The sequence below is a fragment of the Streptomyces sp. WG5 genome, from assembly GCF_049974565.1.
Taxonomy (GTDB): Bacteria; Actinomycetota; Actinomycetes; order Streptomycetales; family Streptomycetaceae; genus Streptomyces.
Map to the genome: position 1 here is coordinate 170,159 of NZ_JBNGGC010000012.1, position 52,870 is coordinate 223,028.

A 52,870-nucleotide genomic window follows, 5' to 3' on the forward strand; every position below is an offset into this window, starting at 1 on the left:
TAGTTTCTGCCATCTCACATCCTCGCTTCCAGTTTGCGCAGCTTCTCGCGCATGTCGAATACCGTCTTGTAAAGGTTCAGGGGGTCACCACTTCCTTGCTCACCGATCTTTGGTGCGACAGTGAGCGCATTTCCTCCGTCGTCCACGGTGATGTTCACCTCTCGGACCATATCTACATACGTTGAACCGTCCACTTCAACGGACACGAGGTCACCAACGAAGTAGTCCCTGCCGAACTTGATCTGTTCCGTGTCGATGGGGTAGATCTGAAAGTTCCCGCTCTTCTCGCCCTCCTTGAGGGCGTCAGTAGCAGCCTGTTCCACGGCCTGCAAAGCCTGCTGGAACTCGGCATCCGTGACATCGGCATTGGCCTTTATCGGCGCCCCATCCGATTGCCTCGTCATGATGGGGAGGTCCCTCCGGTCAATGAACTGCTCTATCTGGATACCCCATTCGGATTCTGCCGCGGCATCGATTTTCTGATACAGGTAGCGGTCCACCCCTTCGCCTTGACAGGCGACAATGGCTCTGGTGACCTTCGGAGCGCTGAGGGTCCATATGTACTCGCGAAGGTTCCCCAGCTCGGGGGAGAAGCGCACGGCCTTGGAGAGGTCACGGGGCTCGTATATATCAAGGTCAATGGCCCTGGTGTTCGGGTTGTAGAGGAGCTGCCAACCCGTCTTCTTGTCGCTGCACCACTCGGTAAGCTTCTCGCCTACGACGTCGTACCTGAGGCTGTCTGAACGAGTAGCCCCAAACGAAGGAACAGCCCCCACGTTGATCCCAGTCACCTGACGATCAGCAAGAGCACCAGGACCGACGGACTTGTTAAGTTCGTCGTAGATCAGCTTGCTTACCGGACCATTGACCATGCGGACATCGAGAACGGTGGAGTACTGCTGCGAAACAGTCTTGGCAGGGTCCACAAAAGACAGCCGGCTGAAGGCCAACTTGTTGTCAGTCTTGCCCCCTACGAAGACCGATCCTTCGGAGCTGTGCTGCTGTACGGTCCAGTACTTCTGAAAGGATTCGATCTGTCCTGTCAGGATGGGCTTCTCCACACCATCCTGATAGATGGCAACTCCTCCGCCTTGCTGGAGGAGTTCTGCTTGTTCAGTACCCGACTTGACGAGGAGCTTCCATGAGCCTTGGTCACAGTACTGAATCACCATGTCAAGCTGAATCCAGGTGTCAATCTCTCCAATGCGTCTGAGATCCTTGTCTCGGACCTCTATTCGGTACCCCATATCAGTAGCCTTCATATTGCGGTTGAAAGACCAGGCGCACCTTGGCGTTTGCTGACCCCGGTACGATGTCTACGGTGCAGGTGGATTCTCCTTCTGGGATAGCCCATAGCTGAGGATTGTCATCGAGCAACGGCCAATAGTTGGTGCCTTGGTCGTCCTTGAGGGACTTGAATCCGGGCCTCGTGTCGACTACGAGAGTTCTTCCACCGGCCACCACGTCTGTGCCATCAACGGGAGGAGTGATTCCGAAGGAAGAGCCGTCGGGACTGGAGAAAGTGAAACCCTTGATAGGCCCTGTCAGTTCCCAACGAGGCCATGCCTGCACATCTCCAGGGTTCTGGACGAGAACCTCGGACCCCGAGACTATGCCGGCATTGAGTTTCAGCGGAAAGAAAGGGTCCCCCAGGAAGGCTTCTCCTGTGCCGAAGATCCACTGAGCTACCTGGACGTCATCGGAGAAGAAATAGGGATCGTACGCAGTGAACTGAAGGCCGAACTTCTTCCAGGTGAAACCGGCCTGGTCAACAGTCTCAGAACCTTCCATCCCGCTCTTGTAGTAACACTTCAGGTACCGCGGGATGGCATCGCCCTCAACGAACTTGAGGATGCAGTACCCCTTCTTGGGATTCAGAGCTGAGACGAGTCGGCTTTTCAGAGAACGGACAGTTCTCCGATCAATACCATGCAGGTACACAGGGATCATGATTTCCCGTGAGACAGCCCTGGCGTCTCGGAAGATCCCACCATCAAGATTTGGACTGTCATCGGAGTGCAGCTCATAAGGAGGCGCATCCAATCCCGTGGCGCCGGGCATCAGAATGATGCCCGGCCACCGAGACCCGGAGAAGTCGGTGAGGGCTATTTCCTCGCCCTCACCGTTCTTCCCTCGGATAGATACGTACGTCCTTCCCCAGTGCACTCGCTGAGGAGGTTGGGGGCCTGTCGGTGTTGGAACCGGCGGGGCCGCCCGTAGCACTGGAATGGGCATACGGCCACCTCTTTCCTATAGCCGGTCTCCATACATCGTGTCGATGTACTGGAAACCTCTGAGAATCGCCTGAGGCGTGGTTTCGTGCTTTGCCTCCTGAACCGTCACGGAAATAGGACGACTGTCAGTCATCAGGGACTCAGTCTCTCCGTTGCTGTAAACCCGCTCACCACCGCGGAAATTCACCAGCTCCGGGCCTCTCTCACCCACAAGAGCAAGTCCTGGAGAAGCACTGAGACTCCCTGTCCAGTAGCCCTTGACTCCCGAAAGAGCCCTACGCCACCCAGAGCCGTAGCGACTGGTGGCATAGTTGAGGCCGGCATAGATACTGGCCATCGGGTTGGTGATGCCCAGATGCCTGTACGGCCCCGCATACGCATTGAAGGTTTGCGGGATGGTCTGCATCAGGCCTTGAGACGGGTAGCCATTCTTGGCGTTGATGTCCCAAAGGTTGATGGCATTGGGATTACCTCCGGACTCCACCTGGATACGGTGGAGGACCAAGGGCACGTCCGACATGGGAAGCCCGAGCTGAGCAAGGGCCATCTTGACCTGAGGTGTCCAGCGGGACACCGCATTACCTACACCAGGAATACCCAGGTTGATGTTTGCCTGGCCCTCCACATCGGGTCTCTTGACATCCAACTTGGTGCCCTTGAAGTCAAAAAGGCCTTCCATGTTCGGAAATGATTCCTTGGCTGTGGAGTAGGTGTCCGCGATGACCTGAGCCGCGTAATCCTTGGGAGAACGCCACATCTCCCGAGTTGCCGATACCATTCCGGTCAGGGCGTCGTACTCCGAAACCACCAGCTCCCAGACACCACCTACGGCGTCCTGCACAGTCCCGATCGGGTCCGTGACAATGGCCTTGCCGATGTCCCAAAGGCTCTTCCCCGAATCCCAGATACCCGTGAAGAGATCCTCCACAATGTTGCTCAGGTTGCTGGGAGAGAAGAGGTGCCCGACGAAGGTCTTTCCTCGCTGAAGGATGTTTCCCTCACCCTGCCAGACGTCATCCCAGAAAAGGGGACCCGCGGTCGGGCCCAAAGCACCGCCCACGATGCCAACAGCCTGACCGAGGCCCGTAGGAAGCCTCTTCAGGGCATCCCAAGAACCTTCGGTGATGAAGTCGTAGGTTGCCTTGTACTTCTCGGCAAAGTTCCTGCCGATTCCACGGCTTGCCACACTTCCCGTACCGAGGATTCCTTGTTGGGTCGGGCCTCCGAGAGGCCTGGAGGAACTGTTCATGTCCATAGTGGCTAGGCCGGCGGACACGTTCGGTCCCACATCGTGGCTCTGTGCCAGAGCAATAAGCCTGTCGAGCCCCAGCTTCTCAATGACACCACCATCAGCGAACTGCTGATGTGTCATCGCCTTACGCAAACCGGAGACGCCTTGCGTGCGAGCAACGGAGTTCATGTAGTTCACGTACTGCGGACCCACAGCCGCGGTCCACTCGGGCCGCATGATGGCCTCTCCACCCGAGAGATCAATTTGACCACCCGTGGGGGAGTAGAAGGAATGAATGTCCCTTCCAGGTGTGTAGCCCGGAAGAACGGCAGGGTACATAACCCGGCCCGTGGCACTTCTGTTCCTCTTTCCCTTGGAGGAGCCTCCTCCGCCTCCTCCGTTACCGGGGGCGTTCTTGCCGATGTCCTCCAGCCGGCTATTGAGCGTGCCTGCCTTGCCTCCAGCATCGTCAAGAGCATCCTTCAAGTCATTGACATGACCTGTGACCTTGTCGAGCTTTCGAGCATTGAGGTTCACCACTCGTCCAGTCAGACCGGACTTGTTGGTGCCCACCAGAACGTGAACATCGTTGACCGCTGTCTTGAGGGTTCGGAACTCCCCACGGAGAGCGGACAGCTTGGCCCCGTTCAGGTTCGACACAGCCCTACGGGCTGCATCTACCTTTGCCTTGAGCTGATCTGCCGACTCACCCGCAGTGGCGTGCTCGTTCCGAAGTGCATCGAGCTTCCTTCGGTTGAGGGCACCTACAGCAGACGAAGTGTCATCGATCTTGTTCTTAAAGTCCGTCACGGAGCCATGAGCCCCGTCAACAGTGATCTTCAGCTCTACGAGCTTCTTGCCGTTGAGGTTGACTACAGCCTCACCAGACTGATTGACCTTCGAGGTCAGATCCTTGGCCTTGTCGATGACTGACGAGAACTCACCAGCAAGAGCCGAAAGGCTCTGCCGGCTGAGCTGGTTCACCTGAGGGATGACCTGGTTGACCTGAGTGCGAGCCGTCTGAGCGGAGCCCTGGAGGCTCCCGTTCCCGGAGCCGGCGAACTGGTCTACCAACTGACGGATAGAGGTTGAGTTGACATCCCGGATCTGCCTTTGCAGATCCCGCATGCTTTCCTCGGTCTCCCTGATGGCATCCTCGGTGTCCCGGATCTGTCGCTGGAGCTGGTTCCGTCCGGAGTCATCTCCTGTGAACCGGTCCCGAAGTCTCGCGATGGGACCTCGAACATCCCCTCCACGAAGCTCAGTCCTGCGATCCCGGTAGCGTTGGGACATCCGGTCTCTGACATCTCCGACGTCACCACTCCGACCCCAGGCACCTCTCCGCGTGCCTTCACGGACACTGGAACCGACCTGACGCACACCGCGGGTAGCTCCGCGAAGGCCCTTGAAGACAGCACCAAGAGGAGACAAGGCAGCAGCCATGATCCGATTGACCTTGCCCAGAGTCTTCGTCAGAAGACCAAGAGCCAGGATGAAGGGAGCAGCCATTACGGCCATCTTCAGGAGACTGGCGAAAGTCTCCTTGATCTCCGGATGCTCTTCCAGCCAGTCAGAGAGCCACTTGATCTGTTCCACGAAGGTGCCAAGGGCTTCGAGAGAAGTCTTGATGAGCCAAATGACGTTGTCCTTCTGACCAGATCCAAGTTCCTGGATCTGCTGAAGGAGGCCACCCTCGTAGGTGTACTCACCAGTCTCGGTGAGTTCTCCCATCTCGTCCCGCTTTACAACCGGGACCCTCTTGCCCATGATGGCTTCGCCAAGACCGGTGTACTCGTATTCTCCGGTCTTGGGGTTCTCACTGGCGAACAGGGAACCCAACTCATATTGGGCACGTTCCTTCATCTGAGAGACACGACCACTGATGGTGGCGGAAGTCATCCGCTCGCCGAAGCCGGCGGATCCACCTGTGCGAGGACTGTCCGGGTTTACAACACGCAATCCAGTCTTCGGATCAACCCTCGGATCACCCTTCTTGTCGAGCTGGAAATAGTTCGGGTCCCAATACCGAAGGAGGTTGTCAATCATGTCCTGGCCCTTGACGCCGCCACCCTTGGCTACGGGAGTGCCGACAACATCCCAGAACTCTCCTGCGTCATTGAAGCCGAACATGCGAGCAAGCTCAGAGGCAGAAATACCCGAGGCCTGAACCAATTGGTTGATGTTCCTCGTCGGAGCCTTGTCCATATCAAGCATGCGGTCCACCGCATACATGGCCCTCTGGAACATGTGCGGGTCCAGGTTTCCCGCACGGGCCATTGAGTCACCAACGGCCATGATGATGTCAGAAGTCTTAGTGGCTGCCCTGTTGGCAGCAGTCCTCTTCGTCTTCGGGTCATACCAGGTGTCATCAGCACCAGCCAATGAACGAATGATCTTCATCTGGTATTCGTGCATCGTCTCGATGCTGAACGGAGTGTTGATAGCGTATTCCTGGATACGCTGCATCTCCCTGGCGGAAGACTTGTTGTCAACTCCAGCCGCGGAGAGACCCATCTGACCGAGGATTCGCATATCCGCGGACTTCACACCGATGGTGGTCAGCATCGCTGACACAGAGGCCAGAGGCATAAGGAGGCTGGTGCCGATGAGCCGTCCAGTCTCCACGATGTTGGTGCCGAGTTGCTCAACTGCCTGACTCTGCCGACGCCACCCTGTCTGAAGGGTGGTCAGATTCCTGCCTACAGAGCGGGTATGGTCCTGCATCTGTCGGCGGTACTGAACGAGCTGATCCCGCAGAGCGGCGGCCTGGCCCCGATGGGCGTCAAGCTGACTACGGAGACCTGCGATGGTCTCTCGTCGCTGCTCGGCAAGTGTGCGGCGGAGTTCTTCCCTCTGTTCCCTCTGCGACTGACGGAAGGCCGCAGCCTCAGCACGAGCGGCCCTCTGAGCTTCACGCGTACGCTCAGCCATGAAGCGCTGATACTCACGCTGTGCTGTCTCCCAACGCCGAGCCTCATCTCGCCTGGCCTGCTGTTCAGCACGCTCCCTCTGGCGAAGGAGACGAAGACGTTCCCGTTCGGCCTGTTCCCAAGAACGGGACCGATCCCGGTTGGCTCGCTCTTCCTCCTGAGTCGTCTGACGAAGAGCCCGACGAGTCTCGGCAGAGGTGCTCTCCAGGAGACGCTTCTTCTTCTTCTCCAGCTCAGCAGCCTCACGGAAGCGCTTCCCCGCTTCCGTGCCGTACTCCTTGGTGATCTCCTGCTCAATGCGCTTGAGTACCTTCTTGGAGTCGAGAGAGGCCTTCTGGATCTCCTTCTGTGCCTTCTCAGCAGCAGCCTTGGCCTTCTTGGGGATTGTGGCAACCTGACTGACTACACCATCAGTGAAGGACTCGCCGGCCTTCTTGCCGGAGGCTCCCATCTGCTTTTCAAGCTGAGCCCGGGTCTCCTGAAGCTGCTTCTGGTTGATCTTGGGGAAGACATCAATGTAACCGCTTCCGACCTTGATTGGACCCCGGCCGCTGCCAGTCGTAGCCATACGGCCTCCTTAGGAACTCATGCGGTTGAAGAAAGCAGCCACCTCCTGACCGCTTGCAAAGGATTCAGTCTTGGGCTTCTCAGGAACGACCTCGGGTTGTCCAGGTCGGGTAATCGGCTGAGGCGCTTCAATAGGCTCAGCATCAGCAGACGAGTTGGCTTGGATGAAGAGGTAGTTGGACACCTCAAGTGCGTCACTCATCCGAGCCGCTATATACATCTCAGGAGACCACCCAGCAGCCTCATCCATAGCCATGAGCAGTACCGATCGACCCGGCTTCCTCATCAGGGATTTGATGTAGGAACCGAGCTTTCGGAAAGACAACCGTCCGCGGAACAGGTCGTTCAAATCCTCCTGGAAGAACTCCATGAGGTCTGCTTCGAGTTCATCGGAGAACTCCTGCAACACACGGACGGTTAGAATCAGTTTCCCTCGTCTTCAGCTCCACCCTGACCCGACGCCTTCAGAACGAGGTCGGAGAACTCACCAAACTGACGGATGGTCGGACGGGTCTTGCGGAACTCAACCCACTGATCCGGGCCAACGATCTCCTGAATGATCTCGAACTCCGACTCAGCAAAAGCAACTTCCATGGGGATGTCCAGCGGGTCAGCCGGCACCGTGTAGGTGAATCCCTTGTAGTCGAAAGTTGCAGTCTTCGGAGCCTCAGCGTTCTTCTCATCGTGCGTCGCCTCTGCCTGCTTGGCAGCCAGGGCGGAAGTCTTGGCAGAACTCGTCTTACGGGCAGCAGTCATGGTGAATCTCCTGAGTGGTCAAGCAATGAGTGAGTGAGAGAGAGTTGCCGGGGTTTTAGACCTCCCGGCAGGGTCACATGATCAAGCGCCCATGTTCTCGTTGGTCAGGACGTAACCGAGGCTGCCGTCCAGGTCCATGGCGTCAATCGTGAGCTGGAAAGACTCGGACTGAGTCCGCTGAAGGGTAATGGCGCCCCTCTCAGAAACCATGGAACGGGCAATGACGGTCCTCCAAAGGTGTGTCTTGTACTTCCAGTCAACGACGAGGCTGAACTCCACCAGCTCCGGAAGGGAGCTGAGGTTCAGTCGGTACTCACCCGTAGGAGTCGGAGTACCATCAACGTCCTCAACGATCTCGGTCCAGGTCGTTCCGAAGAAAGTCTCAGTAACGAGCTTCGAGGCCTCCAGGAGGGTGGCCTGGATCTGGAAGGCCGCGGAATCCACGTTGTAGAGAACGGGAGCCGCGGACTGCCACGCGTTGAGAGGCGTGGTCTGAATGGTCGGCGTCAGAGTGACACCTTCCTCAGACACATAGCCAAGCGCCTGGTATCCAGCCGGCGCAGTTTCACCATCTCCGACCTCAGTCGGCAGGACCAGAGAGCCCCCAGCGGGGGCGATGTAGAGCATTCCACTCGGGGCAAAGCGGATCTTCTCCGCGTTTCCAGTAGCCATGTAGCCTCCAGGGCAACAAAAAAGGCCCCCTTCGAGGGGGCCCCAGGTGTGTTAGTCGGTTCAGTTTTCTACGCAGTAGAGGGAGACCACTCCGCAGTAGACGTGCTCCCGTGAGGAGGCGTCAGGCTCATAGTCGGGGTACTCCTCATCGTGGGAGTCCAGGAAATACAGGTCTCCCACTGACACATCCCTGAGCCCCGTCAAAAGGTGCTTACGGACAAGAAGGGCGAGGTTTACAGCCTCCCCCCTGTCCAAGCTGTAGACCTCGTAAGCAACGTAGATCCGGTCTCCCACATCCCTGAGGAACCGATAGCCGTCGTCTACGTAGACATAGATTGTGGTGTCTCCGACTTCCCGGGAGGTCATGTCTGCCGTGACGCTCCCCGTAGGGATGTCAGGCAGGCCTCTGAGGTAAGGCACCACAGACGCCATAGGGTCAAGACTCATTCGTCCACCCTCGCCTTCAGTAGAGCCTCACGCAGGAACCTCTTGCCGGGATGCCGGCGACCCTTCTTGTCAGTCCATCCACGGTCCTGAAGAAGCGTGTGCCGAACTCGATCATTGAGTTCGATGGTGACGTTGCCCCAATAACCTCTGGCATCCTTCTCCACGAAGGCAGAGATGTTCTTCTTGATCTGGTTCCAGTTGGTCTTGGTGGTCCTCGAACGAGGAGCCTCCCTGATAGCCCCGTCCCGGATATCACCAGTCACTTCAGCTACCAGGGCGCCGGCTTCGAGGGTGCCAAGCATCTTGGCTTCCCAACCGCGATGCATCGTCAGCTTGAACTCGCCTTCTCTCATCCGTTCTTCGCCCTCCAAATGATCAGGTGGGTGTTACGGGTAGATCCATAGGGCCAGAGATCCGGAGGACCATCCACCTCATACCAAATTCCTCGCCACTTGACGCGGTGCTGATCATCAATCAGCTCGGTATAAGGCAGGTAGACATGTAGTCGCTCCTGAGCAAGGTCCCTCTCGGGGGACCTCATCTCGAAGTTCCTGTCAGGCTGGACAGAAGCACGGGAGGTCAGGACCAACACAGGGTCGGTCCAATCCCGCTTGGTATAGATCCCGTCCTTGTTCTCAGCCGCGGAGTAGACCTCTACGACCTCATCCCACTGACTCATCAGCAGTCACCCCGCTTGAGGGTGATGGTCCCGGCTGAAGGCCGGTATCTCCGAAGAGCCTGCATGGCAGCAGCAGAAAGCGACTGAGGAGAAGACGCCGTGGCGTACTCCACTTCCCGCTCTCCAGTCCGCTCCATGGCAAGCCCGGGAGTCTGAGCCATCCATCGGATGACCTCAGCCGCGGTGGTCACCTTCAGGATGGCCGGCGGAGTGGTATACCCCCACGATCCAGTCACAGTGACATAACCTGAGGAAGGCCAACAGGACTCCAGGACAAGGCAATTCCCGTTCAGCCTCCAGTCCACAACCGCGGTCCCGTCGCTCAAGGCGACGGAGTCAACGGTGAGGAACGAGGTGTAACGCCTAGGGATTTCGATGAACCAACCCCCTCTAGCCGGGAGCTGGAAGGACTGGTTCTCATGGCGTTGGAAATCAAGTCCGCAGTAGTCCTCAATGAGAACAGTGCAGTCATCAATGAAGGCCTGGACTCGGGCCTGCTCTTCAGGGGTCAGTGGCCACCCGAGACGGGTGGCCACCTCCTCAACAGTGACAAAAGCCACTAGTCATCCCTCCCTTCAAAGGGAAGGGACTGCTTACGGCGCAGGAGCAACCTCGGTGATGCTCACCTTGAGGCCACGAACGAACTTCTCACCAATCACAGTGCCCCGGACGTTATAGTCAGGGTCCTCCTTGATGGTGGTGAACCCGTACATGACGTCCAGGCCGATAGTGTCGGCCTTGAGGTCGTAGTCGTAGTCCACGAGCATCCGAGTCGCAATCCCATTGATGTTCTGGACCGAGCCAGTAACAGCACCCATCGGGATAGCAGGGCAGACAGAGGCCAGGAGGAATGCACTCTTGTGGAAGAAGTACATCTCCAGGTCAAAGCTGTTGTGAACCACAACATCGAATCCGTAGAAGGAACCGATGGTGGCCCGACGAAGGGCGTTAGTGTCACCGGAGTAGTCCACCGCAACGAATTCCGGGTCCTTCAGAAGGATTGCCTCAACCTCAGGGCCGGCGATAACATATCGCTCCGAGTGAGGAACGTTGGCCTTGTTGAGAGCCATACGAGCATCAACAAAGGCCACACGGAGGGCAAGAGCCCGTTCCATAAGGTTTTCACGAGAGCCGTCGTACGTCGGGATGGAGACAGCAACGTCACCACCAATGGCCGTTGCCTGGCCAGCAGTCAGGCCAGCTCGGGTGATGTTGGCCTTGATCCAGGCCGCAATGGTGTCATCGAAGTACTCGGCAACACCGCGGGTAAGCGGAGCAAGCACCTGAGAACCGAACTGCTTCAGGTCAAAAGCAACCTGCTCCATACTCAGAGCAGAAGCATTCTGAGCCAGCGTGGTGAGCTGAACCGGGAATCGAGTCTCGTTCACAAAGCCGTTCGGAGGCCGACGAGAAACAGTCGGCAGCGGTCGGTCAGAGGCCGCAGCAAAGACGTTCTTGTCACCCGTGATCGGGTTCTTGATGATGTTGGTAACGCCAGTTTCCTGAACCTTGATAGACCGGCTCGGACGGTTGACATTGATGACATCGCCCAGACCACCAGTGAAGTTCAGCTCCGAGTAGCGAGCCGGAATAGAACCAAGGGTGAGCTGTCGGTCAAGCAGACCCAAAGCAGCAATGGTGACCTGCTTCGGGTCAAGATTAAAGTGATGCTCAGGCATAGATCCTCCAAGAGGGCATGAAAAAAGCCCTCCGGAGGGGAGGGCTTACAGAGTTCGGGTGGGGTTGTTTAGAAGATGGACCCACCAGTGATGAAGTCCGCAAGCTCCTTGGGGTCCATTGAAGTCATCTCCGGAGCCCCTCCGGTCTGCTTGCCGGCTCCCTGGAGATTCGGGAACTCCGCCTTGGCCTTAGGCAGGGATTCCACGAAGGACTTCACAGCGTCCTTGTCCGGACGTCCGTCCTCTCCCAGGAACTTGGAAACGTTCAGGAACTCAGCCGAAGGCAGAGTGACACCAGCAGTAGCGGCCTGAAGTGCCATTTCGGCAGTAACCAGGTCAGTACCAACCTCACTGAGTGCGGAATTCCGGCCCTCAGTACGTGCCTGCTCAAGCGCCTTCTCTGCTTCGGTCATCTGGGACGCCTTCAGGTCGTCCCGCTCCTTAGAAGCGGTCTTGAAGTTGTCCTCGTTCTTCTTGCTCAGAGCCTTCCACTTGTCCCGCTCCGCGGTCAGCTCAGCAACCAGTTCCTCCGGAGTCTTCTGAGGCTCCGTAACAACCGGCTCAGTAGCCGGGGGAGTCGTCGGTTCAGTGGTGGGCTCAACAGGTGTGCTCATGCGCTCATCCCATTTCGGTTAGACCGACCTCCCATTTCGGTTGGCCGGCATGCGCTACTTCTTCTCGTTCAGCTTCCGGGAGACGTTCCCGGAGTTGCCCTGAGGAGGCTTGTTAGCCATTGCGGCTGCCTTGCCTTCTCCAGGGGCACCAGGCTCAGGCGCCTGGGGTCCAAGCTCCGCTACTTCCTTCGCTGCCTTGGCATCGTCCTTCCGCATTTCGCGGAACATCTCGATTTCGGTAGACGAGAAGCCGGCTCGCATCCACAGAATCTCTTCCGGGACGTTGAGCTGCTTCAGCTTGAGCAGAGCGTCAATGTGCTGGGCTTCAGTCCTGTATTCGGGATCAGCCCACACAGTCTCAAGAGCGACCTCATCGGCCCTCTTGTCATTCTTGATCTGGAAGCAGAGTCGAATGACCTGCTCCCAGGCTTCCCCGAAGTACAGCATCCGTTCCTTGACCTTGGAGACAAGGCCGGCCTCGGCGCTGATAATCGCCTCACCGGAAGGAGCTGTGCCCTGGTTGACCAGGAAGTAATGACTCGGGGTCCTGGACACAGAGCTGAGGTGCTGGACCAGGAGGTTGACGAAGTTCACGTAGTTCTTAAGGTCAGCAGATTCGAACTGGCCGAACTTGGTATCAGGAGCCTCCGCCTGGAGGAGCTTGTCCACCCCGACCTTGTAAGGCTCAATGGGGTTGTCGTTCTCATCCGTCTGGATCTCCAGGCCAGTCACCCAGCGCTGAGGCCAGGCTGCAAACTCCGAAGCCAGGAGAGCATCAGATGTGATCTTGTTAATGGCATCCTGAATGGGGATGACATTGGCAAGGTCTGAGTAAGGGTCCCCATTGATGCGAGCCCTGTTGTGGAACGGGACGACAGGAACCCTTCCAAGAGGGTTCGGCTTCCTAGTCCCTTGCTCCCATTGGGAGTTACCAAGGGGCACCTCATAGACGTAAGTCTCAGTCCACAACGTGACCCAAGTACGTCCCCAAGAGTCCATAAAGAACCGGGCTGCTGCCTCCAGCTCGGTCAGCGAGCCGGGCTTGTACTGGACAGCCATCTCTTCCGCAGAGACAGGAGTTGCGATGGGCTCCCCATCCTTGTCCCCCCAGACCACAACGTAAGCACGTCCCTGCACCATGGCGTCCAGGTGCACGGCGTTGGCTAGTGAATCCAGGCTGTTTCTCTGCCAGAACTCCCGGGCCTCCTTGTTCATCCCGCCCTCAGACGGAATACGGAAGCCTTCAACCTTCATTCGCTCCGTTGAGGAGTCGATGATGAGACCACAGAAGTTGTCTCGCCAGTCGTTGAACAGATCCCGGAAAGCAGTACGGTACCGAGCCTGAGCAAAAGCAAGTTTCTGTTGCTCACCCTCGTAGTAGGAGATGTACTTGAGGATGTCTGCTCTGCCATTGGTTATCTTCCCCTGAAGGAATGCCAACCAGTCCACCTCTGTCTTAGGTGGACCAACCGACGTATAACCGCTGGGAGGAATAATCATGGGGCCTCCAATCACCACCCCACGACACGACCTCGCCGGCGCTTCATGCGCCCATCGGCTATGGCATCAGACCTCGCCTCCAGGGCGAGAATTGCGCATACCGCAAGGTCGATCTTCCTCTTTGATCGGGGGCTATCCTTCTGAATGAGAATTCCGACCTCTCCGCCCACGGTGACTTCACGTGTGACGGCATTGAGGACGTGACGAGTAAGACGCTCGTCTCCGTCATGGCAGAGTTCCTTGGTCATTACTGCGGAGCGGAAACGTTCAACAGCCTGAACCATCCGGGTAGGACGGTTCGTCCAGAACTCAAAGACATAGTCCGTGTCTCTGGTAGCAAACTGAATTGCCCACCTACCAAGGGCCTCCTGGAAGTACGGAGGATCTCCATACATCCATTCCACTTGGTAGGTCTTGAACGCCTTGTACACCGCGGCCTCAACCGCGAGGGTGTCTACTTCCCAATCGTCTCTGGCGTCCTTGGGCTTCTCCCAGACGTCCAGGACGAACAGCTTCCCGTCCCGGAGCCGGCAACCGATGAGACCTGTGCTGTCTCCTCGGATCGACCCATCAAAGCCAATTGCTATCTGATCCCCAGGCTTAATGGGATCGTCCTCATTGAGAACTGCTTCCCACTCGTCCTTGGACATCCATCCGTCTGAAGACTCAGCGATCTGGTTGAAGTAGAACCGACAATAGGTACTGTCAGGAGTCGTCCGGTCATAGAGGATGGTCTTGGTAAGACCATCAATGTCAGCCCAGTCAGCATCGCCATAGGCCTCTATGAGGGCCTGTCTGACCTTCTCCTCATCCCGGATGTCCTCAATAGCAATTGAGGCTTCCAGGCAGTCATACAGCCAGAAACCCTTGGTGACCATCTCGGACTCATGAATGATCTGAGCTACGGAGTCTTCGTTGGGGTTATAGGCGTTGGTGGTGGTCACCCACCTGGAGCCGGCCTTCGTTGTCTTCTCAACGTTGCGCTTGAGGGTTTGGTAGAAGTCCGGGCCTCCGTTGGAACCAACGAAGTGATGAACCTCGTCAAGCACAACGAATGTAGGTCGGTTACCCTCATTGGTACGGCCCGCGGTTGCCTTGGGCTTGATAGAACCTGGCTTGCCACTCTTGAACTGGATCATCGACTTGGAAATTTCCAAGCCGTATTCCTTCTCGGCAGGAGACTCAGACAACTGACCACGGATCATGTCAAGGGTCTGGTCCGTCTGATCAAGAGCCGTGGCGCCAATCTGCACAATAGGAAGAGGGACAGGTTTGCCGACAGGCATCCCAAAGGCGTCAAAGTGGCTGAACCTGCAAGGTCCAATGAACTCAACAATGGCGAGGGCTGCAAGAAGTGGGGTCTTACCCCATCCTTTAGCACGCCTCAATGTGCCGGCTGAGTACTTCCAGGTCCCATCAGGGTTGATAGCGTAGAACCAAAGGACGAACCTAAGTTGCTCATCGGTGAACTGCCAAGGTTCACCGGCTCGTTCACCATCAGGTGTCACTACATACTTCTGACACCAACGAATGATCTGATAGCCAAGGGTTTCCTTGGGGGAGGGGACTCCCAACGGAAGATTTCCAGTCTGGGGCATCCCCTATCACCCCCTACACAGCTCTAAGCCTCTTGTACAAGTCGTCATCCATGTCAGGTGCCTCCAGGCCCTTAGAGGGGCCTTCAGAGCCTTCCTCAGGGTCCTTCTCGAACTTCATCCGGAGTCGAGCACGGTCCTCGTTGGTTGCCCCCCACTTGGCAACCCTCTGTCGGATCTCGCCAGCCAGTTTCGAGTCACCTAGATAGAACTCGTCCACCAACTTGGTAGTCGCCTCCAGCTCCAACCAATCCGTTTCCATCCAAGTAGCAGACTGAGGAGACTTGGACCACGTCTTCCAGAAGTTCTTGGCGGCATTGGTAGTCACAGGAAGGTAAGGGGGGAGAGGTCGCCCTTTCTGAGGCTCCTTTGGGATCTCAGTTGCGTACTCGTGCTTGTTACGCCTGATCGAATTTTCCTTGGGTGCTGGTCCCCGACTACCCATCCTCAACCACCTCCTTACAGGGCCACCATTCCCCGCACAGACCACAGTTTGGGTGCGCGTAGGGAACCCCTTCAGTGTCTTCGTCAAACGGAATGTGGGGGAGTCCTTCTGAGTCAATGAACACACTCATTAGGAACCTCCTCCGCAGTGGTAGTGAAGTGGTGGGGAATCCCGTAACCACGGGAAGCCAAGGCCATGTCCTCCATGACCTCGTTCAACTTCTTTTGAAGAACCTTGAGTTCAACCAGTTCATCAAGGGATGTCATGTGAGTCTCATCGATCTGTCCGTCAGGAAGCACCTCGTAACGGTGCTCAGAATGACTGCACATGAGAACCGTCCTTATCCCAGCCTCGAAGACGAAAGTCAGTTGGGCGGAACCAGCACTTTATGTAGTCGCACACTTCACAATCCTTGTGCGTCTCATAGAAGTCCCGGGTCTTGACAGCATTTCGAAAGGCGATGTCGTAGTGCTCCATCAAGTCATCGTGGTATCGGTCGTCATCAACACCGACCCGGTACCTCGTACCTTCAGTGCATCGACCAGTGGCACACATCAGGACTTCACTCCCGGGATCTGAATACCCTCAGGAAGCCCATACAGGTCTCCAAGGTCGTCAAGCTCCTCCTGGACTTCCTTACGCCATGCATGCCGCGGGTTAGGCTTGTTGACCTTCCTAACGAAGTCTTCGGGGAAGAAGTCAAGGAGGTCGTCATCAAACTCAGACATCAGCACTTTCCAGGTTCTTGAGAAGGTTGTAGAGGTCTCCCGGCGTATAGTCGCCGGGGAACTTGCCGGCGCCGAACAGATCGACGCCGGCCCGGCTGTACGCCTCCACCACAAGCTGAGAGCAGATCAATCGGTCCGAAGACTCGATGATGTCTCGAAACAACTTTGACCGAAAACCAAAGCGTTCCAGGGCGATCGAGACGTAGTCCAGGAAGGAGTACGGGGTACCAACGAGGGACTTGGCCTCTCGGCAGATGACCTCTCGTTCTCCGTCCCCGAGAGGGACGAGGCCTGTTGACCACTTCACAACAGGAGAGGCGTCCTCAAGACGGATCAGCTCTGCACCGGAAGGCATGGCCTGAACGACCATGCCATCTCCGACGTAGACCAGGGCGTGTTGGACAGGAGCGAAGTCACCAACGAACCACTGCCCGAAGTTGACGAAGGCGCCGGCCAGACCACCGATCTTGGCCAAGCCGAAGTCCCCGCACCGCGGCTGTACTTCAGTCATCAGGACTCCTAGTCAGGCTCTGGACACTGCCCCATAGGGCAGTTGTGTCGATGGCACCAGTTCGGACTACGCATCTCTTCTTCAGTCGCCAAGACGACTTCTCCTCTGTGTAGGCATGAAAAAGGCCCCACCTTGTTGGGTGGGGCTAACTGCTGCTCCTCCACCAGGATTCGAACCTGGAACTGCACCATCTCATCCGGGCTGCTATACCGTTTAGCTATGGAGGACTAACCAAACTTCTTGGTCTTGCTGGCATGACAACTGGCACACAAACACCAGAGATTTTCCATCTCCCACGAACCACCCTTGGACACAGGGATGATGTGGTCAACCTCCAGGTCGGATCTCTTTCCGCACATCTGGCAGGCGAACCCATCCCGAGCTAGCACCTGAGCCCTGATGGAGGGCCAGTTGCTTGGGCGGTTCTGGTTCCTGGCTGAAGTGTTCTGCCAGGGCTTCCTAAGCTGATGCTTTCGGCATCGGCCATCTCGGTAGGTGGTAGAGATGCAACCCTTGTCCAAGCAGATCATTTTCGCCCTTGGAATGGTCATCACCACCAACTACCGAAGTTTGGGCCGGCTGGTGGAGGTTGGACCTCGGGCAACCGGTCAAGTCTTTGGCCCCGGCTGGATTCTGGTCTAGCAGCCGGGGCCCTTCACCTTCTTGGATCTCGAAACAACTTACCTGGAACCAATAAGCCAAGGCTTCTAAGAGCCTTGGCCATCTAATCAACAGGGAGATCAACAAGAAGGAAACTAGAGTGAGTCTCTTCAAGGAGACTCACTTACTACTAAGTACTTACTTATCGGGGCTCCTTAAGAGCCCCTCTTAACTACTCTCTTAGTATCAGTCTAGCATGTCTCATGTCTCGAAGCAACCAGGCTCTTCAAGGAGCCTGGTCTCTTCCAAGAACATCTTTTCTATCTTCTAATATAGACGTAGGTGTCACTGGACTCTGGTTTGTGACAGCCGTGGGAGAAGTGAGACCTAGATCACATTGATAGATGTCTTGTACAGTTCATCTCCGTTGGCCAAAGGTTAACGGCTGGGCACACCGTGCCCACGGACGTACCTGGGTGCTCCGGTGCCGGCCTGACTAGCCGTCACTGGGCTCTTGGACCAGGAGAGTGCTTTGAGCCCCTGAGGGGGCAGTGTGGCTTGAAGCTGCTACTGACCGGGAATGCAAGACTCCGCTAAGGAGTGTGATGCAGCTCACAGGTTGTTTCGAGAGACATGCCGGGTGGATCGTGGCTAAGGTTGAAGTAACCACCAGGGCAACGGAGCCTTGGACGGAGGGCCACTGCATGATTCCCCGCCGATTAAGGACATGACATGCCCATTGACTCGGGCCTTACCGATGCCCTGTTGGTGAAGTATTTCTATCTGGGGCTGACGGACAAGGAGATTGCTAAGAAGCACGGCATCACTCCACAAGCCGTGGTGAAGCGAAGGAAGAAGCAAGGGCTGTTTCGAAAGCCGGTGTCCATGCAGGTAAACGAATACCTGTCTCAGCGCTGGGACATCTGGGCTCCGAAGGAGGGGACAGGTCACCATAACCTTCACTCAGCCAAGGCCCTCAAGGTCTGGCTCAGGTGTCGTCTCGGGGACGATACGTTGAGTGATGATCAGCTTCACATGGCAAAGATGTGGGAACAGGGGCTTCGAGAAAGGGACGAAGTCCTCTGCTATGACCCCTCTACCAAGAAGGGGTGGTACTACCGGACCAGGGTGCCAGCAGATGGGAGGCTGGTGATCGATTGGCCCCGGAGTATCCCGTTCCCGGACGAGAAGTTCAAGAAGGCCTTGGAGCTTCCTCCGAAGCCGGCCTGAGAGTCAGGATGACTCTCGGCACACAGACAGACCCCCTGTGACCAGGGGGTCTTTTGCTTTTGGTTAGGTAACCCTAACGGTTGTGCTGGTTACCGTGTGTTTCAGATCACGTTGTTTCGAGATGTTGCGGAGTCAACAAGATGTGTATGTTTCATGTGGGGGACGAACCGATCAAAGGTTCGTCTGGCACAACTGGGGGTCCCATGCTCCAACTGATCACGTCTCAGGAAGCCGCGGCTGACAGAGGAGACGTACTGGGGATGATCTACGGGGGCAAGGTCGAGACCACTCGAACGTGGGTCGAGACTGGTGCTCTCCTGGTAAGCGAGGTTGTAGGCAAGCCGTTTGGCCGGTACTACATGCTGGTCATCACGAACGATGTGGACGAGGACGACGTAACCGAACTCGCCCGACTGGCAGGAGAGTTGGGGAAGAACCTCCCTGACTGTGTCGTGGAACGAGAGAGGGTCGACAGACCCCACCCCTTCTTCCCCGGAAGCAAGTTCTTTGATCTTGTGATGGTGTACGGAGGATGAGAAGCTACCCACTGAGGGCCATGTCATTCAGGGACATGGCCCTCACTCATGTCTAGGCCAGGAGGTCAGATGAGCAGTATTGAGAACCAGCCGCGGAGCGTCAGTCAGGTTGACCAGTACGAGAAGTGCGGCTGGCAGTTCTACCTTCAGCGTGTCGAGCGCGTGACTCCGCGGCCGGCGGCCTGGTCCTTCCAGGGCACCGCGTTCCACTCGGCCGCGGAGAAGTTCGAGAAGGAGTTCCGGGTGCCCTCAGAGGAGGAGATGGTTCAGCTCTTCTCTGACCAGTACTCAGCCATGGTCAACGGCGCCATGTACAAGGAGCCTGACCTCAGTCGATGGATGACTGCCAACAAGAAGCCGGCTGGGTTGGACATCGAAGAGCGGTACCGCCTTGGTCAGTCTCAGGTGCGGGACTACGTCAGGTGGTCCAAGGAGAACCAGCCAGAAATTTGGGTAGAGGGTGCAGACCTCTGGGATGGTCACGATATCTCGGACGCCCCCACGCATGATTTGAAGCAGGGCCTTGAGCTGTACTTCAAGGTGGAGTTGGGAGGCGTCGTCGTTCGTGGGTACATCGACCAGCTCCTCCAGGAGGACGACGGATCAGTCAGGGTCCGGGACCTCAAGACGGGATCGACCAAGTCTCACTTCCAGTTGGAGACGTACAAGATCGCAGTAGAGAAGACCTACGGGGAGGAGGTCAACAAGGGGGACTGGTACTTCGGCAAGACTGGAGGACTCAGCCGGCCCGTGGACCTGTCCGCGGTAACGGAGGAGCAGGTTGCAGCTCGGTACGTCGAGATGGACCAGGGGGTGAAGGCCGGCAGGTTCGAGGCCAAGCCGGGCTTCCACTGCAACTTCTGTGACGTCTCGCACGCTTGCTCATCTTTTCGTGCTCGCTAGGTTGTTTCGAGACATGGACTGTGTCATACTGGAGATAGAAGGAAGAGGGGCTCACTGGTCGAGCCCCTTGATTTGGGCCCCAAAGTTGTTTCGAGATGTGAGGAGCTAGGGTGGACACGAGCGGGTTTTTCATGCGTCTCACGGATGAGGAGGCGGACACTATGGCTCTGGCTCTGGCCATTGTGGTGATGGGTCTGGAGGATGGCCGGCTGGAAGAGCCGGATAACGAGGAACTCGTCTTCCAGGCAATGGCTCTGATCACTTCTTACCTGGTTCATCAGCTTGAGGTGGACCCGTCCCAGGCGTCTTCTCTGGCTGCTGATCTTCTGGTGCACTTCTTCGAGAAGGGGGCTCTGAAGTGAAGCGGGTCAGCGTGAGTTATCACGAGACAGAGACGTACTACGTAGCTGCGTCCTCTGTTGAGGACGCACGACAACGACATGATCACCGGCTTTACGGATCTGTCCTCAAGGACACGCCGGCTGAGGCTTGGGATGCTCTGGGCTACTTCGAACGTGAGGAGTCTGGTGATGAGTACGAGGTCTTCAAGTTCGTGACTACTACTCAGGTGACCAAGGTCGATCCTCCCTACACAAGGAGTCCGAAGTGAGTGCGCGAGACGATATGGATGCCTTTCTGGCCTGCCATGGCCTGAGTGTTATTGATCGTCAGAAGGCTCAGTGGTTCATGGCTGACTTCGCTCATGAGCTTGCGGAGCAGATCCGAAACTCTGAAGGCCCCATCAACGGAGGAGTCCTTGGAGGGCTTTGGATGGACTCCCGTGATCAGGATCATGCAGCAGACCTGATTGATCCGGAGGTTGCCTCGTGAACTCCTGGAACCATGCTCAGTCCGCGGCTCGCAAGTGGGGTGGCGTACCAGAGGACTACATCGAGATTGAGGAGTTCATCGACTCCTCGAAGGTCAGCATCGGTGACGTAAGGCATCGTGCTCTGTACCACCACACTGAGGGCGTCTGGCTCTGTCAGCGCATCTTTGGTCGAACCATCACGGTGGCCAAGAAGAATGGTCATGGAACTGTAGAGGTGCCCGTAAGGCTCATCGCAGAACGTCACATCCAGGAAGACCTTGGCTGGCTTCCCTCGCCGGCTGACTACCTCAAGAACACTCCCGTTGAGAAGTGGATGTCTGGTTCTCAGCGCAAGGAAGTCCCTCTCTCCACTCTACTTCTTGACCAGCCTACCTACCCTAGGGGACCGGAATATGACTACTGACAGGAACTTCCTTGGTATGCCTGTCTCGGGTGACATCACTCAGGGATCTTCCCGAGTTGACCAGAAGCCGATTGAGGAGCTTGCTCCTCTGTTCCAGGCCCTCCTTGATGATCCGACCATCACCCGCTTTGGGTGGACTCAGTACACCCCCTACTTCAATGATGGAGACACCTGTGAGTTCGGTGTCCATGGGCTGTGGGTGCGTACCACGGCTGAGCCTGATGGCTCTGTTGACGAGTACGGGGATGAGTACGAGGACGGCTACAGCCTGAACGTGGCCTATCACCCGAGCCTAGGTAAGGTGATAGGCCATTGGGAGGGCGATTGGCCTAACCGCACGTACGTCAAGGATGGTTACGAGGGCCCGGATGAGGACCGCTACAACCGATGCCATGCTCTTGACGGGGCTCTCCAGTCTGGTGCCTTCGATGCCGTGCTCCTCAAGACCTTCGAGGATCATTCCATGGTGACTGTTCGTTCAGGCGGCATTGAAGTGGAGTCTTACTCTCACGACTAGGCGTCAGCATCGCTGATGCCGACATTTTTTAGCCCCAAGGTTGTTTCGAGACATCAAGTCGTGTAGGGTCTTCCTTAGAAGGCACGGAGGCAACGGCAAGACGGTAAGGTTCTCCCTCAGAAGCGTTTGAGGGAGGGGACCTCATGTCCAGGAAGTCTGTCTACGCCGTGGCCGGCGTTGTCTCTCTGGCAGTCACTCTGGTGGCTTGCTCTTCCGATGAGCCGGCGGAGCCGAAGACAACTGCTAGTCCTACTCAGGCTGTCAGCCCCTCGGCTGACAAGGTCTCTCGGGAAGAGGGAGCCACTCAGTACATGAAGTTGGTGGCTCCCTTCAACGAGGCGTTGGAGAAGTGTTCCAAGGTGTTGAATCCTCTTCTGGACTCAGGGGAGTCGAGTCCGTCTGACTTCCCCAGTCTCCGAGAGGCCTGCAAGGGGATGCCTGAGGCGAACCGATCGTTCGCCGATGGCCTGTCAAAGGCCAAGTGGCCTGAGGAAGCTCAGGAGTCTGTAAAGCTCCTGGTGGACGAAGTCCAGGCCGATCAGTTGGCTTGGCAGGGAGTCTCCGAGGCTCGTAGCCACGAGGACGTGTTCGACCCGAAGTATCCGTTGACTGAAGACGGGGTAGCGGCCGGCCTGGTGAGGGCTCATCTCGGGCTTCCGCCTGTTGAGGAGATTGAGGAGTAGACATGGACGAGCGAGAAGAGTTCATCTCCAAGATGAAGGCTGCTTATGCAGCCATGGCAGAGAACGAGCAGGCTCATCAGAGGTATGTCAAGGCTGAGGACGAAGCCAACTCGCTGTTCTGTCTCTTCTCTAACAAGTTCGGTTTTCGGCCTGCACTGAAGGCCAAGCAGGATGCTTTGGCTGATTCTCTGAGGGACGTTGAGGAATAAACGTGATGTGGACTGATCGAGAGCTTGAAGTCATGCACGCCGCTTTGGGAGTGCTGGGCGATCAGATGTCCGTCAACCCGGATGAGTGGGAGCCTGGTTTTGAGCAGGCTCATACCAGTCTGTCTCTGCGTGTTTCCGAGGAACTGGCCCGTAGGGAGTCGAAGTGAACACCAGGACTGAAGCACGCTCCAAGATGGAGAGTCTTTTTCAGGAAATGCAGGAGACTGAAGAGGCTTTCCTGAGGTACATCAAGGCTCGGGACGAGGCCAACACAGAGTTCTGTCTCTTCTCCAACAGGTTTGGGTTCCGTGAAGCCGTCAGGCTTCGGGGTGAGGCTCTGCGAAAGATTGGATGGAGGATCTCCAAGTGAGTGCACGGGAAGAGCTTTACCGGCGGGTGGTCTCCTCGTTTGTAAACGAGGAGAAGGCCAACAAACTGATCGATGATCTTCTTCATGAAGCTGCTGAGAAGCTTCGTCGTAATGGTTGTGGTTGCCGTTGTGAGCGGACCAATGCTGACCTGATCGACCCGTACAGCTCGTAGAAACACCCCTGAACGCTGAGGGCCCCGAGACAACACCTCGGGGCCTTTTTGCATGCCCGAAGGAAGGAGATCCATGTATAGCTTGGTCCAGTCAGCAAGGATCAAGGGCTCTGCTGGAGAGCCAATCCCCAATCCGTCCAAGGCACTTCAGAAGCTCGATGTCGAGTTCCGACGAGGGGAGCTGTCCCTTGTGGCAGCCGGCCCGGGTACGGGCAAGTCCCTCTGGGCTTTGAACTTGGCCCTCTATGGCTCTCTGCCTGCTATGTACTGGTCCGCGGACTCGAACGCTGCTACACAGCTCAGTCGTTCCACGGCCATCCTAACGGGTGAGAACGTCAAGGAGATCAAGAAGGCTCTGCTGGAGGACAAGTTCTCGTCCTACGAACGTGTCCTTGGTGACAAGTGGTGGATCAGGTTCTCCTACGAAGCCATGCCTACGCCGGCTGACATGGAAGCCGACCTTGAAATCTACTACGAGGTCTTCGGCTGTCATCCTCATTTGGCTGTCGTGGACAACATCACCAACGTAGACACAGGTGGAGCCGGCGATGCCGAGTCCTTCACATTTGGCCTGGAGGGCATGTGTGAGTACCTGAATGACATGGCTCGGGAGACTGAGGCTCACGTTCAGGCTCTTCACCATGTAACAGGGGAGTACTCGGATGGCCTCAAGCCCATTCCGCTGTCCGGGGTCAAAGGCAAGATCGGTCGTGTGCCGTCTCTCATCCTCACCATCCACAAGGAGCCGGATGAGCCGGGCATGAATCGTATTCTGAACATCAGTGATGTGAAGAACCGTGAAGGCTTCGCGGATGCCTCCGGGAACACCTTCGTCAAGATGGAGCTGGACAGTCAGACGCTTCGTCTGAAGGACATTGACCAGACCGTGAACTTCTAGGAGGAGCAGACATGTTTGAGGTCGGAGACAAGGTCACTTATGAGTTCCAGCCGGGAAGGACTGGTATCGGGTCTGTGGTGTACGGGCCCTTCCGGCTGGCAGGTGCAGGTACACAGATGTGTGTAGTGGAGTGGCTTGCTGGGGACTTCAAGGGGGAGGCCCAGACTCTTCCTGTGGAACGACTGAAGCCGGCTCCGCGGTTCGAGATGGGGCAGAAGGTGCGGTTCCAGTACACCCCTGAGGGGGAGTCATACGAGCTGGTAGCAGGCCCGTTCCTTGCTGTTGACGAGTCGTTCTATGTCCTCAAGGACAAGGACGGGAACCACGACACCTCGTTTGATAAGTACATGGTTCCGGTTGTGGAGTGATGCAGGTCACACCTTCACATTTGCTCCACAGGTTGTTTCGAGACATGAGGGAGGGCACACTAGAGCCATGAACACGAACAAGCGCACGAAAACCAGCAACGGCTTCGGACTTCAGAAGGACATCACGGAGGACGGAGCAGTCATCCTGCTTCGGATCACGAACCCGCGCCGGCTGAACGTTGAGACCCTCGGCAAGACCCTGATGCACTTCTTCCAGGGTGGATTCAAGACGCTGGTTCTGGACCAGGGGAAGACTGGCAAGGTAAAGCTGAGTCTCCTGGAGTTCCTGGGGCGGCTTCAGTCCACCTTCAATGAGAGCCGACTCTTTTTTTTGGAGTCAAAGTTGTTTCGAGACATACGCCGTGTCGGCTAAGACTCGGAAGTGCAGTCGGTGTCTGAAGAACAGAGCACTCAGGTTTTTCACTCCGCGAGGCAAGCTCTGCGCCGACTGCCGTAAGAAGGGACGCTCTAAGGCGTCCCATGAGGCTCGGGTCCAGGACACATACGGCCTCCAGGCCGGCGAGTATGACCGCCTCTTCGAGGCGCAGGGCGGGAAGTGCGCCATCTGTGGAGGAACAAGGCGTGGTCGGCTTGACGTCGATCACGATCATGCCACCGGGATTGTCCGTGGTTTGTTGTGCGCGGCTGATAACCGCAAGGTTTTGAAGTACGCAAGGAACGACCCGGAGCGCCTGAGACGGGCTGCGGATTATTTGGAGAATCCTCCGGCTCCTCGGCTCATCGGAATTCGAATCCACAAAGACAACCGTAAGGACACGTAATGCTGGAACACTTTGGTGCCAAGTTCGACTACCGCGAGTTCACCGGCAACCGTCACTTCATGAAGCAGCTTGAACGCCGATACAGCTTCCCCGTTCACACGTGGCGAGAGGATGAGCATGGGAACCGAGTCCTCCTTCGGTCGGAGATCCAGAACGTTCCGGGAGCAGAGCCCTTCCCCAACTTCGCAGACATCTAAGCCGTCCATCCTCGAAGCCTTCGAGGAGTACTACCCCGAAGTTGAGATCCCCGACTGGGGAGGGCCCTGGTTCAAGATCCTCTGTCCGATCCATGCAGAGGATCGGCCAAGCGCCACCATCAATCCCGAAGTTGGTTATTGGAAGTGCCATGCATGCGACCTCTCCGAGGACGCCTATGCGGTGGTGATGAGAGAGGAGGGAGTGAGCTTCCTTGAAGCGAAAGCACGGGCAGATGCCTGGATCAGTGGAGGCAGCGGAGCTGTACAACCGTCAGTATCACGGGAGTCCAGCAGACGAGTACCTGACCGCCCGCGGTTTGGGCGAGGGGGCAACAACGTGGCTCCCCGGGTACGTAGGCGATTCGGTGATGGTGGGTCATGAGAGGTACCGGGATCACCTGGTAATTCCCTACCTCCGTCCCGCCGGCATTCAGTTCATAGCCACTGTCAGGTTCAGGTGTATCCGAGACGAGTGTGTCAAGGACACTGATGGGGTCTATCACTTCCTGAAGAACCAGAAGGAGCATCACGAAGGGCACTCCAAGTATCAATCCCTCCCTGCTGACTCACCTCGTCTCTACAACACCATTGCGATGAACCGCAGTGAGGTCCCGTACATCGCCATCACAGAGGGCGAGTTCAGTGCCTGGGCTGTTGAGCTGGACGGGATTCCCGCGGTAGCTATCCAGGGTGTCTCTGCCTGGAAGGACTTCTTTGACAGGGCCTTCAAGGGCTACGAGAAGGTCTTCTTCTTGGGAGACGGAGACGAGGCCGGTCAGAAGATGAACGAGAAGCTAGCCGAACGACTCCCCAACGGAGTCCCCATTGAACTCCCCAACGGGGAGGACCCTGACTCTCTTCGTCGCGAACAAGGCGACGGTTCTATCCGACGACTGCTTGGTTTGGAGAACTGATGCTTGCAATCGGAGACAAGGTCATCACTGTGACCGATGACGAAGCAAATGGTCTTACGGGAGTTATTGACTGGATTTGGGAGGACGGTTACTCCGTTCACCTGGACGTGGAGCCTGGTGGGCATTGGTTCGGCTTTGATGAGGTTCAGATGGAGGAGAGCTGATGTTCAAGGTTGGTGACAAGGTTGAGGTCATCACTCCTGGTGATCCTATGTATGGCTCCACTGGGATAGTGGAGGAGACCTACTACGAGTCCGACTTTCGGCAAGTTGGCATCATCCTCACCGAAGGCTCTTCTCTGGGTAGGGGTGTTGTTCTCTGGTTCGGTAAGGAAGAGCTTCGGAAGGTGATGGGCTGATGTTCCGTCCAGGAGATCGTGTTGTAGTCGTGCAGAATCTGCTCGGTGGGACCAATACCACGATTGGCCAAAGGGGTGAGGTTTTCGACGTTGATGACACCGCTCTCGGTATTGAAGTCCGCACTGAGGATTTCGGTCATCTCCGGTTCATGAAGGAGGAGCTGGAGTTCGAGGAGACCTTCAAGGTTCTGCCGGCTTCGTCGGCTGACCCGGCTCTTTCTGATGACGTCAAAGTTGTTTCGAGACATGATGACGGGGTGAATCACCCCTCGCACTATGCCGATGGCTGGTCCAACGGTGCAGAGGTCATTGACATCACGGAGCACCTGAACTTCAACCGCGGTAACGCGGTCAAGTATCTCGCTCGGGCTGGCAAGAAGGGTGGGCCTGAGAAGGAGCTTGAAGACCTTCAGAAGGCTCTCTGGTACGTCACTCGTGAAGTTCTTCGGCTTGGGGGCACCGTTGGCTAAGCCCAAGCTCCTTGACCTGTTCTGCTGTCAAGGAGGTGCTTCCTGGGGCTACTCGCTGGCCGGATTCGAGGTGGTTGGGGTCGACATAGACCCTCAACCGCGGTACCCCTTCACCTTCTTTCAGGGTGATGCTCTGGAGTTTTTGAAGGCTCACGGAGACGAGTTTGATGCGGTTGCCGGGTCGCCTCCTTGTCAGCTCTACAGCAAGACTTACCGGATTCAGCAAAACGATCACCCCGACCTGATCAGACCTACCCGAGAGGTCATGGAGGCCGTTGGAAAGCCGTTCGTGATCGAGAACGTGATGGACGCCGAACCTGAGCTTCGGAATCCCGAAATGCTCTGCGGTTCCATGTTTGGGCTGGAGACCTACCGTCATCGGCTCTTCGAGACTGGTAATGGTTTCTCCTTCAAGGCCCCTGAGCACCCCAAGCACGTAGCCAAGACAACCAAGATGGGGCGTCCGGTAAAGCCCGGGGAATATATGCACATCGTTGGCAACTTCACTGGCGTGGATAAGGCTCGGGAAATCATGGATATGCCCTGGGCTAACAGGGATGGCCTAAGAGAGGCCATCCCGCCGGCCTACACCGAATACATAGGCCATCAGCTCATGGCCCATCTGAAGGAGAGTGGTTCATGAAGCTACTTACGATAGACATTGAGACCAGCCCGAACATGGCACATGTTTGGGGGCTGTGGAACCAGAACATTCACTTGCCTCAGCTCCTTGAGAGCGGAGAGGTCATCTGCTTCGCAGCCAAGTTCAGGGACGAACCGGGGACCGTTTTCCGTAGCACCTTCCACGACGGAAAGGAGACGATGGTTACCGCGGCTCATGAACTCCTGGACGAAGCTGATGTTGTAATCCACTACAACGGCAAGCGGTTTGACATCCCTCACCTCAACCGGGAGTTCGTTGAGATGGAGCTGAGTCCTCCTTCTCCTTACGCACAGATCGACCTTTTGCAGGTCATCAAGAAGCAGTTCCGATTCCCCTCGAACAAACTGGATTACGTCACCAAGGCTCTTGGGCTTGACCACAAGGTCTCTCACTCTGGTCACCAGCTCTGGATCAAGTGCATGGCCGGCGACTACCAGGCTTGGGAGGAGATGAAGGAGTACAACGTCCAGGACGTTGTGATCACTGAACAGCTCTATGACCGACTGCTTCCGTGGATTTCTTCTCACCCCTCTCACGCTCTCTACGACGAGAGCGAGGGGGACCGCTGCAACAACTGCGGTTCGGAGAACCTGAAGAAGAGGGGCTTTGCTCGAACTCAGGTGAGCACCTTCCAGCAATACCGCTGTGAGGACTGTGGCAGTTGGGTCCGGGGCAACAAGCGTCTTTCTGGCATCGACATTCGAGGAGTGAAGTGAAGGACGAGAACGTAACTATTGAGGTGGAAGTCAACCGGGAGTTCCTGGCTTGGCAGATTCAAAAGTACGGAACTCAGGAGGAAGCCGTTGAACTTGTCCTTCTGATTGACCAGTACGTAGGAGATGTGCAGTTCACGGAGAAGCTGATTCAGCAGCTTCAGAAGTCTCTTGAGAGTGAGGTCTACTGATGAAGACTCGTATTTTCACCCCAGATGAGCTTGACGCTATCGGGGTTCCCTTCGAATGTGATCCCGAGAACGGCTATGCCGAAGAGCTGCATGACGAACTGTACGACACAACTCGATGGGCTCATATCTATGAGTTCGTCTTTCGGAACCCGGACGACGGCAAGTCATACCGCGTCTACTACTGGCGTGGAGCCACTGAGATGCAGGATCAGGATCTCTGGAACTGGGACAAGGAGATCAAGGCTATTGAGGTCGAACAGGTCCAGGTGACCAAGACCGAGTGGAAGCCTGTTAAGGAGAGCAAGTGAGTGATGAGTTTTTCGACTGGGAGCCCATCATCGAGATTGCAGGCAAGGTTGCCTGGGAGGTCGCTGAGAAGTGGTCGGTCGTAGAAGTCGATGATGTCAAGCAGGAGATCATGATGTATCTCCTGGAGAACCGAGAGAAGCTCTCCGAACACTTCGGGGATGAGGAGTTCGTCCGGAAGGTCTGCTGGGTAGCCGGCAAGCGGTACGCGTCCAAGGAACGAGGTCATTACGACCTCATGGATGATCAGTACTGGTACACCCCGGATGAGGTCCGGATTGCTCTCCGGTCCCTCGTCCACTCGGACGAGGAGATAGGTCAGGTCATTGGCAAGAAGGACGACCTGACTAAGGCAGTGATCTCGGACAACATTGTGTCAGCTCGGGCTGATGCAGAGAAGGGCCTTCAGAAGCTCACCAGGGGCTATCAGGAGGCCGTACAGAGGTTGTTTGTCTGGGGACTGCCCCCAAAGGACGAGAACGAGCGTAGGGCGGCATACAGGGCCATTGACAGCCTTACCGCAATCATGAACCGCAATATCCGTACCGGAAGGTGAATGCATGACTGAGTTCAAGAACGAGACTTCCAAGCAGGTCTACTATCGGACTTACTCTCGGACCAAGCCGGACGGGTCTCAGGAGACGTGGCCTGAGACTGTTCGTCGTGTGGTGGACGGGAACCTGAAGTTGGTTGAGCCGCGGTACATCGAAGAGGGAGAGCGTGAGGCCCTGATTGATCTGATTGAGGACTTCAAGGTTCTGCCGGCTGGTCGGCATCTGAAGTCGTCGGGTGTCAATGATTTTGCGTTGAACAACTGCCTTGCTGGAGGCACCCCGGTCCACACCCGGGAGGGTGTGTATCCCATTCGGGAGCTGACTGGTACCCATGAGGTGCTGTCGGAAGGAGGCGTCTACCGGAAGGCTGAGTTCAAGTCCTTCGGGGTTCAGAAGCTTCTTCGGGTGACCCTGACCACAGGCGAGGCGATTGAGGCCACTCCGGATCACGAGTGGGTCATTGCGGGTAAGAAGGGACGCAAGTACACCAGGGATCTCAAGCCGGGGGATCGAATCCCCTTGAACCTGGTCAAGCGACCTGAGACCAACTGGGATTACTGGCTGGGCGTTGCCAACGGCATTGTGTACGGGGATGGCTCCATTTCTGGTCCTTCGAGCTTCGTTGTCCTCTGTGGGGACAAGCGGGAGCTTGCTCAGTACGTGCTTCCCTACAGCAAGAACGACGAGGGTTCGGAGCAGGCTGCCGGTCTGTACATCGGCCGGCTTCCGATTGAGTTCAAGGCTCTTCCTAGCCTGGAGGAAAATCCCTCGTACTGGAGGGGCTTCATCAATGGTCTCGTTGCCACGGATGGCAACGTGAAGAATGGCTCTGTCCGGGTCTTCTCGTCCAGCATCGAAGACCTCATGGTCATAGCGCTCGGAGCGGCTCGGGCTGGAATTGCTACCCATGAGCCGAAGATGATGCGGGAGTTCTCTCCGTACACGGGGGACTACGCCCCCGTCTGGTCGATGACTCTTAAGGGCGGTTGCTTCATTGAGGAGGACACGCTTCGAGAGAAGCACAAGGGCACGAAGTTCCCGAAGACCCCGCGGACCACTTCCGTGGTCAGCGTTGAAGACACTGGAAGGAAGGAAGAAGTGTTCTGCTGCGTGGAGATGGAGACCCACACCATGACGGTTGGGTGTGGAATCCTCACCGGCCAGTGTTGGGCGGCTGGCTGGGACCCGGCGAAGCCGGAAGAGCACTTCACCTTCACCCTCCTCCGCCTGGCGGAGGGCGGGGGAGTGGGCTCGAACTACTCGGCTCGGTTCCTTGAGGACTTCTCCGCGGTTCAGGTTCCTGTTCAGGTTCACATCGTCTGTGACCCTGAGCACCAGGACTACGAAGACATGGTGGAGGCTGGTCTCATCTCGACTGAGTACAGCCACACTTGGGCCGGCGCCTATGCGGTGGAGGACAGCCGGGAGGGTTGGGCTGAAGCCCTCGGGGACCTGATCCGTACTGCTCATGACCCGAAGACCCGGCACACTCAGCGGGTCTACGACGTGAGTCGTGTTCGGTGTAAGGGAAGTCCTCTGAAAACCTTTGGGGGTACGGCTTCGGGCCCTGAGCCCTTCGCAGAGATGATGTGGGAAGTCGGAGAGATCCTGGCTGGTGTCTTCCGTCGTGGTGACGTCCTGGACGTCTTCGATGGGCTCAATGGCCTGGACGCCATGCGGATTGACCACGCCATTGCGAAGGCCATCGTGGCTGGTGGTGTGAGGCGAAGCGCTCGAATGTCCATCATGCGTTGGGACGATGACCTCATCTTCGACTTCATCAACATCAAGAAGAAGGGGGGCCACTGGACTACCAACATCAGTGTTGAGGTGGATGAGAAGTTCTTTGAGCACCTGAACATCCTGAGCAGTGCTTTGGGTCCTATCAGTTTTGTGACTGAGGAAGCCCATTGTGTTCTTCAGGCCATCGCTGAAGGGATGCTCCACAACGGGGAGCCTGGGGTGTGGAACTCTGCCCTTACGGCAGAGGGGGAGGTTGATGGCACATACGTAACAAATCCTTGCGGAGAAGCCACACTGACTCCCTGGGAGCCCTGCAACCTGGGCTCGGTGAACCTTGCTGCGTTCGTCAACTCCTTTGGGGATGTTGACTTCCGAGGTCTGGTGAAGGCACATCGGCTCATCACTCGGTATTTGATCCGGGCCACGTTTGCTGACGTGGCCGACCCCAAGTCGGCTGAGGCGATTGCTCGTTACCGACGCATCGGTGTTGGTCATCTTGGTTTTGCTGACTTCCTGTACCACCAGGGCATCAAGTACACCGAGGCTCCTTTCGATGGGTGGATTTCGTCCGTGCTTACGGAATGTGCTGACGAAGTGGACCTTGCAGCATCCGAGTATGCCAACGAACTCCGTATCCCTGTCCCGATCAAGAAGAGGGTGATTGCTCCAACTGGCACCATCAGCAAGTTGGCCGGCGTCAGTGGTGAGGCGACGCATGCTCCGTTCGCCGGCTACTTCATCCGTCGAATTAGGTTCTCGGATCTGGAGCCGAACGAGGTTGCCCAGGTGGAGGAGTACAGGAAGAAGGGCTACCGAGTGGAGAAGGACCGACAGGCAGCCAACACTTCAATCGTGGAGATCCCCACGAAGGACTCTCTGTTGGATGAGCTGGAGTTCCCTGAGTACTTCCAGCATGCGGGGGAGCTGACCATCCGGGACATGCTGAACGTCCAGCAGATGTATCAGGAGCACTGGGCGGACCAGGCCGTGAGCTACACAGCCAACGTGGACCCGACGAAGTACACCGCGGAGGAGTTGGCCGGCCTGCTGGCCGAGTACCTGCCTGGGCTGAAGGGGACAACTGTCTTCCCGGAGCTGTCCTTCGATCAGGCTCCGTACGAGCGTGTGTCGTTCGAGGAGTACAAGGCTCGTGCTGAAGAGGTGGGCATCGAAGTAACTGACACAGGCTTCGACGAGGTCTGTGCAAGCGGAGCTTGCCCCGTGTAGTATCTCGAAACAACCAAGGAGGGTGTCATGATCAATCTCATTCCGATTGGCGATGCTCAGGTCTCGTCCTTCGGTGAGGACGAGGATGAGACGTGTGAAGGGTGCTTCTGCCGGCGGGCAGTCGGGACCTTCAATCTGGGGGGTGTTGAGACGCCTTTGTGTGGGGGCTGTACCAGCGAGAGGACTTCAGACGGCAATGAAGTGGTCCTCTACAACGGCATGTGACCCACACCACAACCTTCTAGGTTGTTTCGAGATATGGAACCTGTCAGACTGTAACTAGGAAGCAGGGAGGGGCCTAAAAGCCCCTCCTTTAGGAGGACTTGATGAGTGACTTTGACCCGACTGATCCTTGGGGCCAGAAGAGCCCGTGGGATGTAGCTCAGCCCGAGAACAACAACACCACTGCACCGGAGGCGCCTGTGTCCAACCCGTCTGTTGCTGCTAACCCGAACCCCTTCAAGATTGGTTTCACTCTGAAGGCTGCTGCCGGCTATGAGGCTGAGTGGCTTACGCCGACTGTCTACGGTTCTTCGGCTCAGGAAACCGCAGAGCGAGGCAAGGAACTCCTTCTGGCCATGAAGAGTGTTGGCCTCATCGAGTTCACTGCTCAGGCTGCTGAGTTCACCCGAGGTCAGTTCATGGGCGCTGGTGGCCCGAAGTCGGCTCCTGCTCCTGTGGCTGCTGCCCAGCCGTCCTTCAACCCGGCAAGTGGTCAGGTTCAGTTCGGAGGACAGGCGCCGGCTGCGGCGCCTGCTTCTGACCGACCTGCCGGTGTTCCGGCTCACTTCACCTACAAGGAGGGGAACAAGAACGGTAAGACCTGGAAGGGCTGGTTCCCGCCCCGGGGTTCTGACGAGAAGCCGATTTGGATCTGATTTTTACCCCTCAAAGTTGTTTCGAGACATGGGGGCCGGTAATCCGGCCGGCCCCCTCTCCTGAGGAGACAAAGTGTCGTACTCACAGTTTGAACACCTGAAGTCATCCATTGATGACATGTCCCTTGAGGATCTCAAGACATCAATCCTGGTGGAGATGAGGAACACTCCCGTCTTCTCCCGTGAGGTATCTGAGTATCTCCTTCAAACCTACGAGAACCGACTTGCGGAGCTGTACTGGTGAACGTTGACATTCTGGCCACGACCTCTTTTCATTCCTGGGTGCCTGATGACGCCTACGGATTTGACTCGTTCTCGGAGTACGACTTCTACTCGGAGCACCCCACTGACCCTGACGCTCTTGCCGAGTTCGCTGGCCGACTCTGCTACAAGTCCTTCAACCGTCCAAATCCCAAGACGGCTCGGAACGAGGACTACCTGAGGAACATCATCGATCAGGGGCACTTCAGTGTCCTGGAGCACTCTTCGGTGTCGTTCCTCGTCCGCGGTGTCTCTCGTGCTTTTCTGGCTGAGTTGACTCGACACCGCCACCTGTCCTTCTCCGTGGTGTCTCAGCGGTACGTGGACTACTCGGAGACCGAGCCGGTTATCCCGCCGGCTCTTGAGAATAGTGCCTACGGTGATGGCCTTCTTCACGGGATTTACTATCAGGCTACTCAGGCTTACGAAAAGCTTGTGGAGCATCTGGTTACCCGAGAGGGCATGAAGCGTAAGCAGGCCCGTGAGGCTGCCAGAGCCGTTCTCCCGAATGCGGCTCCTGTGGACATGGTAGTTACCGGAAACCTCCGGGCATGGCGAGATGTCCTCGGGAAGCGTTGGCACATGGCTGCTGACGTAGAGATATGCCGGTTCGCCGGCCTGGTCCTCAGCCACCTCCGAGACATCGCCCCTAACTCCTTCCAGGACGTCCCTGACGAGCCCTACGGGAGCTGAAATGCCTCTCCTCGAACTCATCACTCTGTATCTCGTCTCGGCAGCCATCGGATACGCCGCCGGACTGGCCTTGATGGAATGGTTCTACCGGAGGTTCAAGTGATCATCCCGTGCGAAGCCTCTGATGGGCTTTCAACTCTCGTCCTGGCATCCATCTGGGAGTTCAATCCTGATGAGCCTTGGACCTTCAATCTGTCCTTCATAGGCCAGGATGCCGAATGGGTCATCTCGTTGGGCCTCGTTGAGGAGGCTGTTACTAACCCCAACGGGGACCTCCACGGCTATGCCGATGTCCGGGTAACGGCGTTTGAAGGATTCCTGACTATCCGCCTGGATAACGGACAGAAGGCATGTCTTCTGGACTTCCCCATCTCCGATGTTGAGGAGTTCCTGAACGAGGTGGACACATCGAATGCGCAGATGATCATTGGTCAGAAGCTGGACGAGTTCCTGGAGACGCTGTAATGAAGGCCGAAGAAGTCTGGGAAGTGTACAAGTATCTCTGGGTGCGTTTCCCTGAAGCTTTTCTCGTAGTCACCAGTCTGTCAGGGATGGTAGGTATCTGCCTGGCCTACCTGATCACTCATTAGAGATATTGGAGACGCTGTGAGACCTCCAGAAGAGCTATGGAAACCCATTCCTAACTTCGATGGGTACGAGGCGAGTAACCAGGGCCGGATACGCAGTTGGCGGAAGGCCGGCCCCGGACTGGGGTTCCGATCAGATCGACCCAAGGTACTCAAGCCCAAAGTTGATCGGTATGGATACTTCGTTATCTCGCCTTCGAAGGAAGGTAAGAGGAGCACTTGCGTGGTCCACAGGCTTGTCTACTCGGCTTTCAATGGCCCTATCCCTGAAGGGTTGGTGATCAGACACCTTGACGGGGACCAGAAGCACAACACCCCGGAAAACCTGGGTGTGGGTACCGTCCGAGACAACAAGGCGGATTCGATAAAGCATGGAACTCACGTGAAGGGCGAGTCTAGCGGCCTGGCAAAGCTAACTGAATCTGAGGTACGGGAGATCCGGCGATTGTGGGAAACGGGTGACTACACCCAAACAGAGATTGGTCGGAAGTTCGGAGTCGTTCAACAGCTCGTTAGTCAAATCGCCCATAGACAGGCATGGGCTCACTTGGATTGACCCAACAACTAGATAGGGGGCGCCGTGAAGATCCTCGAAGCTGATGTACGTGGTCCGGTCAAGATTTATGTGGTTGAGAGGGAGGGGGATCTTCCGGCGTTCCGTCAGTTCGTTGAGGCGAATCAAGACTTCTTGGGCTTTGATACCGAGACAACCGGAAATTTCAACTGGTGGGATGCCCCCGACAACTACGGTTGCCGGCTAGCGCAGTTCGGCAACTGGGATACCGCCTTCATCCTCCCTGTGGAGTATGGAGGCGTTTTCGTCCAGGCCATGAAGTGGGCCCTGGACAAGGTCAAGAGGCTGTCAGCTCAGAACCGCGGTTTCGACTTCCACGTCATTGAGTCCTGCTTCGGTGTCGATCCGTTCCCTCTGATTCAGAAGACCTGGGATACGAAGATCCTCGCACATCTCGTTGATGGGCGGGCAGTCAAAGAAGGTGGGATTGGCCTCAAGCTCGAAGAGCTGGTCAAGCACTACATAGATGATGGGCTTGGAGCCAGGATCAAGGGCTCTATGACTGAGATAGCCAAGGACATGAACGCTCAGAAGGAGGTCGTTGGCTTCAAGGCTCGTGACAAGGACAAGGTCACTCACGAGTTCCGTTTCACGGATCGTCCTGGACTGACCAAGGAAGAGCTGAAGGCCGAAGGCTACTCGTACATCAGGGAGTTCAAGGAGGGGATCTACGGCAAGGTCACCAAGGATACCGTATGGGGCAAGGTGCCCCTTCAGCATGAGGGCTATTTGCTCTACGCCGGCATGGACCCCATTTTTGCCTACCGGCTGGTCAAGATCCTGTTTCCGCTCATCCCGCGGAAGTCTCTTCAGTACGGGCTCATCGGTTGGGAGCACCGACTTCACTGGGTGACTTACCAGATGGAGCGGACTGGCTATCTGGTGGATGTCCCGTACGTCAAGATGCGGATTGAGGAGCTGAAGGAGGAAGAGGCCAAGTGGCGTGCTGTAGCTGCTGAGTGGGGTGTCGTGTCCATCGGCTCCTCTGAGCAGATCATCGAAGCCCTGACTGGTCTGGGCTTCAAGCTCACCAAGAGGACCAAACCGACTGAGGCTCATCCGGAAGGACAGCTCTCCACCGATGAATCTGTTCTCAGCAGCATTGACCATCCGTTGACTGAGGCCATTCTCAAAGCCAAGTCGGCTGAGAAGAAACGGTCTACGTGGTTCGAGAACATCCTGAAGAACCTGTCCCGAGATGGGCGGGTCCACGTAAGCATCAATTCTTGCCAGGCACGATCAGCACGTATGACCGTGACTGGGGCTATTGCAGCACAGACCCTTCCCGCCGGCACTGGGTACGTCCGTCACGCCTTCCTGGCTGAGCCTGGACACGTTACGGCCACGGTCGACTACTCGTCCATGGAGCTGATGTTCCTCGCTGCGGACAGCGGTGATCGACGGATGCTCAAGGCGTACAAGGACGGAGAAGACCTCCACAACATCACCGCGGCTGGTGCCTTCGGCCCTATGGGCTGGGACCCCAACGACCACGAGACCAAGCATCCGAAGCGCAAGGCTGGCAAGGGCACCAACTACACCGTTTGTTTCGGAGGCGGTTGGAACGCTGTCTCCACTCAGTGGGACATCTCGGAGGAGGACGCCAAGAAGGCAGTCAAGGCGTTTTGGGAGACCTACCCGGCTACTAGGAAGCTCTCCGACAGATGCACTAACGAGGCCAAGCGCAACGGCTACATCATCACGGCCACTGGCCGGCGCATCCTCACAGACGAACGTCGTCCTTATGCCGGGATGAATTACCGGATTCAGTCCACTTGCCGTGACATCACAGCTCGGGCCGTGATCGAACTTGACAAGGCTGGATTCACTCCGTGGATGCGTTTGGTGGTTCATGACGAGATCGTATTCAGCTTCCCCAAGGATCGAGCCGAGGAGCTGACCAAGAAGGCAGCTCAGATCATGCAGTTCGTCTACAAGGGACTTCTGATCCCTGCTGATGGTGAAATCGGAGACCGCTCCTGGGGCTCCGTGATTGACAAGGAAGGGTCGAAGCATTGATGAAGAGCTACGTGGATACAGATGGGGATGTCTGGCAGGGTCCCGATGAGGAAAACCTTCAGCTCCTAGATGAAGAGGGCAACCCTTATGGCCAGCCCAAGCCTAAGTCGTGGATCGAGAAACACTTCATGGGCAGCGAACTGACTCTCCTGGAGGAGCACTGATGGCACGAGGACACACCACTCATGGCTATACGGGATTCTCCTACTGGATTAGCTGGGAGTGCAGCGCTTGTGGGACCCGGGACGATATCCAGGGAGAAGACCCAACAGGGGATGTCATGGAATCCATTGACCACTACTGCGAGGCGGACGACTGATGAAGCTTTCGGAACTGATTTTGGCAGCAGCAGAGGCTATGAAGGAGCACGGAGACATTCCCGTGGTTGCCGATGACTCTGGTTGTGGTTGCTGCGGCACCGGCACCGGCTTTGCCGGCGCTGGCATCGAAACCGATGTGTGGGTCTACGACCACAGCAGCGAGCACGGAAGTATTCCTGTGGTGTTCAAGGTGGAGGGCTGATGGACGAAAACCTGAACCGGCAGTTTGACGAACTGACCGAGAGCATGGCACTTGAGAAGCTGTATGACCAGCTTTCAAGCCGAGCCGAGTTCGTCAGGATGATTGCCCTGCACTGTGCTTCCCTCCACAAGACGGCTGTGGCAGCCGGCCTGCCCAAGGGCGTTGCAGAGCGAATGGCTCTCAAGTTCTTTGATTCCGAGGTCACTCCTCCTGGGATGACCGTTATCCAGCTCGATGAAAGGGACGAGACCCTGTGAACGACTCCATGGAGTACTGGCTTGTTGAACAGTTCGTAGACCTTGGTAACGAGTCCTTCTTTCATGAGAAGTCTCGTCTGTTCCGCCACCGGCATGACACCACAGAGGGTTTGACCGAGGTTTGTCACAAGATCGGTACTCGGGATGTCCTCAAGCACGAAGGCCGTTACCGAATCCGTGTCGTCAAGGAAGAGACCGTGTTCGACTCTGGGGAGGGTCAGTGATGGATGACTTTAATGCGGAGCAACTGAAGATGCTGGACAAGGCTCTAACATTTCTCGCAAAGGACATCTTTCAGAACAGACACGGATACACGGCGGAAGAGAAGAAGGCTGCTCAGTTCCTTTTTGGTTCTGTACAGGGTGAGATTGCGTGGCGAGAGGTCAAGGAAGCTGTCTGGCAGGAGGGTCAGTGAGCGAGGCCATGGAGAAGTACTGGAAGGCCAAGGCTGGTCGTCTTCAATCCAAGATGGATCGCCTTACTCAGGCGTTCATTGATTCCGTATCGGACGAGGACTTTGCGGAGCGGGCGTACAAGATTTTTATGGAGGAGGACGATCTGTGACCTTCTCTCGGCCGAGTTTCGATGAGTACTACTTGGCCGGCGCTGAATGGGCCTCTACCCGAGCTGACTGCACCAGAGCACAGGTAGGGGCCCTTTTGGTGTCCAGGGGCCACAGAGTGACTCCGGGATACAACGGGGCTCCTCCTGGCATCCTTGGCTGTGCCACGGCCGGTAACTGTCCGCGGGGAACACACTTCCCCGTCTCAGGAGAAGACTTCTGCTCTTGTGGAGAGATCCTTCCTTGCTCTAAGGCTTCAGCTCCGGACTCCGACTATTCCAACTGCATTGCCAGACATGCGGAGGACAACGCAATTACCAGGGCAAGGCCAGAAGACCTTCCGGGGGCCACTCTTTACGTCACCCGCAAGCCGTGTCCGGCTTGCTGGACCCTGATCCGTTCCGCGGGTATCTCCCGTGTAGTCACTCCGGATGGAGAAGTCTGATGTTCAACAAATGGCGGATCAAGAAGGGGTGGAGTGGTCAATGGTTTCTCTATATGCCCTTTGAGATCAACCCTCTGACCTCTGGAACCTTTGAGCACTGCATCTCTGCTATGAACTACGCCTTCAAGGTCTACTACATGGGCCAGACCAAGCGTTGGAGGGACGGCTGATGTTCACAGTCATTGTGACTGGTAGTCGGGATCTGGAAGACAAGGAAAAGGTCTGGCGGGAGCTTGATGCTCTTCTATCCGAACACGGCTCCCTGATCGTCCGTCATGGAGGATGCCCCACGGGAGCAGATATTCATGCTCAGGACTGGTGTTATGCCTTCTACTGGGCTGCTGTAGGGCAGGAGACCTTCTCTGCCAACTGGGACAAGCATGGTAAAGCCGCGGGCCCTATCCGAAACAGGGAGATGGCTCAGGCCGGCGCTGATCTCTGCCTGGCCTTCCCCTTCGGGGAATCCCGAGGCACCTGGAACTGTGTCAACGAGTGCAAGAAGGTTGGTATCTCCGTGAAGGTGATCAAGTGAACTACTTGGAAGACGCGGAGCGTCGAGCGAGTTACTGGCACCAGCAGTATCGGGAGGCCAATCAGCGAGCTAATTCCGCGGTAGCCGAAGCCAAGAAGTCCAAAGAACGTGAGCTGACAGCGATTCGGATGATGCTGGAGTACAAGAAGGAGCTTAATCAGCTTCGTAAGTTCGTTCCTTCATTCCCACTGTTCAAGGAGAATCCGTGAACCGAGAAGAGCGTATTGAGGAGTACTACCACAACGGTACTCGTGAGCTTGCTGGGTGGGTTGTAGACCTCGAAGACGAGGTCAAGTCACTCAAGGACAAGATTGCAGAACTGGAGAGTGATCTCTGATGGCTCTTAGCAACCACAATGGGACCTGGACTCTAAGTCAAGGGGAGTATCAGGAACTCAAGGACAAGGCCCTCTTCTTGGAAGCTCTTGAAGCTGCGGGCGTTGATAACTGGGAGGGCTATAGCGAAGCTTGGGCCCGTTATGACTTGGGGGACTACTGATGGACCGAGAAGAGCGCATTACACAGATCGTACTCCACATGTTTACTCATCAGATGGCAGAGGAGATCGTAAACCTCGAAGACGAGGTTGAGAAGTGGAAGGCGAACAACAAGACGCTTGTTCGTATGGTCATGAAGAACGAGCTTGACCCGAGCCGGCTGGAGTCGGCTCTCCGTATGTACGTCTCAGAGCTGGACTACGACATTCACAAGAACCTTGAGAATGGCGAGGAAGACGGACTGGACCACTACCACGAGGAAGTTGATTACTTCCTCCGGTGCTGGGAGACAGCAGGGGAGGGGAACTGATGAAGCTCCGAGTTCACTACAAGTACGGCTACGGCAAGGTCAAGAAGAAGGACTTTGGTCCGATGAAGACCAACCAGATTCAGCACATAGCTGAGAACGTAGCGGCTCAGCGCAAGAACCGCGGCAACGTGACGTTCGATGACGACAGTTGCAAGGGCTTCTCCCTGGCAGCGGAAGACATTGTCTTGGTGGAGGTCATCGGGTGAGTGCCGGCGGAAGCAACATCCTCCTCACTCCGAAGGAGACTGCTGAGTACCTGTCTGTCCCCTTGAGGACTCTCATGGACTCCTACCAGAGGTGGGGCATGAGGCACGTCCGTGTTGGTAAACATGTTCGGTTCCGTGCCAGGGATGTTGAGACCTGGATTGACAGTCAGACAGTCGAGCCATAGGCTCTAGTCGTTCAACATGCAGTAGTTGAACCCTCGGTCCCTTCGGGGGCCGGGGGCTTCTTCGTCAGCAAGGGAGGGGTCTTGGCTACGGTCAAGAAGGAGGACTGCTCTTGTCCTCGCAGGGAGAAGGCCCGGTGTGCACACAAGCCTTGGCTTGTGACGTACCGAGAGCCCGGAGGGCGGGCAGGAGCACAGCGGGAGATCCGATTCAAGCTCAAGGATGATGCTGACGCCTTCGCCATCAAGGTTGAGCGGGACAAGGATCTCGGCGTCTACATCAACCCGCGGAAGGCCAAGCAGCCCTTCTCTGAAATCTGGAACCTGTGGCTGAACACGGGGACTCTGGAGCCTGGGACGTACGCCAACTACAAGTCGGTTTATTCGAACCACTTCGAGGAGTGGTTCGCCAAGAGGCCCATTGGTGCAGTCAGTTCCGAGGACATCGCCAAGTGGGAGCAGTGGGAGAAGGACCAGGGCTACAAGCCCTATGGGATTCAGGTTCGGAAGAACCTGCTGTCCTCGGTCTTCGGATATGCCGTGGCGGCCGAGATCATCGGTCGGAACCCTTGCAGGACAGCTAACCCGCGGAAGAATGAGGGGCGTAGCTCTTATACCCCTGTCTCCGATGACGAGATCCCTGAGACAGAGCAAGTCCTAGGGATCATTGCTGAAGTACCCAAAGGGCTCAGGGCGGCCTTCTGGGCTATGGCCGGCTGTGGACTTCGTCCGGGGGAGGCTTTGGCCATCTCTGACAAGTCAGTGGAGTGGGAAGGGGGTGTGCTCCTGGTCAATCATCAGGTGACTGCTCATGGGGTCTGCCAGATCACTGGCAGCCGACGAGGAGTGAAGCGGGGCACCAAGCACCGCAAGCAGGCGGACTCTCGGAGGACTCCGATCCCCGGGCCTGTCGTTGAGGTCTTCTCGGATCACATCGACACCTTTGGGATGTGGGGAGAAGGGGGTTGGTTCTTTGAGTCACCTCGTCAGCCTGGACGACACCCGTCCTATGACTGGCTCCTCCGTCAGTTCAAGGATGCGGCGAAGGCTGCGGGGTCGCCGCAGTACACTCCGAAGTCATTCAGGCACTACTTCGTGTCGGAGTGTCTTCACGCCAACATCCCTCTGTACGAGATTGCTCAGTGGGTGGGGCACAGGGACACCAGGACGACGGAGACCGTGTATGGACACCTCCGTACCCGAGCCTTCAAGCGAGGGTCTGACGCCCTCGGGGAGCGGATCGCAGGGGATCTGTCTTCGTTCCGGGGCAAGATCGACGCTCCTCAGGTCATTGACCTGGACGAGGAGCAGGCTGCGTAGCCTGTGTGTCCGTGCTGGGTTTGTGCTGAGATCGGGAGCCTGTTGCAGGGAAGTTAGCAGGTAACAGGCTCTTGGTCGTAGTGCTGGAAATTGTGGCGCTGCATGTCGATGGACCAGGACCGGTCACCGACGACGTAGATCCCGCGCTCCACGCCCCCGATCAGGTCCTCGGTGGACAGCCCGCCGGGATCCGGCCGCAGCGACACGTTGGCCATGCGCTGCACGGGCACATGGCCGGGGGAGTCGGCGTACGCGCACCCGTTGGACCGCTCGAACCCCGTGAGCTTCGCGATCCGCCGGTCCAGCTGGTAGCCCACCAGCGTGCCCTCCCTCACCAGGTCCCAGGACTGCCCCTCGACGCCCTCGTCGTCGTACCCGATGGTGGCGAGCCCGTGCTCGGCGGTGCGGTCGCCGGTGACGTTCATCAGCTCCGAGCCGTAGCGCAGCTTGCCGAGCTGGTCGAAGGTGGCGAAGGAGGTGCCGGCGTAGGCGGCCTCGTAGCCGAGGGCGCGGTCCAGCTCGGTGGCGTGCCCGATGGACTCGTGGATGGTCAGCCACAGGTTCGACGGGTCGACGACCAGGTCGTACAGGCCCGCCTCGACGCTCGGCGCCCGCATCTTCTCGGCCAGCAGCTCCGGGATCGCGGCCAGCTCGGCGTCCCAGTCCCAGCCGGTGCCGGTCAGGTACTCCCAGCCGCGCCCGGCCGGCGGCGCCAGCGTCCGCATCGAGTCGAACTCGCCGCTGGAGCCGTCCACCGAAACGGCGGTGAGCACCGGGTGCAGCCGCACCCGCTGCTGCGTGGTCACCGTCCCGGCGGTGTCGGCGTAGAACTTGTTCTCGTGCACGGTGAGCAGCGAGGCGTCGACGTGGTCGACCCCGTCGGCCGCCAGCAGCCGCGCGCTCCAGTCGGCCAGCAGGGCCGACTTCTCCGTGTCGGGCACGGTGAAGGGGTCGACCTCGTACGACGAGATCCACGTCCGGTCGGCGTGCACGGGCTCGTCGGCGAGTTCCACCCGCTCGTCCGACCCCGCAGCCTTGATCACCTGCGCGGACAGCTTCGCCATCGCCACCGCCTGCGAGGCGACCTTGGCGGCGGCGTCCATGGTGAGGTCCACCCCGGACGCGAAGCCCCACGTACCGCCGTGCACCACGCGCACCGCGTACCCGAGGTCGGTGGTGTCGGAGGACCCGGAGGGCTTGGCGTCCCTGAGGCGCCAGGAGGCGTTGCGCACCCGCTCCAGCCGGAAGTCCGCGTGCTCGGCGCCGAGCGCCCGCGCGCGGGCCAGGGCGGCGTCGGCGAGGGCGCGCAGGGGAAGTGCAAGGAATGACTGATCGACCTCGTGGGCCACGAACGGCCTCCCTTGAGTCATGGTGAGCGGGACATGCTTGTCCCGCAGTGAATCATGGGGCGCCGGAACCGGGCCGGGCCAATGGATTCCCGCCCGGCAGGACGTCACGCGGGAGAGCCGCGTCGGCGGTGGCCGGTGGGGTCAGGACCGGAGCCCACGGGGCGACGCGGCTCAGGAGCCGGCCGACGAGCTGCCGTGGAGGACACCTCCTGCCAGGGGTCCGCGGCACCTCGGCACCCAGGAAGTGCTCGCCGTGCGACCGGAACGCCCGCCGAGCGAGGACGTACGTGGACCGCCGCCGCCGCGGCCGGAGACCGCGCGCGGAAGTACCGCCCGCTCAGGCACCCCGCAGGGAGGGGCGGAAACCCGGGCCCCTTTCTGTAGGGACCCGACAGTCAGCCCCGTACGCCACTGTGGGTGCCCGAGTCCTCGCGCACGGGCGGGGACCGATAGGTTTTCGAGGAAGCCGCCTGTCGTCACCGCCCGTCAACCGGGTGTTCGGGCGGGTACCAGACCGCTATCGAAAGGGTGATCCGTTGAGCCGCTCGGTTCTCGTCACCGGAGGCAACCGGGGCATCGGCCTCGCCATCGCCCGCGCTTTCGCCGACGCCGGCGACAAGGTCGCGATCACGTACCGCTCGGGTGAGCCCCCCGAGGGTTTCCTCGCCGTCAAGTGCGACATCACCGACAGCGAGCAGGTGGAGCAGGCCTACAAGGAGATCGAGGAGACCCACGGTCCCGTCGAGGTCCTGGTCGCCAACGCCGGCATCACCAAGGACCAGCTCCTGATGCGCATGTCCGAGGAGGACTTCACCTCCGTCCTCGACACCAACCTCACCGGCACCTTCCGCGTCGTCAAGCGTGCCAACCGCGGCATGCTGCGCGCCAAGAAGGGCCGCGTCGTGCTCATCTCGTCGGTGGTCGGGCTCCTCGGCTCCGCGGGGCAGGCGAACTACGCCGCCTCCAAGGCGGGCCTGGTCGGCTTCGCGCGTTCCCTCGCCCGTGAGCTGGGTTCGCGCAACCTCACCTTCAACGTCGTCGCGCCCGGTTTCGTCGACACCGACATGACCCGGGAGCTCACCGAGGAGCAGCAGACGAAGATCCTCGCGCAGGTGCCGCTCGGCCGGTACGCGCAGGCGGAGGAGATCGCCGCGACGGTGCGGTTCCTCGCCTCGGAGGACGCCTCGTACATCACTGGAGCCGTCATCCCCGTTGACGGCGGACTGGGAATGGGTCACTGATCACCATGAGCGGAATTCTCGAGGGCAAGCGCGTCCTGATCACCGGGGTGCTGACGGAGGCCTCCATCGCCTTCCACACCGCCAAGCTGGCCCAGGAGCAGGGCGCCGAGGTCATCCTGACCGCGTTCCCGCGGCCCACGCTGACCGAGCGCATCGCCAAGAAGCTGCCCGAGCCCGCCAAGGTCATCGAGCTGGACGTCACCAACGACGAGCACCTCGGGCGCCTGGCCGACGTCGTCGGCGAGGAGCTGGGCGGCCTCGACGGCGTCGTCCACTCCATCGGCTTCGCCCCGCAGGACGCGCTCGGCGGCAACTTCCTGAACACGCCGTTCGAGTCGGTCGCCACCGCCATGCACGTCTCGGCGTACTCCCTGAAGTCGCTGACCATGGCCTGCCTGCCGCTGATGCAGAACGGCGGCTCGGTCGTCGGCCTCACCTTCGACGCGCAGTTCGCCTGGCCGCAGTACGACTGGATGGGCCCGGCCAAGGCCGCGCTGGAGGCCACCAGCCGCTACATGGCCCGGGACCTGGGCAAGCAGAACATCCGCTGCAACCTGGTCTCGGCGGGCCCGCTCGGCTCCATGGCCGCCAAGTCCATCCCGGGCTTCAGCGACCTGGCCGCCGTGTGGGACAGCCGTTCCCCGCTGGAGTGGGACCTGAAGGACCCGGAGCCCGCCGGCCGCGGTGTCGTCGCACTGCTGAGCGACTGGTTCCCGAAGACCACGGGCGAGATCGTCCACGTCGACGGCGGTCTGCACGCCATCGGCGCCTGACCGGTCGCCTTTCCGAGGGCCCGCATCCACCAGGGTGCGGGCCCTCGGCGTGTCACCCGTTCGGCCCAGTCGGCCGGGCGGCGGGGCGGCCGGCGGCACACGCTGGAGTACGGGTTCTCCACCTTCTTCACCACGCGCCTTCCCTCCCCAGTTCCCGTACGGCCGAGGAGGTCCCCTGTGCGTCTGCTCTCCCGCCTGGCCTCAGTGACCGCCGCCGTCGCCTGCGTGCTGTTCCTGCCGTACGAAGCGGTGTCCCACGCGCGCGTGCCCACCGGGGACTCCGGGGACTCCGCGCCGGCGGAGCCGTTCGGCGCCGCGTGCAGGGTCCGCGTCGACGACTCCCACGTGACCGCCCACTGCCACAACCCGTTCCCGGAGACCGACCACGTGCGCCTGCACATCGAGTGCGTCCGCTGGTGGGACCTCGACAGCGACGGCTCGGCGGCTGCGGCGGGGCCCGCGCAGACCGTACGACTGGACGGACGCTGCTGGAAGGAGGTCCAGGCGGCGTGGGTCAGCCATCAGCGGGCGCGCTGAACCGGCCCGGCCGGCACAGGAACGGATAGCCGGCCGCCTCCTGGGCGGCCGTCACCGCGTCCCCCACGCGGATCGCGTCGACCAGCCGCGTGTGGTCCATGTGCGTCTCCGGCGTCAGCTCGCCGCCGACGTCCACACGCAGCCAGTCCCGCATCACCTCGCCCAGGTCCGCGTACATCGCGGTCATCACGTCGTTGTGCGAGGCGGCCACGACGGCCAGGTGGAACGTCGCGTCCGCGGTCACGAACGCCTCCGTGTCACCCGACTCCCAGGCCTCCTCGCGGCGCACCAGCAGCGCGTCGAGCTGCTTGAGGTCCTTCTCCGTGCGCCGCTCGGCGGCGAGCCGGGCGGCGGCGGACTCCAGTGTGGAACGCAGCTCCGCGATGTGCCGGGGGTCGGCTTCGGCGAAGCGGCGCTGCATCACGCCCGCCAGCTCGCTGGTCGCCACGACGTACGTGCCGGAGCCCTGGCGGATGTCCAGCAGACCGTTGTGGGCCAGCGCGCGGACCGCCTCACGGACCGTGTTCCGGGCGACACCGAGCTGTTCGACCAGTTCGGGCTCCGTCGGGATGCGGGAGCCGACCGGCCACTCGCCCGAGGCGATCTGCTGGCGCAGTGCCGCGATGACCTGCTCGGACAGCGCCGAACGACGGGGATGGCTCAGGGGCATGGCTCACCTTCGCACGCGAGTCCCGGCGGCGGACAGCCACCGGACACCGGATGACGCCGGAATGGACAACCAATCATCCCATGATTCTATGATGGCCTCATGGCTAGTGACGAAACCCGGACGGAGACTCGGACGGAAACCATGAGATCCACGAACCCCGGCGGGGCGACCGCACGCGACGCCCGGGTACCCGGCGAGGTGCCCGGGGCGCACGGGGTGCCCGGCACGCGCGCGTGGACGACGTGGACGACCCGCCTGCTCCTCCTCGGCATCGTCCTGGCCGCGGTCAACCTGCGCCCCGCCATCACGAGCCTGGGCGCGCTCCTGGAGGAGGTCCGCGACGGGCTCGGCATGAGCGGCAGCGTGGCGGGGCTCCTCACCTCCGTGCCCCCGCTCTGCTTCGCCGTCTTCGGGGTCACCGCCCCGCGGCTCGCCCGCCGCTTCGGGCCCGGCGCGGTGGTCTGCGCGGGCATGGCCGCCATCGCCGCGGGCCTGCTCATACGCCCGTACGCCGGCGGCACGGCCGGATTCCTGGCCGCCACCGCCCTCGCGCTGATGGGCATCGCGGTCAGCAACGTCCTGATGCCGGTCATCGTCAAGCGCTTCTTCCCCGACCGGGTCGGCTCCATGACCGGCCTGTACTCGATGGCCCTCGCCTTCGGCACCTCGATCGCCGCCGCGGCGACCGTGCCCATGACGAACGCGCTGGGCGGGGACTGGCAGCCCGGCCTGGCGGTGTGGGCCGTGGTGGCGGCGGCGGCCGTCCTGCCGTGGATCCCGTTCGTACGCGAACGGAGGGCACCGTCGACGCTCGCGCCCGCCCCGGACCCTTCCGGCGAGGCCGACGCGGGCTCCGAGGCTCCTGAGGCTCCCGGGGTCACCGGGAAGCCCGCGACCGCACGCCCCGCGGACCGGCAGGCGGAGCGGCCCGCCGAGCAGCCCCCGCTGCGGATCACCCGCAGCCGCACGGCCTGGGCCCTCGCCGTCTTCTTCGGCCTCCAGGCCACCGCCGCCTACATCACGATGGGCTGGATGGCGCAGATCTTCCGGGACTCGGGTGTGTCCGCCGGCACCGCCGGGCTGCTGCTCGCCGTCATCATGGTGATGGGCGTGCCGCTCGCCTTCGTCATCCCGCGCGTGGCCACCCGCCTGCCCCATCAGGGCCCGATCGTGCTGGTACTGGGCGTGTGCGGGCTCGCCGGATACGCCGGCCTGTACGTCGCGCCGGCCGGCGGTGCCTGGGCCTGGGCCCTGCTGCTCGGCGTCTCCAACTGCGCCTTCCCGCTCGCGCTGACCATGGTCGGGATGCGGGCCAGGACGGGCGCGGGCGTCGCCCAGCTGTCCGCCTTCGCGCAGAGCACCGGCTACCTGATCTCCATCCCGGGTCCGCTGCTGGTGGGCGTGCTGTACCAGCACAGCGGCGGCTGGGGGCTGCCGATCGCACTGATGAGCGCCCTGATGGTGCCGCAGATGGTGGTGGGCTTCCTGGCGGGGCGCGACCGCACGGTGGAGGAGGAAGCGGCCCGCTGACTCCGGCAGGGGCCTGCCGGCTCCAGGGAGCGGCCTCCCGGCGTGGGCAGGGCCTGCCGGTTCCGGGGGAGCGGCCTCCAGGCGTGGGCAGGGGCCTGCTGACGCCCCGGGAGCGGTCCCCGGCGCCGGCAGGGGCGCGCCGGCGGCGGAAGCGGCCCGCCTGCCCCGGTGCGGGCGACGGATGCGAGACTTGCCGCATGCCAGTCCTCGACCCGAACCCCCAGCACGGCCAGAAGAAGATGCTGTACGTCTTCGGTGGCTTCCTCGCGATCTTCGTGATCATCGGCGTCATCGCGACGATCGCCGCACCGTGATCCCGCCCCGGCCGCCCGGTGGTGGGGTTAGCCCCCCCATCCCCTAGGGGGCGAGGGTCAGGGTCAAGTGGGTGGACTTCCGGATGGGTTGGGGCCCGCGGATTCCGTAGCTTCGAGTCGTGCCCGCGGCAGGCGGGCCGCGGAGCACGGACCAGCGACGTTCGAAGACCAGCGGAGGCACTCATGCCGGCCCCTACCCACACCCGGCCTCCCCGGACCACCGCGGGCGGCGTCGAGATCCGGCTGCCCTGGTGGGCCCTCGCCCTGCCCGTGCTCGCGTTCGTCGTGCTGTTCCTGCTGATACTCGACCCCGCCGAGGCCCACGCCACCGCCGGTGAACCCGCGATCGCCCACCTCCTGGAGCTGGTGCGGCAGCTGCTCGGTCGCTGAGGCCGGACCGGCGCCCCGGATCCGCCCGAGGCGTTGAATCCGCATGTCAACTCCCTGCGCCCCGTGGCCTGTTTCATGCGAAGCTGGATGCCATGAGCGTCGCAGAACCCCGCAGGATTGTCCTTTTCCGGCATGCGAAAGCCGACTGGCCACAGGTGACCGACCACGAGCGGCCGCTCGCCGATCGGGGCCGCAAGGACGCCGCAGAGGCCGGGCGCCGGCTCGCGGACACCGGCGTCCCGTTCGACCAGGCCCTGTGCTCCACTTCGGTCCGGACCCGCGAGACCTGGAAGCTCGCCGTCGCGGAGTTCCCGCAGCGGCCGAAAACCGTCTACGAGGAGCGGATCTACGAGGCCTCTCCCGGCGAGCTGATCGCCGTGCTCAACGAGACCCCCGACGACCTGCGGAACGTGCTGGTGATCGGCCACAACCCGGGCATGGAAGCACTCGCCGAGATCCTGGCCGGCTCGGCCGAGGACGACGTCCGCGAGCGGATGGGCCACCGGGGCTTCCCGACCGCCGCCTTCGCCGTCCTGACCTTCACGGGCTCCTGGAAGGACGTGGAGCCGGGCGCGGCCTCCCTGGTCGACTACTGGGCGCCGACCGACTGACCCGCGCCCGCGCGACAGGGCCCGGCACCCAGGCGGTCCGGGCCCTCGCCGTACGAGGCGCCCGGGCCGGGTGCGTGCGTCAGATCCGGTCGGCGGGCAGGCCGACGCCCTCGCCGAGACCCTCGTCCAGGGTGTCCGCCGCCTCCACCTCTTCGCGGGTGATCCCGAGCAGATACAGCACCGTGTCCAGGAAGGGCACGTTCACCGCGGTGTGCGCGGCCTCGCGCACCACCGGCTTGGCGTTGAAGGCGACCCCGAGCCCGGCCGCGTTCAGCATGTCCAGGTCGTTGGCACCGTCCCCGATCGCCACGGTCTGCGCCAGCGGTACGCCCGCCTCGGCGGCGAACCGGCGCAGCAGCCGGGCCTTGCCCGCCCGGTCCACGATCTCCCCGGTGACCCGGCCGGTCAGCCTGCCGTCGACGATCTCCAGCGTGTTGGCCTGGGCGAAGTCCAGCCCCAGCCGCTCCTGCAGATCGTCGGTGACCTGGGTGAAGCCGCCGGAGACGACCCCCACCTGGTAGCCGAGCCGCTTCAGCGTACGGATCAGGGTGCGGGCACCCGGCGTCAGCCGTACCTCGCTGCGCACCTTGTCCACCACCGAGGCGTCCAGCCCCGCCAGCAGCGCCACGCGCGCGTGCAGCGACTGCTCGAAGTCCAGCTCCCCGCGCATCGCGGCCGCCGTCACCTCGGCGACCTTGTCCTCGCAGCCGGCGTGCGCGGCGAACAGCTCGATGACCTCGTCCTGGATCAGCGTGGAGTCCACGTCCATCACGACCAGGCGCTGCGCCCGCCGGTGCAGCCCCGCCGAGACGACCGCGACGTCCACACCGAGCGCCGCGGCCTCGGTGGCCAGCGCGGTGCGCAGCGGCTCCGTCTCCACGCCGGACACCGCGAACTCGACAGCGGTCACCGGGTACTTGGCCAGCCGGAAGATGCGGTCGATGTTGCTGCCGGACTCGGCGATCCGGGCCGCTATCGCAGCGGTCGCCTCCGCGGTGAGCGGGTGGCCGAGCACCGTGACCAGGGAGCGGCCGAGACCGCGCGGCCGGTTGTCGCCGATACCGGAGATGATCTCCGCCTGCAGCTTCAGTGACTCCGCCCAGCTGTGGACGGTCGCCCGCAGATCGCCCTCCAGGCTCCGGGGCGGCTCGGTCACCAGCGCGCACAGCACTATCCGGCCACGGGTGACGACCTGCTCGATGTCGACCACGTCGACGGAGTAGGCGGCGAGGGTGTCGAACAGGCCGGCCGTGATGCCCGGTCGGTCCTTGCCGAAGATCTTGACGAGAAGCGTGGGAACGTCAGAGGTCTGCGAAGCGCTCATGGTGCTCCAACCGTATCCGGCACCCGGTGCCTCCCGCGCCCGAGGTCCGCCTGACGGACACGGCCCCCGGGGCGGGTCCGGCCCGCGCCGTCACGTTCACCGCGGTCCCGCGTGCGCGGGGCGGCGCTGGAAGCGGAAGGCGGTGAAATCGGTGGTCGCCCACCCTCCCCCGGCGGGGACGCCGGCGCCCACGGTGCCCAGGGCGGTGGTTCCACCGGGCCGGGCTCAGGACGGCGGGGACAGCGGTCCCGGCTCGGCTGGCGGCGGGGTCAGCGGTCCCGCGTCCCCGAGGGGCTTCGGCAGGGGTCCGCTTCGTGCCCGGCCAGTTCCCCGTCGGCTCCGGCTCCTGCCCCGGTGCCGCGGGTGGGGGAGGAGCGGACCGTCGTCCCCGGACGGAGGCGGATCGGGCGGGCGCAGCGCCCGGCCAGTTCCCCGTCGGCTCCGGCTCCGGCTCCGGCCCCGATGCCGCGGGTGGCGGAGGAGCGGACCGTCGTCCCCGGACGGAGGGGGATCGGGCGGGCGCTGCCGGAAGCGCAGGCCACCGGGGCGCTCAGGCGGTGGCTCCAGCGGCCCGGCGGCGGCCGAGCGGCCCGGCGGAGCGACCGCGGCCGCCCCCGTTTCGTGCCCGGGGTCCTACCGACCGCCCCTGGGCCGCCGCGGTGGCGCCGGAGGCGGGGGAGGCGGCGGCGGGGGCCCCTCACCCCACCGGGACGGCGGCCGGCCCCCGGGCCGTTCCCCGGGTCCCGGGGGCCGACGCGGCGTTCCCGGCCGCGGTCCCAGCGGCCCGGCCACGGTAGGGGCGCCGTACACGTCGTCGCCGGATTGCTGCTCGTCGCCGTCGGGCTGCTGCCCCGCGCTCCCGGACCGCCGGCCCGCACGGCTCTCTTCCCGCCCGGTGCCGACAGGCGGGAGGGCGCCGGAGCCGGGCTGCCCGCCGCCCGGCGCCCGCCCGGCGTCGGACGGCGGAGGGGTGTGCGACCCCGCCGGCCGCGCGTCCTCGGGTCCTCCTGCCTCCGCTCCCGCCCCTTCCCGCAGTCGCAGGTACGGGTTGGTGCCAGGGTTGGGCGGCCGGTGCGGCGCGCCCGGCCGGTAGGGCCCCGAGGGCGGCGGCCCCGCGTGCGCCGTACCGCCGGCCCTCGCGCCACCCCCGCCCGCGGCACCCGCCCCCGCCGTCCAGGCGCCCCGTGCCAACGCCGTCGCGCCCGACCCCGCCGCCCCGCTCGCCCGTGCCAGCAGCGCCCCGGCCGCCCCCGCCCCCGCGCCCCACACGGCACCCAGCAGCAGCGCCGTACCGAGGCGTCCGCGCAGGTCGACGCTGGCGCCGAAGGCGTCGAAGCCGAGCACCGACAGCGAGGCGTCCACGGACACCTCCGTCAGCCAGACCAGCAGCGGCAGCGCCAGCGCGGTCGCGACGCCCAGCCGTACGGCGCACCGCCCGGCGAAAGCCGGCGAGCGTGCCTCGCCCGGCGCCACGGGAGTCCGTACCGCCGTCAGTACCCCGCTCATCAGCATCGTCAGCGCCGCCGCCACCCCGAGCAGCCACACCCGTTGGTCCAGCTCCGCCAGCCGCCCGAGCGTGACCGGCCGCTCGGCGCCGGCGCCCAGCAGCTCGTCCAGCGGAGCCGGGAGGACCCGGACCAGCTCACCGGTGGCCCGCCCGTCCCACGGCACGAACAGTCCGATCGGAATGCCGAGCCACACCCCGTTCGGCGCGCCCAGCAACGCGGCCCCCGCGATCCGCCGGGGATGGTCGTCGCCGATCGCCGCGTAGGCCGCCGCCGCGAAGCCGGCCGCCACCGCCGTCAGCGCCACCGTGACCAGAGCGGACACGGCCGGCCGCACCACCCGGTGCACGGCC

Annotated in this window: 76 protein-coding genes, 1 tRNA gene and 2 pseudogenes (2 of these 79 cut by a window edge); 56 read left to right on the forward strand and 23 right to left on the reverse strand. The window is 60.1% G+C overall.

Going from position 1 to position 52,870, the window contains the following annotated elements:
- From ACP4IX_RS15240 to ACP4IX_RS15330, 19 genes are all read right to left on the reverse strand, one after another.
- Positions 1-13 carry the 5' end (the start) of a hypothetical protein gene (locus ACP4IX_RS15240; RefSeq protein ID WP_426555794.1) on the reverse strand. Its footprint begins 1,049 nt before the window's first position, so 13 of the gene's 1,062 nt are visible here — the first part of the coding sequence; its start codon is at positions 11-13; its stop codon lies beyond the left edge, outside the window.
- 1 nt (position 14) lies between these two features.
- Positions 15-1,262, reverse strand: coding sequence for a siphovirus ReqiPepy6 Gp37-like family protein (locus tag ACP4IX_RS15245; RefSeq protein ID WP_426555795.1), 1,248 nt, complete (start codon positions 1,260-1,262; stop codon positions 15-17).
- Complete coding sequence (locus ACP4IX_RS15250; RefSeq protein ID WP_426555796.1) at positions 1,249-2,235, reverse strand: phage tail domain-containing protein; 987 nt, start codon at positions 2,233-2,235, stop codon at positions 1,249-1,251. The genes ACP4IX_RS15245 and ACP4IX_RS15250 overlap by 14 nt, the downstream gene beginning before the upstream one ends.
- A 15-nt stretch (positions 2,236-2,250) precedes the next feature.
- Positions 2,251-6,963, reverse strand: coding sequence for a transglycosylase SLT domain-containing protein (locus tag ACP4IX_RS15255; RefSeq protein ID WP_426555797.1), 4,713 nt, complete (start codon positions 6,961-6,963; stop codon positions 2,251-2,253).
- A 9-nt stretch (positions 6,964-6,972) separates the two neighbouring features.
- Positions 6,973-7,371 carry a hypothetical protein gene (locus ACP4IX_RS15260; RefSeq protein ID WP_426555798.1) on the reverse strand — a complete coding sequence of 133 codons (399 nt, stop codon included), beginning with the start codon at positions 7,369-7,371 and terminating at the stop codon, positions 6,973-6,975.
- Positions 7,372-7,385: 14 nt separating this feature from the next.
- Complete coding sequence (locus ACP4IX_RS15265; protein WP_426555799.1) at positions 7,386-7,718, reverse strand: hypothetical protein; 333 nt, start codon at positions 7,716-7,718, stop codon at positions 7,386-7,388.
- Positions 7,719-7,799: 81 nt separating this feature from the next.
- The gene (locus ACP4IX_RS15270; protein ID WP_426555800.1) at positions 7,800-8,390 is read right to left on the reverse strand and encodes a hypothetical protein; all 591 of its coding nucleotides are present in this window, start codon (positions 8,388-8,390) and stop codon (positions 7,800-7,802) included.
- 60 nt (positions 8,391-8,450) lie between these two features.
- Positions 8,451-8,822 carry a hypothetical protein gene (locus ACP4IX_RS15275; RefSeq protein ID WP_426555801.1) on the reverse strand — a complete coding sequence of 124 codons (372 nt, stop codon included), beginning with the start codon at positions 8,820-8,822 and terminating at the stop codon, positions 8,451-8,453.
- 11 nt (positions 8,823-8,833) lie between these two features.
- Positions 8,834-9,190 (reverse strand): hypothetical protein, encoded by a 357-nt coding sequence (locus ACP4IX_RS15280; RefSeq protein WP_426555802.1) that lies wholly within the window; start codon positions 9,188-9,190, stop codon positions 8,834-8,836.
- Positions 9,191-9,515: 325 nt separating this feature from the next.
- Positions 9,516-10,076: a phage gp6-like head-tail connector protein gene (locus tag ACP4IX_RS15285; RefSeq protein ID WP_426555803.1), complete on the reverse strand. Its 561-nt coding sequence runs from the start codon at positions 10,074-10,076 to the stop codon at positions 9,516-9,518.
- Positions 10,077-10,109: 33 nt separating this feature from the next.
- The gene (locus tag ACP4IX_RS15290; protein ID WP_426555804.1) at positions 10,110-11,195 is read right to left on the reverse strand and encodes a hypothetical protein; all 1,086 of its coding nucleotides are present in this window, start codon (positions 11,193-11,195) and stop codon (positions 10,110-10,112) included.
- 68 nt (positions 11,196-11,263) lie between these two features.
- Positions 11,264-11,809 (reverse strand): hypothetical protein, encoded by a 546-nt coding sequence (locus tag ACP4IX_RS15295; protein WP_426555805.1) that lies wholly within the window; start codon positions 11,807-11,809, stop codon positions 11,264-11,266.
- A gap of 54 nt (positions 11,810-11,863) precedes the next feature.
- Positions 11,864-13,309, reverse strand: a complete 1,446-nt coding sequence (locus tag ACP4IX_RS15300; RefSeq protein ID WP_426555806.1) for a phage portal protein — start codon at positions 13,307-13,309, stop codon at positions 11,864-11,866.
- 11 nt (positions 13,310-13,320) lie between these two features.
- Positions 13,321-14,907: a hypothetical protein gene (locus ACP4IX_RS15305; RefSeq protein WP_426555807.1), complete on the reverse strand. Its 1,587-nt coding sequence runs from the start codon at positions 14,905-14,907 to the stop codon at positions 13,321-13,323.
- 13 nt (positions 14,908-14,920) lie between these two features.
- Positions 14,921-15,232, reverse strand: a complete 312-nt coding sequence (locus tag ACP4IX_RS15310; RefSeq protein WP_426555808.1) for a hypothetical protein — start codon at positions 15,230-15,232, stop codon at positions 14,921-14,923.
- A gap of 671 nt (positions 15,233-15,903) precedes the next feature.
- Positions 15,904-16,077 (reverse strand): hypothetical protein, encoded by a 174-nt coding sequence (locus ACP4IX_RS15315; RefSeq protein WP_426555809.1) that lies wholly within the window; start codon positions 16,075-16,077, stop codon positions 15,904-15,906.
- On the reverse strand, positions 16,070-16,588 hold the full coding sequence (locus tag ACP4IX_RS15320; protein WP_426555810.1) for a hypothetical protein: 519 nt from the start codon (positions 16,586-16,588) through the stop codon (positions 16,070-16,072). Before ACP4IX_RS15320 ends, ACP4IX_RS15315 begins: the two co-directional genes overlap by 8 nt.
- Positions 16,589-16,743: 155 nt before the next feature.
- Positions 16,744-16,815, reverse strand: a tRNA-His gene (locus tag ACP4IX_RS15325).
- A complete protein-coding gene (locus ACP4IX_RS15330) occupies positions 16,816-17,139 on the reverse strand; it encodes an HNH endonuclease (protein ID WP_426555869.1) in 324 nt (107 codons plus the stop codon).
- Positions 17,140-17,920: 781 nt separating this feature from the next.
- Here ACP4IX_RS15330 and ACP4IX_RS15335 point away from each other — a divergent pair.
- The 49 genes and pseudogenes from ACP4IX_RS15335 to ACP4IX_RS15575 all read left to right on the forward strand — a co-directional run bounded on the left by ACP4IX_RS15335 (position 17,921) and on the right by ACP4IX_RS15575 (position 42,273).
- Positions 17,921-18,418 carry a helix-turn-helix transcriptional regulator gene (locus tag ACP4IX_RS15335; RefSeq protein WP_426555811.1) on the forward strand — a complete coding sequence of 166 codons (498 nt, stop codon included), beginning with the start codon at positions 17,921-17,923 and terminating at the stop codon, positions 18,416-18,418.
- A 203-nt stretch (positions 18,419-18,621) separates the two neighbouring features.
- A complete protein-coding gene (locus ACP4IX_RS15340) occupies positions 18,622-18,954 on the forward strand; it encodes a hypothetical protein (protein ID WP_426555812.1) in 333 nt (110 codons plus the stop codon).
- A gap of 69 nt (positions 18,955-19,023) precedes the next feature.
- Positions 19,024-19,857, forward strand: coding sequence for a RecB family exonuclease (locus ACP4IX_RS15345; RefSeq protein WP_426555813.1), 834 nt, complete (start codon positions 19,024-19,026; stop codon positions 19,855-19,857).
- Positions 19,858-19,967: 110 nt separating this feature from the next.
- Positions 19,968-20,219, forward strand: a complete 252-nt coding sequence (locus tag ACP4IX_RS15350; protein ID WP_426555814.1) for a hypothetical protein — start codon at positions 19,968-19,970, stop codon at positions 20,217-20,219.
- Positions 20,216-20,467 (forward strand): hypothetical protein, encoded by a 252-nt coding sequence (locus ACP4IX_RS15355; RefSeq protein ID WP_426555815.1) that lies wholly within the window; start codon positions 20,216-20,218, stop codon positions 20,465-20,467. Before ACP4IX_RS15350 ends, ACP4IX_RS15355 begins: the two co-directional genes overlap by 4 nt.
- Positions 20,464-20,688 (forward strand): hypothetical protein, encoded by a 225-nt coding sequence (locus ACP4IX_RS15360; RefSeq protein WP_426555816.1) that lies wholly within the window; start codon positions 20,464-20,466, stop codon positions 20,686-20,688. Before ACP4IX_RS15355 ends, ACP4IX_RS15360 begins: the two co-directional genes overlap by 4 nt.
- Complete coding sequence (locus tag ACP4IX_RS15365) at positions 20,685-21,092, forward strand: DUF6915 family protein (protein WP_426555817.1); 408 nt, start codon at positions 20,685-20,687, stop codon at positions 21,090-21,092. The genes ACP4IX_RS15360 and ACP4IX_RS15365 overlap by 4 nt, the downstream gene beginning before the upstream one ends.
- Positions 21,082-21,609, forward strand: a complete 528-nt coding sequence (locus ACP4IX_RS15370; protein WP_426555818.1) for a hypothetical protein — start codon at positions 21,082-21,084, stop codon at positions 21,607-21,609. The genes ACP4IX_RS15365 and ACP4IX_RS15370 overlap by 11 nt, the downstream gene beginning before the upstream one ends.
- A 143-nt stretch (positions 21,610-21,752) precedes the next feature.
- Positions 21,753-22,292 carry a hypothetical protein gene (locus tag ACP4IX_RS15375; protein WP_426555819.1) on the forward strand — a complete coding sequence of 180 codons (540 nt, stop codon included), beginning with the start codon at positions 21,753-21,755 and terminating at the stop codon, positions 22,290-22,292.
- Between the two features lie 2 nt (positions 22,293-22,294).
- Positions 22,295-22,501: a hypothetical protein gene (locus ACP4IX_RS15380; RefSeq protein ID WP_426555820.1), complete on the forward strand. Its 207-nt coding sequence runs from the start codon at positions 22,295-22,297 to the stop codon at positions 22,499-22,501.
- A 163-nt stretch (positions 22,502-22,664) separates the two neighbouring features.
- Positions 22,665-22,871, forward strand: coding sequence for a hypothetical protein (locus ACP4IX_RS15385; protein WP_426555821.1), 207 nt, complete (start codon positions 22,665-22,667; stop codon positions 22,869-22,871).
- Entirely contained in the window at positions 22,868-23,044 is a 177-nt protein-coding gene (locus ACP4IX_RS15390) for a hypothetical protein (RefSeq protein WP_426555822.1), read from the forward strand. Before ACP4IX_RS15385 ends, ACP4IX_RS15390 begins: the two co-directional genes overlap by 4 nt.
- Positions 23,045-23,117: 73 nt before the next feature.
- Positions 23,118-23,942 carry an AAA family ATPase gene (locus ACP4IX_RS15395; RefSeq protein WP_426555823.1) on the forward strand — a complete coding sequence of 275 codons (825 nt, stop codon included), beginning with the start codon at positions 23,118-23,120 and terminating at the stop codon, positions 23,940-23,942.
- Positions 23,943-23,953: 11 nt separating this feature from the next.
- The gene (locus ACP4IX_RS15400) at positions 23,954-24,310 is read left to right on the forward strand and encodes a hypothetical protein (protein WP_426555824.1); all 357 of its coding nucleotides are present in this window, start codon (positions 23,954-23,956) and stop codon (positions 24,308-24,310) included.
- A gap of 67 nt (positions 24,311-24,377) precedes the next feature.
- Positions 24,378-24,683 carry a hypothetical protein gene (locus ACP4IX_RS15405; protein ID WP_426555825.1) on the forward strand — a complete coding sequence of 102 codons (306 nt, stop codon included), beginning with the start codon at positions 24,378-24,380 and terminating at the stop codon, positions 24,681-24,683.
- Positions 24,622-25,092 carry an endonuclease VII domain-containing protein gene (locus tag ACP4IX_RS15410; protein ID WP_426555826.1) on the forward strand — a complete coding sequence of 157 codons (471 nt, stop codon included), beginning with the start codon at positions 24,622-24,624 and terminating at the stop codon, positions 25,090-25,092. Before ACP4IX_RS15405 ends, ACP4IX_RS15410 begins: the two co-directional genes overlap by 62 nt.
- A gap of 117 nt (positions 25,093-25,209) precedes the next feature.
- Positions 25,210-25,452, forward strand: a pseudogene (locus tag ACP4IX_RS15415) (hypothetical protein); the annotation flags it as partial.
- Between the two features lie 49 nt (positions 25,453-25,501).
- Entirely contained in the window at positions 25,502-26,203 is a 702-nt protein-coding gene (locus ACP4IX_RS15420) for a toprim domain-containing protein (protein ID WP_426555827.1), read from the forward strand.
- Positions 26,203-26,367: a hypothetical protein gene (locus ACP4IX_RS15425; RefSeq protein ID WP_426555828.1), complete on the forward strand. Its 165-nt coding sequence runs from the start codon at positions 26,203-26,205 to the stop codon at positions 26,365-26,367. The genes ACP4IX_RS15420 and ACP4IX_RS15425 overlap by 1 nt, the downstream gene beginning before the upstream one ends.
- The gene (locus ACP4IX_RS15430) at positions 26,367-26,561 is read left to right on the forward strand and encodes a hypothetical protein (protein ID WP_426555829.1); all 195 of its coding nucleotides are present in this window, start codon (positions 26,367-26,369) and stop codon (positions 26,559-26,561) included. The genes ACP4IX_RS15425 and ACP4IX_RS15430 overlap by 1 nt, the downstream gene beginning before the upstream one ends.
- A gap of 29 nt (positions 26,562-26,590) precedes the next feature.
- Entirely contained in the window at positions 26,591-27,031 is a 441-nt protein-coding gene (locus ACP4IX_RS15435) for a DUF3310 domain-containing protein (RefSeq protein ID WP_426555830.1), read from the forward strand.
- Positions 26,997-27,674, forward strand: a complete 678-nt coding sequence (locus ACP4IX_RS15440; RefSeq protein WP_426555831.1) for an SAM-dependent methyltransferase — start codon at positions 26,997-26,999, stop codon at positions 27,672-27,674. The genes ACP4IX_RS15435 and ACP4IX_RS15440 overlap by 35 nt, the downstream gene beginning before the upstream one ends.
- Positions 27,671-28,411: a ribonuclease H-like domain-containing protein gene (locus ACP4IX_RS15445; RefSeq protein WP_426555832.1), complete on the forward strand. Its 741-nt coding sequence runs from the start codon at positions 27,671-27,673 to the stop codon at positions 28,409-28,411. The genes ACP4IX_RS15440 and ACP4IX_RS15445 overlap by 4 nt, the downstream gene beginning before the upstream one ends.
- Entirely contained in the window at positions 28,408-28,599 is a 192-nt protein-coding gene (locus ACP4IX_RS15450) for a hypothetical protein (RefSeq protein ID WP_426555833.1), read from the forward strand. The genes ACP4IX_RS15445 and ACP4IX_RS15450 overlap by 4 nt, the downstream gene beginning before the upstream one ends.
- A complete protein-coding gene (locus ACP4IX_RS15455) occupies positions 28,599-28,907 on the forward strand; it encodes a hypothetical protein (RefSeq protein ID WP_426555834.1) in 309 nt (102 codons plus the stop codon). Before ACP4IX_RS15450 ends, ACP4IX_RS15455 begins: the two co-directional genes overlap by 1 nt.
- Positions 28,904-29,461, forward strand: a complete 558-nt coding sequence (locus ACP4IX_RS15460; RefSeq protein ID WP_426555835.1) for a hypothetical protein — start codon at positions 28,904-28,906, stop codon at positions 29,459-29,461. The genes ACP4IX_RS15455 and ACP4IX_RS15460 overlap by 4 nt, the downstream gene beginning before the upstream one ends.
- A 4-nt stretch (positions 29,462-29,465) precedes the next feature.
- Positions 29,466-32,429: a ribonucleoside-triphosphate reductase, adenosylcobalamin-dependent gene (nrdJ, locus tag ACP4IX_RS15465; protein ID WP_426555836.1), complete on the forward strand. Its 2,964-nt coding sequence runs from the start codon at positions 29,466-29,468 to the stop codon at positions 32,427-32,429.
- A gap of 27 nt (positions 32,430-32,456) precedes the next feature.
- Entirely contained in the window at positions 32,457-32,654 is a 198-nt protein-coding gene (locus ACP4IX_RS15470) for a hypothetical protein (protein WP_426555837.1), read from the forward strand.
- A gap of 101 nt (positions 32,655-32,755) precedes the next feature.
- Positions 32,756-33,307 carry a hypothetical protein gene (locus ACP4IX_RS15475; protein ID WP_426555838.1) on the forward strand — a complete coding sequence of 184 codons (552 nt, stop codon included), beginning with the start codon at positions 32,756-32,758 and terminating at the stop codon, positions 33,305-33,307.
- A 73-nt stretch (positions 33,308-33,380) separates the two neighbouring features.
- The gene (locus tag ACP4IX_RS15480) at positions 33,381-33,551 is read left to right on the forward strand and encodes a hypothetical protein (RefSeq protein WP_426555839.1); all 171 of its coding nucleotides are present in this window, start codon (positions 33,381-33,383) and stop codon (positions 33,549-33,551) included.
- The gene (gene thyX / locus ACP4IX_RS15485; RefSeq protein WP_426555840.1) at positions 33,548-34,261 is read left to right on the forward strand and encodes an FAD-dependent thymidylate synthase; all 714 of its coding nucleotides are present in this window, start codon (positions 33,548-33,550) and stop codon (positions 34,259-34,261) included. The genes ACP4IX_RS15480 and thyX overlap by 4 nt, the downstream gene beginning before the upstream one ends.
- 78 nt (positions 34,262-34,339) lie before the next feature.
- Positions 34,340-34,726 (forward strand): SsgA family sporulation/cell division regulator, encoded by a 387-nt coding sequence (locus ACP4IX_RS15490; RefSeq protein WP_426555841.1) that lies wholly within the window; start codon positions 34,340-34,342, stop codon positions 34,724-34,726.
- Between the two features lie 141 nt (positions 34,727-34,867).
- Positions 34,868-35,404 carry an HNH endonuclease gene (locus ACP4IX_RS15495; protein WP_426555842.1) on the forward strand — a complete coding sequence of 179 codons (537 nt, stop codon included), beginning with the start codon at positions 34,868-34,870 and terminating at the stop codon, positions 35,402-35,404.
- Between the two features lie 24 nt (positions 35,405-35,428).
- Positions 35,429-37,441: a DNA polymerase gene (locus tag ACP4IX_RS15500; protein ID WP_426555843.1), complete on the forward strand. Its 2,013-nt coding sequence runs from the start codon at positions 35,429-35,431 to the stop codon at positions 37,439-37,441.
- Positions 37,441-37,605: a hypothetical protein gene (locus ACP4IX_RS15505; protein WP_426555844.1), complete on the forward strand. Its 165-nt coding sequence runs from the start codon at positions 37,441-37,443 to the stop codon at positions 37,603-37,605. The genes ACP4IX_RS15500 and ACP4IX_RS15505 overlap by 1 nt, the downstream gene beginning before the upstream one ends.
- Positions 37,606-37,759: 154 nt before the next feature.
- On the forward strand, positions 37,760-37,963 hold the full coding sequence (locus ACP4IX_RS15510; RefSeq protein ID WP_426555845.1) for a hypothetical protein: 204 nt from the start codon (positions 37,760-37,762) through the stop codon (positions 37,961-37,963).
- Positions 37,963-38,220 (forward strand): hypothetical protein, encoded by a 258-nt coding sequence (locus ACP4IX_RS15515; RefSeq protein ID WP_426555846.1) that lies wholly within the window; start codon positions 37,963-37,965, stop codon positions 38,218-38,220. The genes ACP4IX_RS15510 and ACP4IX_RS15515 overlap by 1 nt, the downstream gene beginning before the upstream one ends.
- Positions 38,217-38,444, forward strand: coding sequence for a hypothetical protein (locus ACP4IX_RS15520; RefSeq protein WP_426555847.1), 228 nt, complete (start codon positions 38,217-38,219; stop codon positions 38,442-38,444). Before ACP4IX_RS15515 ends, ACP4IX_RS15520 begins: the two co-directional genes overlap by 4 nt.
- On the forward strand, positions 38,441-38,635 hold the full coding sequence (locus tag ACP4IX_RS15525) for a hypothetical protein (RefSeq protein ID WP_426555848.1): 195 nt from the start codon (positions 38,441-38,443) through the stop codon (positions 38,633-38,635). The genes ACP4IX_RS15520 and ACP4IX_RS15525 overlap by 4 nt, the downstream gene beginning before the upstream one ends.
- Positions 38,632-38,784 carry a hypothetical protein gene (locus ACP4IX_RS15530; protein ID WP_426555849.1) on the forward strand — a complete coding sequence of 51 codons (153 nt, stop codon included), beginning with the start codon at positions 38,632-38,634 and terminating at the stop codon, positions 38,782-38,784. Before ACP4IX_RS15525 ends, ACP4IX_RS15530 begins: the two co-directional genes overlap by 4 nt.
- A complete protein-coding gene (locus ACP4IX_RS15535) occupies positions 38,781-39,227 on the forward strand; it encodes a deoxycytidylate deaminase (RefSeq protein ID WP_426555850.1) in 447 nt (148 codons plus the stop codon). The genes ACP4IX_RS15530 and ACP4IX_RS15535 overlap by 4 nt, the downstream gene beginning before the upstream one ends.
- On the forward strand, positions 39,227-39,397 hold the full coding sequence (locus tag ACP4IX_RS15540) for a hypothetical protein (protein ID WP_426555851.1): 171 nt from the start codon (positions 39,227-39,229) through the stop codon (positions 39,395-39,397). The genes ACP4IX_RS15535 and ACP4IX_RS15540 overlap by 1 nt, the downstream gene beginning before the upstream one ends.
- Positions 39,397-39,759 carry a DUF2493 domain-containing protein gene (locus ACP4IX_RS15545; RefSeq protein WP_426555852.1) on the forward strand — a complete coding sequence of 121 codons (363 nt, stop codon included), beginning with the start codon at positions 39,397-39,399 and terminating at the stop codon, positions 39,757-39,759. The genes ACP4IX_RS15540 and ACP4IX_RS15545 overlap by 1 nt, the downstream gene beginning before the upstream one ends.
- Positions 39,756-39,968, forward strand: coding sequence for a hypothetical protein (locus ACP4IX_RS15550; protein ID WP_426555853.1), 213 nt, complete (start codon positions 39,756-39,758; stop codon positions 39,966-39,968). Before ACP4IX_RS15545 ends, ACP4IX_RS15550 begins: the two co-directional genes overlap by 4 nt.
- Positions 39,965-40,096 carry a hypothetical protein gene (locus ACP4IX_RS15555; protein ID WP_426555854.1) on the forward strand — a complete coding sequence of 44 codons (132 nt, stop codon included), beginning with the start codon at positions 39,965-39,967 and terminating at the stop codon, positions 40,094-40,096. The genes ACP4IX_RS15550 and ACP4IX_RS15555 overlap by 4 nt, the downstream gene beginning before the upstream one ends.
- Before the next feature lie 214 nt (positions 40,097-40,310).
- The gene (locus ACP4IX_RS15560) at positions 40,311-40,565 is read left to right on the forward strand and encodes a hypothetical protein (RefSeq protein ID WP_426555855.1); all 255 of its coding nucleotides are present in this window, start codon (positions 40,311-40,313) and stop codon (positions 40,563-40,565) included.
- Positions 40,565-40,771: a hypothetical protein gene (locus ACP4IX_RS15565; RefSeq protein WP_426555856.1), complete on the forward strand. Its 207-nt coding sequence runs from the start codon at positions 40,565-40,567 to the stop codon at positions 40,769-40,771. Before ACP4IX_RS15560 ends, ACP4IX_RS15565 begins: the two co-directional genes overlap by 1 nt.
- Complete coding sequence (locus ACP4IX_RS15570; RefSeq protein ID WP_426555857.1) at positions 40,768-40,956, forward strand: excisionase family DNA-binding protein; 189 nt, start codon at positions 40,768-40,770, stop codon at positions 40,954-40,956. Before ACP4IX_RS15565 ends, ACP4IX_RS15570 begins: the two co-directional genes overlap by 4 nt.
- A gap of 81 nt (positions 40,957-41,037) precedes the next feature.
- A complete protein-coding gene (locus ACP4IX_RS15575) occupies positions 41,038-42,273 on the forward strand; it encodes a tyrosine-type recombinase/integrase (RefSeq protein WP_426555858.1) in 1,236 nt (411 codons plus the stop codon).
- 71 nt (positions 42,274-42,344) lie between these two features.
- Here the strand turns inward: ACP4IX_RS15575 and ACP4IX_RS15580 are convergent.
- Positions 42,345-43,622: pseudogene (locus ACP4IX_RS15580) on the reverse strand (TldD/PmbA family protein); the annotation flags it as partial.
- A gap of 536 nt (positions 43,623-44,158) precedes the next feature.
- On the opposite strand from ACP4IX_RS15580, the gene fabG reads away from it, so the two are divergent.
- From fabG to ACP4IX_RS15595, 3 genes are all read left to right on the forward strand, one after another.
- Positions 44,159-44,863, forward strand: coding sequence for a 3-oxoacyl-[acyl-carrier-protein] reductase (gene fabG, locus ACP4IX_RS15585; RefSeq protein ID WP_426519399.1), 705 nt, complete (start codon positions 44,159-44,161; stop codon positions 44,861-44,863).
- 5 nt (positions 44,864-44,868) lie between these two features.
- Positions 44,869-45,636 (forward strand): enoyl-ACP reductase FabI, encoded by a 768-nt coding sequence (gene fabI, locus ACP4IX_RS15590; protein ID WP_426519401.1) that lies wholly within the window; start codon positions 44,869-44,871, stop codon positions 45,634-45,636.
- A 177-nt stretch (positions 45,637-45,813) separates the two neighbouring features.
- Positions 45,814-46,173, forward strand: coding sequence for a hypothetical protein (locus ACP4IX_RS15595; RefSeq protein ID WP_426519403.1), 360 nt, complete (start codon positions 45,814-45,816; stop codon positions 46,171-46,173).
- Here ACP4IX_RS15595 and ACP4IX_RS15600 read toward each other — a convergent pair.
- Positions 46,151-46,843, reverse strand: coding sequence for a FadR/GntR family transcriptional regulator (locus ACP4IX_RS15600; RefSeq protein ID WP_426519405.1), 693 nt, complete (start codon positions 46,841-46,843; stop codon positions 46,151-46,153). The two genes, ACP4IX_RS15595 and ACP4IX_RS15600, sit on opposite strands and share 23 nt — an antisense overlap.
- 141 nt (positions 46,844-46,984) lie before the next feature.
- On the opposite strand from ACP4IX_RS15600, the gene ACP4IX_RS15605 reads away from it, so the two are divergent.
- From ACP4IX_RS15605 to ACP4IX_RS15620, 4 genes are all read left to right on the forward strand, one after another.
- On the forward strand, positions 46,985-48,373 hold the full coding sequence (locus ACP4IX_RS15605; protein ID WP_426555859.1) for a CynX/NimT family MFS transporter: 1,389 nt from the start codon (positions 46,985-46,987) through the stop codon (positions 48,371-48,373).
- A 197-nt stretch (positions 48,374-48,570) separates the two neighbouring features.
- A complete protein-coding gene (locus ACP4IX_RS15610; protein ID WP_426519409.1) occupies positions 48,571-48,687 on the forward strand; it encodes an SGM_5486 family transporter-associated protein in 117 nt (38 codons plus the stop codon).
- A 183-nt stretch (positions 48,688-48,870) separates the two neighbouring features.
- Entirely contained in the window at positions 48,871-49,077 is a 207-nt protein-coding gene (locus ACP4IX_RS15615) for a hypothetical protein (protein ID WP_426519411.1), read from the forward strand.
- Positions 49,078-49,169: 92 nt separating this feature from the next.
- A complete protein-coding gene (locus tag ACP4IX_RS15620; protein ID WP_426519413.1) occupies positions 49,170-49,688 on the forward strand; it encodes a SixA phosphatase family protein in 519 nt (172 codons plus the stop codon).
- A gap of 79 nt (positions 49,689-49,767) precedes the next feature.
- On the opposite strand, the gene serB is transcribed toward ACP4IX_RS15620, so the two are convergent.
- Positions 49,768-51,012 (reverse strand): phosphoserine phosphatase SerB, encoded by a 1,245-nt coding sequence (gene serB / locus ACP4IX_RS15625; RefSeq protein ID WP_426519415.1) that lies wholly within the window; start codon positions 51,010-51,012, stop codon positions 49,768-49,770.
- Positions 51,013-51,645: 633 nt separating this feature from the next.
- Positions 51,646-52,870, reverse strand: the 3' portion of a protein-coding gene (locus ACP4IX_RS15630; RefSeq protein WP_426519417.1) for a streptophobe family protein. 716 nt of this gene lie beyond the right edge of the window; only the last 1,225 of its 1,941 coding nucleotides appear in the window; its start codon lies beyond the right edge, outside the window; the stop codon is at positions 51,646-51,648.

Bases quoted from the DNA above. Each gene is read 5' to 3' on its own strand.
- ACP4IX_RS15340 (WP_426555812.1), top strand. From the start codon at position 18,622: ATGCTCCAACTGATCACGTCTCAGGAAGCCGCGGCTGACAGAGGAGAC.
- ACP4IX_RS15605 (WP_426555859.1), top strand. From the start codon at position 46,985: ATGAGATCCACGAACCCCGGCGGGGCGACCGCACGCGACGCCCGGGTA.
- ACP4IX_RS15280 (WP_426555802.1), bottom strand. From the start codon at position 9,190: ATGAGAGAAGGCGAGTTCAAGCTGACGATGCATCGCGGTTGGGAAGCC.
- ACP4IX_RS15515 (WP_426555846.1), top strand. From the start codon at position 37,963: ATGGACGAAAACCTGAACCGGCAGTTTGACGAACTGACCGAGAGCATG.
- ACP4IX_RS15300 (WP_426555806.1), bottom strand. From the start codon at position 13,309: ATGATTATTCCTCCCAGCGGTTATACGTCGGTTGGTCCACCTAAGACA.
- ACP4IX_RS15510 (WP_426555845.1), top strand. From the start codon at position 37,760: ATGAAGCTTTCGGAACTGATTTTGGCAGCAGCAGAGGCTATGAAGGAG.
- fabI (WP_426519401.1), top strand. From the start codon at position 44,869: ATGAGCGGAATTCTCGAGGGCAAGCGCGTCCTGATCACCGGGGTGCTG.
- ACP4IX_RS15395 (WP_426555823.1), top strand. From the start codon at position 23,118: ATGTATAGCTTGGTCCAGTCAGCAAGGATCAAGGGCTCTGCTGGAGAG.
- ACP4IX_RS15560 (WP_426555855.1), top strand. From the start codon at position 40,311: ATGGCAGAGGAGATCGTAAACCTCGAAGACGAGGTTGAGAAGTGGAAG.
- ACP4IX_RS15295 (WP_426555805.1), bottom strand. From the start codon at position 11,809: ATGAGCACACCTGTTGAGCCCACCACTGAACCGACGACTCCCCCGGCT.
- ACP4IX_RS15305 (WP_426555807.1), bottom strand. From the start codon at position 14,907: ATGCCCCAGACTGGAAATCTTCCGTTGGGAGTCCCCTCCCCCAAGGAA.
- ACP4IX_RS15470 (WP_426555837.1), top strand. From the start codon at position 32,457: ATGATCAATCTCATTCCGATTGGCGATGCTCAGGTCTCGTCCTTCGGT.
- ACP4IX_RS15255 (WP_426555797.1), bottom strand. From the start codon at position 6,963: ATGGCTACGACTGGCAGCGGCCGGGGTCCAATCAAGGTCGGAAGCGGT.
- ACP4IX_RS15545 (WP_426555852.1), top strand. From the start codon at position 39,397: ATGTTCACAGTCATTGTGACTGGTAGTCGGGATCTGGAAGACAAGGAA.
- ACP4IX_RS15370 (WP_426555818.1), top strand. From the start codon at position 21,082: ATGACTACTGACAGGAACTTCCTTGGTATGCCTGTCTCGGGTGACATC.
- ACP4IX_RS15245 (WP_426555795.1), bottom strand. From the start codon at position 1,262: ATGAAGGCTACTGATATGGGGTACCGAATAGAGGTCCGAGACAAGGAT.
- ACP4IX_RS15405 (WP_426555825.1), top strand. From the start codon at position 24,378: ATGAACACGAACAAGCGCACGAAAACCAGCAACGGCTTCGGACTTCAG.
- ACP4IX_RS15265 (WP_426555799.1), bottom strand. From the start codon at position 7,718: ATGACTGCTGCCCGTAAGACGAGTTCTGCCAAGACTTCCGCCCTGGCT.
- ACP4IX_RS15455 (WP_426555834.1), top strand. From the start codon at position 28,599: ATGAAGACTCGTATTTTCACCCCAGATGAGCTTGACGCTATCGGGGTT.
- serB (WP_426519415.1), bottom strand. From the start codon at position 51,012: ATGAGCGCTTCGCAGACCTCTGACGTTCCCACGCTTCTCGTCAAGATC.
- ACP4IX_RS15250 (WP_426555796.1), bottom strand. From the start codon at position 2,235: ATGCCCATTCCAGTGCTACGGGCGGCCCCGCCGGTTCCAACACCGACA.
- ACP4IX_RS15615 (WP_426519411.1), top strand. From the start codon at position 48,871: ATGCCGGCCCCTACCCACACCCGGCCTCCCCGGACCACCGCGGGCGGC.
- ACP4IX_RS15445 (WP_426555832.1), top strand. From the start codon at position 27,671: ATGAAGCTACTTACGATAGACATTGAGACCAGCCCGAACATGGCACAT.
- ACP4IX_RS15540 (WP_426555851.1), top strand. From the start codon at position 39,227: ATGTTCAACAAATGGCGGATCAAGAAGGGGTGGAGTGGTCAATGGTTT.
- nrdJ (WP_426555836.1), top strand. From the start codon at position 29,466: ATGACTGAGTTCAAGAACGAGACTTCCAAGCAGGTCTACTATCGGACT.
- ACP4IX_RS15475 (WP_426555838.1), top strand. From the start codon at position 32,756: ATGAGTGACTTTGACCCGACTGATCCTTGGGGCCAGAAGAGCCCGTGG.
- ACP4IX_RS15425 (WP_426555828.1), top strand. From the start codon at position 26,203: ATGCTTGCAATCGGAGACAAGGTCATCACTGTGACCGATGACGAAGCA.
- ACP4IX_RS15375 (WP_426555819.1), top strand. From the start codon at position 21,753: ATGTCCAGGAAGTCTGTCTACGCCGTGGCCGGCGTTGTCTCTCTGGCA.
- ACP4IX_RS15380 (WP_426555820.1), top strand. From the start codon at position 22,295: ATGGACGAGCGAGAAGAGTTCATCTCCAAGATGAAGGCTGCTTATGCA.
- ACP4IX_RS15320 (WP_426555810.1), bottom strand. From the start codon at position 16,588: ATGACTGAAGTACAGCCGCGGTGCGGGGACTTCGGCTTGGCCAAGATC.
- ACP4IX_RS15400 (WP_426555824.1), top strand. From the start codon at position 23,954: ATGTTTGAGGTCGGAGACAAGGTCACTTATGAGTTCCAGCCGGGAAGG.
- ACP4IX_RS15275 (WP_426555801.1), bottom strand. From the start codon at position 8,822: ATGGCGTCTGTGGTGCCTTACCTCAGAGGCCTGCCTGACATCCCTACG.
- ACP4IX_RS15600 (WP_426519405.1), bottom strand. From the start codon at position 46,843: ATGCCCCTGAGCCATCCCCGTCGTTCGGCGCTGTCCGAGCAGGTCATC.
- ACP4IX_RS15345 (WP_426555813.1), top strand. From the start codon at position 19,024: ATGAGCAGTATTGAGAACCAGCCGCGGAGCGTCAGTCAGGTTGACCAG.
- ACP4IX_RS15290 (WP_426555804.1), bottom strand. From the start codon at position 11,195: ATGCCTGAGCATCACTTTAATCTTGACCCGAAGCAGGTCACCATTGCT.
- ACP4IX_RS15620 (WP_426519413.1), top strand. From the start codon at position 49,170: ATGAGCGTCGCAGAACCCCGCAGGATTGTCCTTTTCCGGCATGCGAAA.
- ACP4IX_RS15330 (WP_426555869.1), bottom strand. From the start codon at position 17,139: ATGACCATTCCAAGGGCGAAAATGATCTGCTTGGACAAGGGTTGCATC.
- ACP4IX_RS15565 (WP_426555856.1), top strand. From the start codon at position 40,565: ATGAAGCTCCGAGTTCACTACAAGTACGGCTACGGCAAGGTCAAGAAG.
- ACP4IX_RS15505 (WP_426555844.1), top strand. From the start codon at position 37,441: ATGAAGAGCTACGTGGATACAGATGGGGATGTCTGGCAGGGTCCCGAT.
- ACP4IX_RS15410 (WP_426555826.1), top strand. From the start codon at position 24,622: ATGAGAGCCGACTCTTTTTTTTGGAGTCAAAGTTGTTTCGAGACATAC.
- ACP4IX_RS15270 (WP_426555800.1), bottom strand. From the start codon at position 8,390: ATGGCTACTGGAAACGCGGAGAAGATCCGCTTTGCCCCGAGTGGAATG.
- ACP4IX_RS15490 (WP_426555841.1), top strand. From the start codon at position 34,340: ATGGTTCTACCGGAGGTTCAAGTGATCATCCCGTGCGAAGCCTCTGAT.
- ACP4IX_RS15315 (WP_426555809.1), bottom strand. From the start codon at position 16,077: ATGTCTGAGTTTGATGACGACCTCCTTGACTTCTTCCCCGAAGACTTC.
- ACP4IX_RS15430 (WP_426555829.1), top strand. From the start codon at position 26,367: ATGTTCAAGGTTGGTGACAAGGTTGAGGTCATCACTCCTGGTGATCCT.
- ACP4IX_RS15335 (WP_426555811.1), top strand. From the start codon at position 17,921: ATGCCCATTGACTCGGGCCTTACCGATGCCCTGTTGGTGAAGTATTTC.
- ACP4IX_RS15610 (WP_426519409.1), top strand. From the start codon at position 48,571: ATGCCAGTCCTCGACCCGAACCCCCAGCACGGCCAGAAGAAGATGCTG.